The sequence below is a fragment of the Pseudomonas sp. zfem004 genome, assembly GCF_032621715.1.
In the GTDB taxonomy this organism is placed as follows: domain Bacteria; phylum Pseudomonadota; class Gammaproteobacteria; order Pseudomonadales; family Pseudomonadaceae; genus Aquipseudomonas; species Aquipseudomonas sichuanensis.
Map to the genome: position 1 here is coordinate 1 of NZ_JAVYJF010000033.1, position 46,480 is coordinate 46,480.

The 46,480-nt window shown below is 65.4% G+C and carries 37 protein-coding genes; 17 read left to right on the forward strand and 20 right to left on the reverse strand.

Annotated features, from left to right (window positions below; translation table 11 throughout):
- Positions 1 to 406 precede the first annotated feature (406 nt).
- Together rhtA and RTH46_RS24595 are read left to right on the forward strand one after the other, a co-directional pair.
- The gene (gene rhtA / locus RTH46_RS24590) at positions 407 to 1,294 is read left to right on the forward strand and encodes a threonine/homoserine exporter RhtA (protein WP_153788119.1); all 888 of its coding nucleotides are present in this window, start codon (positions 407 to 409) and stop codon (positions 1,292 to 1,294) included.
- A 187-nt stretch (positions 1,295 to 1,481) separates the two neighbouring features.
- Complete coding sequence (locus tag RTH46_RS24595) at positions 1,482 to 1,763, forward strand: hypothetical protein (protein WP_153788120.1); 282 nt, start codon at positions 1,482 to 1,484, stop codon at positions 1,761 to 1,763.
- A gap of 41 nt (positions 1,764 to 1,804) precedes the next feature.
- On the opposite strand, the gene RTH46_RS24600 is transcribed toward RTH46_RS24595, so the two are convergent.
- A complete protein-coding gene (locus RTH46_RS24600) occupies positions 1,805 to 3,607 on the reverse strand; it encodes an aminopeptidase P family protein (protein WP_316906849.1) in 1,803 nt (600 codons plus the stop codon).
- A gap of 195 nt (positions 3,608 to 3,802) precedes the next feature.
- Here RTH46_RS24600 and RTH46_RS24605 point away from each other — a divergent pair, with 195 nt between their 5' ends.
- Together RTH46_RS24605 and RTH46_RS24610 are read left to right on the forward strand one after the other, a co-directional pair.
- Complete coding sequence (locus RTH46_RS24605; protein WP_316906850.1) at positions 3,803 to 4,915, forward strand: DUF3182 family protein; 1,113 nt, start codon at positions 3,803 to 3,805, stop codon at positions 4,913 to 4,915.
- The gene (locus tag RTH46_RS24610; protein ID WP_153788123.1) at positions 4,899 to 5,669 is read left to right on the forward strand and encodes an alpha/beta hydrolase family protein; all 771 of its coding nucleotides are present in this window, start codon (positions 4,899 to 4,901) and stop codon (positions 5,667 to 5,669) included. Before RTH46_RS24605 ends, RTH46_RS24610 begins: the two co-directional genes overlap by 17 nt.
- On the opposite strand, the gene RTH46_RS24615 is transcribed toward RTH46_RS24610, so the two are convergent.
- A complete protein-coding gene (locus tag RTH46_RS24615; protein WP_153788124.1) occupies positions 5,648 to 6,028 on the reverse strand; it encodes an antibiotic biosynthesis monooxygenase in 381 nt (126 codons plus the stop codon). The two genes, RTH46_RS24610 and RTH46_RS24615, sit on opposite strands and share 22 nt — an antisense overlap.
- A 133-nt stretch (positions 6,029 to 6,161) precedes the next feature.
- Positions 6,162 to 7,139 carry a GlxA family transcriptional regulator gene (locus RTH46_RS24620; RefSeq protein ID WP_153788125.1) on the reverse strand — a complete coding sequence of 326 codons (978 nt, stop codon included), beginning with the start codon at positions 7,137 to 7,139 and terminating at the stop codon, positions 6,162 to 6,164.
- 82 nt (positions 7,140 to 7,221) lie between these two features.
- On the opposite strand from RTH46_RS24620, the gene RTH46_RS24625 reads away from it, so the two are divergent.
- Positions 7,222 to 7,770 carry a cysteine hydrolase family protein gene (locus tag RTH46_RS24625; protein ID WP_316906851.1) on the forward strand — a complete coding sequence of 183 codons (549 nt, stop codon included), beginning with the start codon at positions 7,222 to 7,224 and terminating at the stop codon, positions 7,768 to 7,770.
- A gap of 4 nt (positions 7,771 to 7,774) precedes the next feature.
- Here the strand turns inward: RTH46_RS24625 and RTH46_RS24630 are convergent, their stop codons facing one another.
- Positions 7,775 to 8,338 carry a helix-turn-helix domain-containing protein gene (locus tag RTH46_RS24630; RefSeq protein WP_279847085.1) on the reverse strand — a complete coding sequence of 188 codons (564 nt, stop codon included), beginning with the start codon at positions 8,336 to 8,338 and terminating at the stop codon, positions 7,775 to 7,777.
- A gap of 84 nt (positions 8,339 to 8,422) precedes the next feature.
- Here RTH46_RS24630 and RTH46_RS24635 point away from each other — a divergent pair, with 84 nt between their 5' ends.
- The 7 genes from RTH46_RS24635 to RTH46_RS24665 all read left to right on the forward strand — a co-directional run bounded on the left by RTH46_RS24635 (position 8,423) and on the right by RTH46_RS24665 (position 15,574).
- Positions 8,423 to 9,367, forward strand: coding sequence for a DMT family transporter (locus RTH46_RS24635; RefSeq protein ID WP_316906852.1), 945 nt, complete (start codon positions 8,423 to 8,425; stop codon positions 9,365 to 9,367).
- A gap of 149 nt (positions 9,368 to 9,516) precedes the next feature.
- The gene (locus RTH46_RS24640; RefSeq protein WP_316906853.1) at positions 9,517 to 12,432 is read left to right on the forward strand and encodes a monovalent cation/H+ antiporter subunit A; all 2,916 of its coding nucleotides are present in this window, start codon (positions 9,517 to 9,519) and stop codon (positions 12,430 to 12,432) included.
- The gene (locus RTH46_RS24645) at positions 12,432 to 12,776 is read left to right on the forward strand and encodes a Na+/H+ antiporter subunit C (protein WP_003250128.1); all 345 of its coding nucleotides are present in this window, start codon (positions 12,432 to 12,434) and stop codon (positions 12,774 to 12,776) included. Before RTH46_RS24640 ends, RTH46_RS24645 begins: the two co-directional genes overlap by 1 nt.
- Positions 12,773 to 14,452, forward strand: a complete 1,680-nt coding sequence (locus tag RTH46_RS24650) for a monovalent cation/H+ antiporter subunit D (protein ID WP_316906854.1) — start codon at positions 12,773 to 12,775, stop codon at positions 14,450 to 14,452. The genes RTH46_RS24645 and RTH46_RS24650 overlap by 4 nt, the downstream gene beginning before the upstream one ends.
- The gene (locus tag RTH46_RS24655) at positions 14,449 to 14,937 is read left to right on the forward strand and encodes a Na+/H+ antiporter subunit E (protein WP_110994580.1); all 489 of its coding nucleotides are present in this window, start codon (positions 14,449 to 14,451) and stop codon (positions 14,935 to 14,937) included. Before RTH46_RS24650 ends, RTH46_RS24655 begins: the two co-directional genes overlap by 4 nt.
- Entirely contained in the window at positions 14,934 to 15,212 is a 279-nt protein-coding gene (locus tag RTH46_RS24660; RefSeq protein WP_110994579.1) for a K+/H+ antiporter subunit F, read from the forward strand. Before RTH46_RS24655 ends, RTH46_RS24660 begins: the two co-directional genes overlap by 4 nt.
- On the forward strand, positions 15,209 to 15,574 hold the full coding sequence (locus RTH46_RS24665; RefSeq protein ID WP_153788131.1) for a Na+/H+ antiporter subunit G: 366 nt from the start codon (positions 15,209 to 15,211) through the stop codon (positions 15,572 to 15,574). Before RTH46_RS24660 ends, RTH46_RS24665 begins: the two co-directional genes overlap by 4 nt.
- 13 nt (positions 15,575 to 15,587) lie before the next feature.
- Here the strand turns inward: RTH46_RS24665 and RTH46_RS24670 are convergent, their stop codons facing one another.
- Together RTH46_RS24670 and RTH46_RS24675 are read right to left on the reverse strand one after the other, a co-directional pair.
- Complete coding sequence (locus RTH46_RS24670; RefSeq protein WP_110994577.1) at positions 15,588 to 15,797, reverse strand: hypothetical protein; 210 nt, start codon at positions 15,795 to 15,797, stop codon at positions 15,588 to 15,590.
- Positions 15,794 to 16,264, reverse strand: a complete 471-nt coding sequence (locus RTH46_RS24675) for a hypothetical protein (RefSeq protein ID WP_153788132.1) — start codon at positions 16,262 to 16,264, stop codon at positions 15,794 to 15,796. The genes RTH46_RS24670 and RTH46_RS24675 overlap by 4 nt, the downstream gene beginning before the upstream one ends.
- Before the next feature lie 314 nt (positions 16,265 to 16,578).
- Between RTH46_RS24675 and RTH46_RS24680 the strand changes: the two genes are divergently transcribed.
- Positions 16,579 to 16,776 (forward strand): hypothetical protein, encoded by a 198-nt coding sequence (locus tag RTH46_RS24680; RefSeq protein WP_153788133.1) that lies wholly within the window; start codon positions 16,579 to 16,581, stop codon positions 16,774 to 16,776.
- Positions 16,777 to 16,781: 5 nt separating this feature from the next.
- On the opposite strand, the gene RTH46_RS24685 is transcribed toward RTH46_RS24680, so the two are convergent.
- The 3 genes from RTH46_RS24685 to RTH46_RS24695 all read right to left on the reverse strand — a co-directional run bounded on the left by RTH46_RS24685 (position 16,782) and on the right by RTH46_RS24695 (position 19,222).
- Positions 16,782 to 16,976, reverse strand: coding sequence for a hypothetical protein (locus RTH46_RS24685; RefSeq protein WP_153788134.1), 195 nt, complete (start codon positions 16,974 to 16,976; stop codon positions 16,782 to 16,784).
- Between the two features lie 115 nt (positions 16,977 to 17,091).
- Positions 17,092 to 18,720 (reverse strand): methyl-accepting chemotaxis protein, encoded by a 1,629-nt coding sequence (locus tag RTH46_RS24690; protein WP_410478599.1) that lies wholly within the window; start codon positions 18,718 to 18,720, stop codon positions 17,092 to 17,094.
- Between the two features lie 97 nt (positions 18,721 to 18,817).
- Entirely contained in the window at positions 18,818 to 19,222 is a 405-nt protein-coding gene (locus RTH46_RS24695; protein ID WP_110994572.1) for a TraR/DksA family transcriptional regulator, read from the reverse strand.
- Between the two features lie 367 nt (positions 19,223 to 19,589).
- On the opposite strand from RTH46_RS24695, the gene RTH46_RS24700 reads away from it, so the two are divergent.
- Positions 19,590 to 24,113, forward strand: a complete 4,524-nt coding sequence (locus tag RTH46_RS24700) for a DUF6543 domain-containing protein (protein WP_316906856.1) — start codon at positions 19,590 to 19,592, stop codon at positions 24,111 to 24,113.
- Positions 24,114 to 24,147: 34 nt separating this feature from the next.
- On the opposite strand, the gene RTH46_RS24705 is transcribed toward RTH46_RS24700, so the two are convergent.
- From RTH46_RS24705 to RTH46_RS24745, 9 genes are all read right to left on the reverse strand, one after another.
- Positions 24,148 to 24,921, reverse strand: coding sequence for an enoyl-CoA hydratase (locus tag RTH46_RS24705; protein ID WP_153788137.1), 774 nt, complete (start codon positions 24,919 to 24,921; stop codon positions 24,148 to 24,150).
- A gap of 13 nt (positions 24,922 to 24,934) precedes the next feature.
- Positions 24,935 to 26,062 (reverse strand): acyl-CoA dehydrogenase, encoded by a 1,128-nt coding sequence (locus RTH46_RS24710; protein ID WP_316906857.1) that lies wholly within the window; start codon positions 26,060 to 26,062, stop codon positions 24,935 to 24,937.
- A gap of 8 nt (positions 26,063 to 26,070) precedes the next feature.
- Positions 26,071 to 27,264 (reverse strand): acetyl-CoA C-acyltransferase, encoded by a 1,194-nt coding sequence (locus RTH46_RS24715; protein ID WP_153788139.1) that lies wholly within the window; start codon positions 27,262 to 27,264, stop codon positions 26,071 to 26,073.
- A gap of 12 nt (positions 27,265 to 27,276) precedes the next feature.
- Positions 27,277 to 28,044 (reverse strand): SDR family NAD(P)-dependent oxidoreductase, encoded by a 768-nt coding sequence (locus tag RTH46_RS24720; RefSeq protein WP_153788140.1) that lies wholly within the window; start codon positions 28,042 to 28,044, stop codon positions 27,277 to 27,279.
- A 12-nt stretch (positions 28,045 to 28,056) separates the two neighbouring features.
- Complete coding sequence (locus RTH46_RS24725) at positions 28,057 to 29,703, reverse strand: AMP-binding protein (RefSeq protein ID WP_153788141.1); 1,647 nt, start codon at positions 29,701 to 29,703, stop codon at positions 28,057 to 28,059.
- 124 nt (positions 29,704 to 29,827) lie between these two features.
- On the reverse strand, positions 29,828 to 34,324 hold the full coding sequence (locus RTH46_RS24730; RefSeq protein ID WP_316906858.1) for an NEL-type E3 ubiquitin ligase domain-containing protein: 4,497 nt from the start codon (positions 34,322 to 34,324) through the stop codon (positions 29,828 to 29,830).
- A 122-nt stretch (positions 34,325 to 34,446) separates the two neighbouring features.
- The gene (locus tag RTH46_RS24735) at positions 34,447 to 39,018 is read right to left on the reverse strand and encodes an NEL-type E3 ubiquitin ligase domain-containing protein (RefSeq protein WP_316906859.1); all 4,572 of its coding nucleotides are present in this window, start codon (positions 39,016 to 39,018) and stop codon (positions 34,447 to 34,449) included.
- A gap of 77 nt (positions 39,019 to 39,095) precedes the next feature.
- On the reverse strand, positions 39,096 to 40,118 hold the full coding sequence (locus RTH46_RS24740) for an AraC family transcriptional regulator (RefSeq protein WP_279847069.1): 1,023 nt from the start codon (positions 40,116 to 40,118) through the stop codon (positions 39,096 to 39,098).
- Between the two features lie 41 nt (positions 40,119 to 40,159).
- Complete coding sequence (locus tag RTH46_RS24745; protein ID WP_316906860.1) at positions 40,160 to 41,023, reverse strand: LysR substrate-binding domain-containing protein; 864 nt, start codon at positions 41,021 to 41,023, stop codon at positions 40,160 to 40,162.
- A gap of 114 nt (positions 41,024 to 41,137) precedes the next feature.
- Between RTH46_RS24745 and RTH46_RS24750 the strand changes: the two genes are divergently transcribed.
- The gene (locus RTH46_RS24750) at positions 41,138 to 42,244 is read left to right on the forward strand and encodes a 2-aminoethylphosphonate--pyruvate transaminase (RefSeq protein ID WP_279847068.1); all 1,107 of its coding nucleotides are present in this window, start codon (positions 41,138 to 41,140) and stop codon (positions 42,242 to 42,244) included.
- Between the two features lie 34 nt (positions 42,245 to 42,278).
- Complete coding sequence (gene phnX / locus RTH46_RS24755; RefSeq protein WP_316906861.1) at positions 42,279 to 43,106, forward strand: phosphonoacetaldehyde hydrolase; 828 nt, start codon at positions 42,279 to 42,281, stop codon at positions 43,104 to 43,106.
- A gap of 104 nt (positions 43,107 to 43,210) precedes the next feature.
- Here phnX and RTH46_RS24760 read toward each other — a convergent pair whose 3' ends face one another.
- A complete protein-coding gene (locus RTH46_RS24760) occupies positions 43,211 to 43,771 on the reverse strand; it encodes an NADPH-dependent FMN reductase (protein WP_153788151.1) in 561 nt (186 codons plus the stop codon).
- A 158-nt stretch (positions 43,772 to 43,929) separates the two neighbouring features.
- Between RTH46_RS24760 and RTH46_RS24765 the strand changes: the two genes are divergently transcribed.
- Positions 43,930 to 44,109 (forward strand): hypothetical protein, encoded by a 180-nt coding sequence (locus RTH46_RS24765; RefSeq protein WP_316906862.1) that lies wholly within the window; start codon positions 43,930 to 43,932, stop codon positions 44,107 to 44,109.
- A 22-nt stretch (positions 44,110 to 44,131) separates the two neighbouring features.
- Here RTH46_RS24765 and RTH46_RS24770 read toward each other — a convergent pair whose 3' ends face one another.
- Complete coding sequence (locus tag RTH46_RS24770; RefSeq protein ID WP_316906863.1) at positions 44,132 to 46,381, reverse strand: Orn/Lys/Arg decarboxylase N-terminal domain-containing protein; 2,250 nt, start codon at positions 46,379 to 46,381, stop codon at positions 44,132 to 44,134.
- Between the last annotated feature and the right edge of the window lie 99 nt (positions 46,382 to 46,480).

Sequence of the window (46,480 nt, forward strand, 5' to 3'; positions counted from 1 at the left end):
CAAGCGTTTATTTTGAAGTTTTTCCGAGAAACTCGTTTAGCTTCAACCGCTTAACTCGCTGCGATCTCTCGTAGCGGGAGGCGAATCATACAGTGTTACAACTTGCTGTCAACCACCTTTTTCACCGCTGCCGATCGTGAGACCGAAACGCTTCCGGAGCCTTCTAATCGCTTAACTCATTGAATTTCAAGGAGTTTTGCGTTCCGTTGTCGCTGGAAGTGGGGCGCATTATAAGGGGATCTGAAACCCCGTCAACCTTTAATTTCAGGAAATTGAAATATAGAGGAAACACCAAACCAGCAACGCCCGCTGTTCGCACGAACCATAACCATCCCTTGCACACCGCACCGCAAATTGCGCACTATATTGCTCACCCCGCCGCGCAACCATGGACCCTCCCCCTATAATGAACACCCCCCAACGCAGCCTGGCCGCCACCCTGTTCCCCATCGGCCTGCTGTTGATCGCCATGGCTTCCATCCAGTCCGGCGCCTCACTGGCAAAAAGCATGTTCCCTGTCGTAGGCGCACAAGGCACCACCACCCTGCGTCTGATCTTCGCCAGCATCATCATGCTGTTGCTGCTGCGCCCTTGGCGGGCACGGCTGGACGCCAGCACCCTGCGCAGCGTGATCATCTACGGCATGGCCCTGGGTGGAATGAATTTCCTCTTCTATATGTCGCTACGCAGCGTGCCCTTGGGGATCGCCGTGGCACTCGAATTCACCGGCCCACTGGCCGTAGCACTCTGGGCCTCGCGCCGGGCGCTGGACTTTGTCTGGATCGGCCTGGCGGTAATCGGCCTGCTGCTCCTGATCCCCGTCGGCCAGTCCGGCGCCAGCCTCGACCCGTTGGGTGCCGGCTATGCACTGGGGGCAGGTGTATGTTGGGCGCTCTACATTCTATATGGCCAACGCGCGGGCGCCGAAAACGGCATCCAGACTGCCGCACTGGGGGTGGTGATCGCCGCGCTATTCGTTGCCCCCATCGGCATCGTCCATGCCGGCAGCGCACTGCTCACACCGGCGTTGCTACCTGTGGCACTGGGCGTCGCGATTCTGTCGACAGCGCTCCCCTATAGCCTGGAAATGGTCGCCCTGACCCGCATGCCCGCACGCACATTCGGCACCCTGATGAGCATCGAACCGGCATTCGGGGCCCTTTCAGGCTTGCTGTTCCTGGGCGAGAAACTCACCACCTGGCAATGGCTGGCCATCCTCGCCATCATCACCGCATCGGTCGGCGCAACACTGTCGATGAGACGCGAAACAGCACCCGCCGTGGCCGCCGACTGATTTGAGAAATATTTGCATTTAAAACATGCCTGGCCTTGTACCGCTCCCGCGGGCTGATTAAGCTGTCACAAAATCATAATCAAGACGCTATCTACTTGGCTGCAAAAGGACGCAGGGAAATCTCAGGGAAGACTCGAAGCGCTGACGACAGGCCCAGGCATGTAACCGGGCCCGCATAAGGACAGGAATGAAACGTATTTTTCTCATCCTGGCCATCTTGGCCATTGCTGGATGTGCCGCGACTGCCAAGACCGAGGTGAAGCGGGGGAAGAAGGGCCTGCACATCAACTGCTCGGGCCTCTCTTCGTCGTGGGACAAGTGCTACAGCAAAGCCGCAAGCTCCTGTAGCAGCAAAGGCTATAAAGTCATCGCCCGCTCTGGCGACAGCGATGAAGAGCCCGGTGACTATATCTTCGGCATCAACCCCGCCGGCTATACCAGCCGCAGCATGATCGTGATCTGCAAGTAGATATGAAAAGGGCAGCCTCCGGGCTGCCCTTTTCGTTGCTGTCAGATCGGAGCCGTGCGCTGCTCCAGCCACGCCAGCGCATCGCCCTGGAGCAGCGGCGATAGCCGTTCTCGTACAGTCTGGTGATAGCGATCGAGCCAGTCGATATCCTCGCTGCTCAACCCCTCGCGCAACAGGCAGCGAGTATCAATCGGGCACAAGGTCAGGGTTTCGAACTCGAGGAAATCGCCAAACGCACTGCTGCCCGCCTCGCGATTGACCACCAGGTTCTCGATCCGCACCCCCCACTGCCCTGGCCGGTAGGTGCCAGGCTCGATCGAGCTGATCATCCCCGACTGCATCGCCGTCTGTGGCGTGGCTGCCGCCTGATAGGCAATCACCTGCGGCCCTTCGTGCACATTCATGAAGTAGCCCACACCATGGCCGGTGCCATGCCCGTAATCGACCTGGTCGGCCCAGATCGGCGCCCGCGCGATGGCGTCGAGCAAAGGTGAAAGAATGCCGCGCGGGAACTTCGCCCGTGACAGCGCGATCATGCCCTTGAGCACCCGCGTGCAATCGGCCTTCTGCTCATGGCTGGGCTCACCGATGGGCACCATGCGCGTGATGTCGGTGGTGCCCCCCAGGTATTGGCCGCCCGAATCGATCAACAACAGGCCATTGCCGTCGATCACTGCGTGGGACTGCTCAGTGGCATGGTAATGGGGCATGGCACCGTTGGCGTTGTAGGCCGCGATGGTCGAGAAGCTCAAGGATACGAAGCCAGGCCGCCGGGCACGCGCCGCACTCAGCTGCTCGTCGATGGTCAGTTCGGTGATCACCTGCTGCCCCTGGTGGGCTTCGAACCAGGCAAAGAATTCACACAGCGCCGCGCCGTCCTGCTCCATGGCCTTGCGGATGTGAGCCAAATCCCCCTCCCCCTTGCGTGACTTGCTCAAGGTCGTGGGGTTGATGGCTTCAATCAGCCTTACTTGGCGCGCAAGATGGTCAAGCAAGCCGCGAGTGATCCGCGCCGGGTCCACCATCAAGCTGCTTTGCGCGGGGATTGCCGCCAGCGCGCTGCCCACCTCGGTGTAATCGCGCACTTCGATGCCATCGGCGGCCAGCACCTGGCGCAAATGGTCGTCGACTTTGTCGCGGCCCACGAACAGGCAGGCTTTGCTCTGGCTGATCAGGGCGAAGGAGACGAACACCGGGTTGTAGGACACATCACTGCCCCGCAGGTTGAACAGCCAGGCAATGTCATCGAGCGTGGCAATGAAATGCCAGTCGGCGCCCTTGTCCTGCAGCGTGCTACGCAGTTCGGCAAGCTTTTGCGCGCGATTGACCGTGGCGTGCGGCGCCAGGTGCTGATACACCGGATTACCCGGCAGGGGCGGTCGATCAGTCCAGACCTGTTCAAACAGATCAAGATCGGTACGCAAGCTCACACCCCGGGCCTGCAAGCGCTCGTCCAGTTGACGCGCCGAAGCCAAAGCCATCACCGCACCGTCCACGGCGACCGTGCCCTGGACATGCTCGCCCAACCACTCAAGTGCCCCCGGCTGCCCGGGCCGCAGCTTCATCAGTTCAATACCGCTACCCGCCAGCTCTTTATCCGCCTGTTCCCAATAACGGCTGTCAGCCCACACCCCGGCGAAGTCCGCCGTCACCACCAGCGTGCCCACCGAACCGTGGAAACCGGACAACCATTGCCGCCCCTGCCAATGGCCCGGCAGGTACTCGGACAAATGCGGGTCGGCGGAAGGTACCAACAGGGCATCGACCCCCTCGCGGGCCATGACCTGACGCACACGGGCCAGACGCGCCGGTACGGTTTCCTGAAGGGGGGACTGACTGTTCATGCGCACTCCTGCGGACACATCTCGACTGATCCAGGCCGTCGATAATGGAACAGGCGGCCACCGCCCGCAATCTTCACGACGGGAACAGCGCCAGGTTTGCCCCATGCACCCTGCAAACCGCCGATCAATCCCACTGAACTTTGCCCCGCTGATGCCTTCACAGCCCATACATACTTCAGCGCACGCGAGGCCCCTATGCCCCACTCCCGCGAGCCGAAAACCGCTGTAGCACTGCTCGACACCCGCGAGCACACTTCGGAGCACGAACACGTCGTCCAGCTCAAGCTGGCCGACTGCCTTGCACAGTTGCTGAACCTGCCGCGAGCCCAACCTGGCCAACCACCAACCGGCGATGCCCACTACTATTACCTGGCCACCGATACCCTGATCGACCCGGCACGCTACGCACCGCTGGGCATCCACAGCGAACGCGACCTGTTCGGCGGATTGGTCAGCCACCCCTATATGGCCACCAAGGCCATCTCCCATCCGCTGCCCGCCGGGGCAAGCTTCCCGCCGGGCTGGACGGATGCGTTCGCCCAGGATGCCAGCAACGCCCTGCTGCGGGGCTACACCGTCTTCAGCAAGGATGACGCGCGCCGTGCCGCCGCGTTGCTACTGGACGAAGGCCGAATTCGCATCAAGCCCGTGCTGGCCTGCGCCGGTCGCGGCCAACAGGTCATCACCCGGCTCGAAGCATTGGAAACACTGCTGCAGCCAATGGACGACCAACAGCTCGCCGTATGGGGCCTGGTGCTGGAAGAAGACCTGAGCGACGTCGAAACCTTCAGCGTCGGTCAGGTTCGTGTCGCCGGGCTCACCCTTAGCTACCACGGCACCCAGCAGCTCACCCACGACCACGCCGGCACCGAGGTGTACGGCGGATCCGACCTGCACGTGGTGCGCGGCGACTACCAACAACTGCTGCAGCTGCCGCTGGAAGACCCTCTGCGGCTGGCCATCACCCAGGCCATGGCCTACGAGCAGGCTGCCGAACGCCACTTCCCTGGCTTCATCGCCTCCCGACGCAACTACGACATCGCCCGCGGCACCGACCCGCGCGGCCACATGCGCAGCGGCGTGCTGGAGCAGTCGTGGCGACCGGGCGGAGCCAGCAGCGCCGAGATCCTCGCGTTGCTGGCCTTTGCCGACGACCCGGCCCTGCAGCAAGTGCGCGCATCCACCCACGAAGTGTTCGGCGAAGCCCAACTCCCGGCCGACGCCACCCTTTTCTATCAGGGGCATGACAGTGAACTGGGACAACTCAGCAAATATGCACGGATCCGCGACCATGACCATCGAAAGTGAAACCATCGAGCTGGCCGTCGAAGGCGAAAGCATCGCCGGCACCCTGGTCAGCCCCGGCAGCAAGATGCCGGGCATCCTCTTCGTCCACGGCTGGGGCGGCAGCCAGCAGCGCGACCTGGCGCGGGCCCGACAGATCACCGGGCTGGGTTGCGTGTGCATGACCTTCGACCTGCGCGGCCACGAGAAGACGCAAAGCCAACGCCTGACCGTCACCCGCGAGCAGAACCTCGCCGACCTGCTGGCCGCCTACGACCGCCTCGCCAGCCACCCCGCCGTCGACCCCGCCGCCATGGCCGTCATCGGCAGCAGTTATGGCGGTTACCTGGCCACCCTGCTCACCCGCCGCCGCGCGGTGAAATGGTTGGCGCTGAGGGTGCCGGCCCTGTATTGGGACGATGAATGGAACAGCCCCAAGCAGGCGCTGGACCGTCAACGCCTCAACGCCTATCGCCTGCGCGCCTTGAGCCCGGCCGACAACAGCGCCCTCGCCGCCTGCGCGGAGTTTGCCGGCGACGTGCTGCTGGTGGAGTCCGAACAGGACGACTATGTGCCGCACAGCACCCTGATGAGCTACCGCTCGGCGTTCGTCAGCGCACACTCGCTGACCCACCGCACCGTCGATGGCGCCGATCACGCGCTATCGAGCGAAGAAAGCCAGAAAGCCTACAGCGCGATGCTGAGCGCATGGGTCAGCGAGATGGTCATCGGTGCACGCCTGGACCGCTACCCGCACTACGCGCCTTGGTACGCCTGAGCCTCGCCGACCTGGCAGTGCAGGCCGCCATCGGCACCCCGCACCAGGCTACGCAAGGTCTGGTAGGCCGCGAAGTTGACGCCTCGGGCCTGGTGTTGGCGCAACATTTCGAGGAACGGCTCCTCGACGAAGCGGCTGACGGCGGCCTCCCATACAAGGCGCGACTGCCATTGCAGGTATTGGAGCACCCGACAGCCGTCGTCACTGGCCTGGATGCTGACGCCCTGCAAACCTTCACAGCACTGCGCCAAGTGCTCGCTGCGCGCGACCAGTGCCTGCGCCAGCGCCTGCTGATGCCCAGGCGGGACGTCGTACTCGATCATCTGGGTGAACCACAGGGAATGGGCATTGACCACCATGGACTGTCTCCTAGCTTGGGCCACATGCAGCCCATTGGCGCGCAGGTTAAAACCTCAAGTTAACTCAAGGTCAAGGACTTTCTCCTTGAAGGCGCCCTCCCCCGTAACGGCGTGTCCACCGCACAACCAGCACTCACTCGCTGCCAACCGCGAACCGCCGCCGGTAGTCACTGGGGGTCATGCCGGTGAGGCGCTGGAACACCTTGCGAAAGGCGCCGGGGTCCTGATAGCCGACACCCCAGGCGATCTGGTCGACGCTGCGCCGAGTGAACTCCAGCAACCGGCAGGCGCGGCCAACCCGCACTTGCTGGGCATACTCGGTGGGACGCAGGCCGGTGGCGGCGCGAAAGCGCCGCAGGAACGTGCGCGGTTCAAGCCCGGCACAGCGGGCCATATCGGCCAGGCCGGCGTCACGGGCCTGTTCACCCTGCAACCAATGCTGCACCCGCAGCACCGCCTCGTCGCCATGCTCCAGGCGCGGGGTGAACAACGCCCCCGGCACGGGTGCCGGTGCCGGCTCCACCGCCAGGTAGCGTGCGGTCTCACGGGCCAGGGTATGGCCAAGGAAGCGCTCGATCAGGTGCAGCCCCAGGTCGGTCCAGGCCATCAGGCCGGCGGAGGTGACGATATCGCCATCGTCCAGCAGTGGCTGGCTGGTTGCCACACGCACTTTGGGGAAGCGCTCGCTCAAGGCCTGGGCGTAGTTCCAGTGAGTGCAGGCCGAACGCCCGTCGAGCAGGCCGCTGCCCGCTATCAGGAACACCCCGATGCACACCGAGGCCAGTACAGTCCCTTGGCCATGCAAGTCGCAAAGTGCGGGACGATGAGCGGCCAGCAGCTCGCCGGAAGGCGTGGCGGCCAGGCTGGGGGGAATCAACATGGCCCGTGGCGCATGCCCGGCCTGCGGCAGGCTGTCGTGAATCACCTGCAGTTGCCCGGCGGCATCGAGCTGCCAGTGGCTGACACGCAGCAGCGGCAACTGGTGCTCACCCAGTTCAGCCGCAACCCGGTTGGCCACCGCGAACAGGTCGGTCAAACCATGCACCGCCGCACTCTGTGCACCCGGGTACACCAGCACGCCGATTTCCAGGCTGTCAGTTTTTGCCGTCATTGTGTCGCTCGCGCCAATCCTCGATCCGATCGTTCAAGCCTATAACTATCAGCAGTTCATCACTACTGCCGCAGGAGGCACCATGAGCAAGCAGGCACTGATCATCATCGACATCCAGAACGACTACTTCCCTGGCGGCAAATGGGCCCTCGACGGCGCCGAGGCTGCCGCCGACAACGCCGCCCGGCTGCTCGACGCTGCACGTCAACGAGGCGACCTGGTGGTCCACGTGCGTCACGAGTTCGAGAGCAGCGACGCGCCCTTCTTCACCCCAGGCTCGGCCGGTGCCCGCATTCACCACAAGGTCGAACCTGCCAGCAACGAGGCCGTGGTGCTCAAGCACAAGGTCAACAGCTTCCGCGACACCAACCTGAAGGCGCTGCTCGACCAGCACGCTGTCAAGGCGCTGACCATCGCCGGCAGCATGAGCCATATGTGCGTCGATGCCGCCACCCGGGCGGCCGCAGACTACGGCTATGACGTCACCGTGGCCCATGACGCCTGCGCCACCCTGCCGCTGGCCTTCGACGGCAAGCAGGTGCCAGCCGCCGAAGTGCACGCCTCGGCGATGGCCGCACTGGCCTTCGCCTACGCCAAGGTGGTCAGCACCGAAGAACTGCTCAAGGGTTGACCGCTCAGATCACCACATTGCGCACGAAGCGCACGGCCTGCTGGCCATCATTGCGATAGGCATAGCGGCAGTTGCTGGGGAACACATGAAACTGACCGGTCATCAAGTGGTGCTCGACGCCTTCGATGACCAGCGTCAATTGCCCTTCGGCGACGTAGATCTGCTCGCTCCAACCCGCCGCATCGGCCTCGCTGGCGTAGCACTCGCCGGGCGCCAGGGTCCACTCCCACAGCTCTGCCTCGCGCCGGGCCGGGCTGCTGCCCAGCAGCACCGCCCGGCTGCCTGGATGCTCACCGGCCCAGGCCAGCTCGTCGATGCGGCTCGGGTCGCGTTGGTCGGGCGCCTGGATCAGCGTGCTGAAGGCCACACCCAACGCCTCGGCAATCAAGTCGAGAGTGGTCAGGCTGACATTCTTCTCGCCCGCCTCGATGGCCACCAGCATTCGCCGGCTGACCCCGGAACGCTCGGCCAGGGCTGCCTGGCTGAGGCCGGCGTCGCCACGCAGGCGGCGGACATTCTGGCTGACATGCTGCAACACCGAGGCACGGTGTTCGGTTTCTTTGTGCACTATATTGCTCACTAACAGGGATTGCGCAGTATACTGCCCACTTTGCGGCGGATTGTGCGCCGCCCCTGCCGAGCATGCAAGCCCATGAGCCAAGCCACCCACAGCAAGCCCGCCGTCTCCTTCCGCCTGAGCAAGGCCGAGCTGGTGCTGGTGTTCATCACCATGCTCTGGGGCGGCACCTTCCTGATCGTGCACACGGTCATGAGCGTCAGCGGGCCGATGTTCTTCGTCGGCCTGCGCTTCGCCGCCGCCGCGTTGTTCGTCGGCCTGGTGTCGGCGCGCTCACTGCCTGGGCTGACCTTCACCGAACTCAAGGCCGGCATGCTCATCGGCGTGTCGATCATGCTCGGCTACGGCTTGCAGACCATGGGCCTGCAGACCATCAGCAGCAGCCAGTCGGCGTTCATCACTGCGCTCTACGTGCCGTTCGTGCCACTGCTGCAATGGCTGGTGCTGGGCCGTCGTCCTGGGCTGATGCCAAGCCTGGGTATCTGCCTGGCCTTCGCCGGCCTGATGCTGCTGGCCGGCCCTGAAGGCGGCAGCTTGCACTTCAGCGAAGGTGAACTGGTGACGCTGGTCAGCGCCGTGGCGATTGCCGGCGAGATCATCCTGATCAGCCGTTATGCCGGCAAGGTCGATGTACGCCGGGTCACCGTGGTGCAACTGGCGACAGCCTCGGCGTTGGCGTTCCTGATGATTGTGCCGACCCAGGAGCAGCTCCCCGACTTCTCCTGGTTGCTGCTGGTCAGCGCCGTAGGCCTGGGCGCCATGAGCGCGGTGATCCAGGTGGCGATGAACTGGGCGCAGCAGTCGGTTTCGCCCACCCGCGCCACCTTGATCTATGCCGGCGAGCCAGTGTGGGCCGGGGTTGTCGGGCGCATTGCCGGCGAACGCCTGCCGGGGGTAGCCCTGATCGGCGGGCTGCTGATCGTGCTGGCGGTGGTGGTAAGCGAGCTGAAGATCCGTCGCGGCGACGAGGCCGCCGCCTTGCAGGACGAAGACCAGCGTCAACGTGAAGCCGGGCTGTGATGCGGCCAACACCCGCTATGCTCTGTAAAAAACTGTTATAAAAAAACAGCTTGTCACAGCACATTTGTAGGATCCTGCAACCGCTTGCGTGTTGGTGATACACACCCCGGCACGTATGATCCTTGGCAAACTTCTCAGAACAGAACGCTATGTCATTGATTGTGCTATTGCTTCTGCCCTTCGTCGGCAGTTGCCTGGCGGCTGTCCTGCCGCACAACGCACGCAACGCAGAGTCCATTCTCGCCGGGCTCGTCGCCCTGGTCGGCACCGTCCAGGTGGCGTTGCTGTACCCCCAGGTCGCCGACGGTGGCGTCATTCGCGAGGAGCTGCTGTGGCTACCCAGCCTGGGCATGAACCTGGTGCTGCGCATGGACGGCTTCGCCTGGCTGTTCAGCCTGCTGGTGCTGGGCATTGGCACCCTGGTGTCACTCTATGCGCGCTACTACATGTCGCCCCAGGACCCGGTGCCGCGCTTCTTCGCCTTCTTCCTGGCGTTCATGGGCGCCATGCTCGGCCTGGTGATTTCCGGCAACCTGATCCAGCTGGTGTTCTTCTGGGAACTCACCAGCCTGTTCTCCTTCCTGCTGATCGGCTACTGGCACCACCGCGCCGACGCCCGCCGCGGCGCCTACATGGCGCTGATGGTCACCGGTGCCGGCGGCTTGTGCCTGCTGGTCGGGGCCCTGCTGCTCGGCCATGTGGTCGGCAGCTACGACTTGGACAAGGTCCTGGCTGCCGGCGATACCATCCGCCAGCATGCGCTGTACCCGGTGCTGCTGCCCCTGATCCTGATCGGCGCCCTGAGCAAGAGCGCGCAATTTCCCTTCCAGTTCTGGCTGCCCCACGCCATGGCGGCGCCCACCCCGGTCTCGGCTTACCTGCACTCGGCAACCATGGTCAAGGCCGGGGTGTTCCTGCTGGCCCGGCTCTGGCCGGTGCTGTCGGGCAGCGAGGAATGGTTCTGGATCGTTGGCGGTGCTGGTGCCGCCACTCTGTTGCTCGGCGCCTTCGCCGCGATGTTCCAGAACGACCTCAAGGGCCTGCTGGCCTACTCGACCATCAGCCACCTGGGCCTGATCACCCTGCTGCTGGGCCTGAACAGCCCGCTGGCCGCCGTGGCCGCGGTGTTCCATATTCTCAACCACGCCACCTTCAAAGCCTCGCTGTTCATGGCCGCCGGGATCATCGACCACGAAAGCGGCACCCGTGACATCCGCCGCTTGAGCGGCCTGTTCCGCCTGGTGCCGTTCACCGCCACCCTGGCCATGGTCGCCAGCGCCTCGATGGCCGGCGTGCCGCTGATGAACGGCTTCCTGTCCAAGGAAATGTTCTTCGCCGAGACCGTGTTCATCAGTTCCACCGCCTGGGTCGAGGCCGCCCTGCCCGTGATCGCCACCCTGGCCGGCACCTTCAGCGTGGCCTATGCGCTGCGCTTCACCGTCGACGTGTTCTTCGGCCCGCCGGCCCAGGACTTGCCGCACACGCCCCACGAGCCACCGCGCTGGATGCGCGCACCGGTCGAGCTGCTGGTGCTCACCTGCCTGGTGGTCGGCATTTTCCCGGCGCAATCGGTCGGCCCGCTGCTGGCCGCGGCCGCCCTGCCGGTGGTCGGCGGCACCCTGCCGGAATACAGCCTGGCCGTCTGGCACGGCTGGAATGCACCGCTGATGATGAGCCTGATCGCCATGTGCGGCGGCATCCTCCTCTACCTGCTGCTGCGCAAGCAGTTGCAACGCGGCCGCTTCGCCAACCCACCGCTGATCGGGCGCGTCAACGGCAAGCGCCTGTTCGAGCAGGGCCTGGTGCACCTGATGTTGCTGGCTCGGCACATCGAGCGGTTGCTGACCACCCGCCGCCTGCAGACACAACTGTTCATGCTGGTGCTGGCTGCCTTCATCGCCGGTCTCATGCCGCTGCTGTACAACGGCCTGAGCTGGGGCGACCGGCCGAAAATCCCAGGCTCGGGGGTGTTCGTCGCGCTGTGGCTGATCGCCATCGCCTGCGCCATCGGCGCCGCCTACCAAGCCAAGTACCACCGCCTCGCGGCGCTGATCATGGTCAGCGTCTGCGGCCTGATGACCTGCATCACCTTCGTCTGGTTCTCCGCCCCCGACCTTGCCCTCACGCAGCTCGCGGTCGAAGTGGTGACCACCGTCCTGCTGCTGCTCGGCCTGCGCTGGCTGCCCCGGCGTATCGAAGGCGTATCGCCACTGCCCGGCAGCCAGGACCGCGCACGCCTGCGTCGCCTGCGCGACCTGGTGCTGGCGGTGCTGGTCGGTGGCGGCATGGCGCTGTTGTCGTACGCCATGCTCACCCGCCCCACGCCCAATGACATCTCGTCGTTCTACCTCAGCCGGGCCCTGCCGCAAGGCGGCGGCACCAACGTGGTCAACGTGATGCTGGTGGACTTCCGCGGCTTCGACACCCTCGGCGAAGTCACCGTGCTGGTGGCCGTGGCACTCACCGTATTTGCCCTGCTGCGCCGCTTCCGCCCGCCCAAGGAGAGCATGCAGCTGCCTGCCCAGCAGCGCCAGCTGGCGCCGGACGTGGTCACCGACCTGGTCAACCCGCGCCACGCCACCGACACCGCGCTGGGCTTCATGATGGTGCCGGCCGCCCTGGTGCGTCTGTTGCTGCCGATCGCCCTGCTGGTGTCGATGTACCTGTTCATGCGTGGCCACAACCAGCCGGGGGGCGGTTTTGTCGCCGGCCTGGTCATGTCCGTGGCGTTCATCCTGCAGTACATGGTCGCCGGCACCCAGTGGGTCGAGGCGCAGATGAGCCTGCGTCCGTTGCGCTGGATGGGCACCGGCCTGCTCTGCGCCACCCTCACCGGGGCTGGCGCCATCGGCCTGGGCTACCCGTTCCTGACCACCCATACCGCCCACCTGCACCTGCCGCTGCTGGGTGACGTACACGTGGCCAGCGCGCTGTTCTTCGACATCGGCGTATTCACCGTGGTGGTCGGCTCGACACTGCTCATCCTCACCGCGCTGGCGCACCAGTCGGTGCGTGCCTATCGCCCGGGCAATCCCGGCAAATCCAGCCAAGCAGGAGCCGCCTGATGGAAGAAGTCATTGCAGTCGCCATCGGCGTGCTGGCCGCCTCGGGGGTGTGGTTGATCCTGCGCCCGCGTACCTACCAGGTGATCATGGGCCTGTGCCTGCTGTCCTACGGGGTCAACCTGTTCATCTTCAGCATGGGCAGCCTGTTCATCGGCAAAGAGCCGATCATCAAGGACGGCGTCACCCAGGACCTGCTGCACTACACCGACCCGCTGCCCCAGGCGCTGGTGCTCACCGCCATCGTCATCAGCTTCGCCATGACCGCACTGTTCCTGGTGGTACTGCTGGCCTCCCGTGGCCTGACCGGCACCGACCATGTGGACGGTCGGGAGCGTGACGAATGAGTGGGATGAACCAACTGATCATCGCGCCGATCCTGCTGCCGCTGGTGACCGCGGCGCTGATGCTGCTGATCGGCGAGAAGCACCGCTGGCTGAAGGCGCGGCTGAATCTGCTGTCGACCTTCACCGGCCTGGGCATCGCCGTTACCCTGCTGATGTGGGTGCGTACCCAGGGTCAGGCCGAGTCCATCGGCGTGTATCTGCCGGGCAACTGGCCAGCACCGTTCGGCATTGCCCTGGTGGTGGACCACCTTTCGGCGCTGCTGCTGGTACTGACCGGCATCGTCGGCAGCTGCGCGCTGCTGTTCGCCCGGGCCCGCTGGGACGGCGCCGGGGCCAGCTTCCACGCGCTGTTCCAGATCCAGCTGATGGGCCTGTACGGCGCCTTCCTCACCGCCGACCTGTTCAACCTGTTCGTGTTCTTCGAGGTGCTGCTGGCGGCCTCCTACGGCCTGCTGCTGCATGGGTCGGGCCGCGCGCGGGTCAAGGCCGGGCTGCACTACATCGCCATCAACCTGTTCGCCTCGTCGCTGTTCCTGGTAGGCGCGGCCATGCTCTATGGCGTGACCGGCACCCTGAACATGGCCGATCTGGCGCTGAAGGTGCCGCTGGTACCGGAAGCCGACCGTGGCCTGCTGCATGCGGGCGCTGCAATTCTCGCCATTGCCTTCCTGGCCAAGGCCGGGATCTGGCCGTTGAACTTCTGGCTGGTACCGGCCTACTCCTCGGCCAGCGCACCCGTGGCGGCGCTGTTCGCGATCATGACCAAGGTCGGGCTGTACGCCGTGCTGCGCCTGTGGAGCCTGCTGTTCTCCGGGCAGGCCGGCGCATCGGCGAACTTCGGCGGCGAGTGGCTGGTGTATGGCGGCCTGGCGACGCTGGCAGTGGCCGCAGCCTCCATCCTGGCCGCCCAGCGCCTTGAGCGGCTGGCGGCGCTGAGCATCCTGGTGTCAGCCGGCACACTGATGGCCGCCATCGGCTTCGGTCAACCGGTACTGACCGGCGCCGCGCTGTTCTACCTGGCCAGCTCCACCCTGGCACTGTGCACGCTGTTCCTGCTGGCCGAACTGGTCGAACGTTCGCGTTCGGCCAACGAGGCGCCGCTGGACGATGAGGAGGATGCGATGCCATCGCCGCTGGAGTCGCTGCACCCGCCCAAGGGCATCAACCTGGACGACGAACAGAAGGCAGTGATCGGCCAGATCATCCCCTGGACCATGGCCTTCCTTGGCCTGTGCTTCATCGCCTGCGCCCTGCTGATCATCGGCATGCCGCCACTGTCGGGGTTTATCGGCAAGCTCAACCTGATCAGCGCGCTGTTCAATCCGCAAGGGCTGGGTGTCGCACCGGGGCAGCCGTTGGGCACCGCCGGCTGGACGCTGGTCACCCTGTTGATTCTGTCCGGCATGGCTTCGCTGATTGCTTTTGGCCGGGTCGGCATCCAGCGCTTCTGGAAGCCCGAGGAGCGCCAGTCACCCTTGCTGCGCCGCTATGAATGCCTGCCCATCGTCATCCTGCTGGGCCTGAGCATTTTCCTCAGCTTCAAGGCCGAACCGCTGCTGCGCTACACCCAGGACACCGCAGCCAGCCTGCAAGCACCCGACGCCTACATCCAGGCCGTCATGGCCACCCGGCCAGTGCCTGGCCCGACTACCCTGAATGCGCAGGTGCAACCATGAACCGCCTGTTCCCCGCGCCGCTACTGTCGCTTTCGCTGTTCGTCCTGTGGCTGCTGTTGAACCTGTCGATCAGCCCAGGCAACCTGCTGCTGGGCGCCGCCCTGGGCATCCTCGCGCCGATCCTGATGGCGCCCCTGCGCCCGCAGCATGCCCACATCCGCCGGCCACTGGTGGTCGCCCGGCTGATCGGCCGGGTGGGTATCGATGTAATCGTCTCCAACCTGCTGGTGGCCCGTGGCGTGCTGCGCGCCGGCAGCACCCCACCACGCTCGGCCTTCGTCCACATCCCGCTGGCGCTGCGCGATGCCCATGGCCTGGCGGCACTGTCGATGATCACCACGGTGGTGCCGGGCACGGTCTGGTCGGAACTGGCCCTGGACCGCAGCGTGCTGCTGCTGCACGTGTTCGACCTGGACGACGAAGCGGCGTTCATCGAGCACTTCAAGCACACCTACGAACGCCCGCTGATGGAGATTTTCGAATGAGCGGCCTGCTTGCCAACGCCGTCCTCGCCAGCCTGTTCATCTTTGCCCTGGCCATGGGCCTGGCACTGATCCGGCTGTTCCGCGGCCCCTCCGCCCAGGACCGGGTGCTGGCGCTGGACTACCTGTACATCCTGGCCATGCTGATGATGTTGGTGCTGGGCATCCGCTACGCCAGCGACACCTACTTCGAAGGCGCCCTGCTGATCGCCCTGTTCGGCTTCGTCGGCTCGTTCGCCCTGGCCAAATTCCTGCTGCGAGGCGAGGTGATCGAATGAGTGAAACCCTGGTATTGCCGTTCTGGCTGGAGCTGACGGTTTCGGCGTTGCTGCTTTTCGGCAGCCTGTTCGCCCTGATCGGCGCGATCGGCCTGGTGCGGCTGAAAGATTACTTCCAGCGCATGCACCCGCCCGCGCTGGCCTCGACCATCGGCGCCTGGTGCGTGGCACTGGCGTCGATCCTGTACTTCTCAGCGCTCAAGCAGAGCCCGGTGCTGCATGCCTGGCTGATCCCGATCCTGCTGTCGATCACCGTGCCGGTCACCACCCTGCTGCTGGCCCGGGCGGCGCTGTTTCGCAAGCGCACCTCGGGCGAGGATGTACCGGAGGAAGTCAGCAGCGGGCGCGACCGGGGCAACTGAACGGGTAGCCGGCTCAGCCGCCAGCCAGACGCTGCAGTTCACGCCGCACCATTGCCGCATAGGGCGGTGGGCTGAGCTGGTAGAGCTCGCCGGCTACCCAGGCCAGCCAGGCGCCCTGCAGCGCTTCACGACGCGCCAGCAATTGCTCGGCCTGGGCAATGGCCTGGGCCTGGTGACGGCGGTGAAAGTCGGCACGCGAGCCTGGCGCCGCCAGGTCACTCATTCGCTGGCCTTGAAGGTGGTCAGTTCGCCCTTGCGCCATTTGGCGACCTTGCCGGTCACAGCCTTGAGCAGCTTGCCCAGGCCTTCCTGTACCTGTTGTTCCGCGGCGAACACCAACATCACGCCCTGCCCCTCGCGAAACACGATGCCCTCACCCTCGGGCACGCGGACAAAGGCATAGTCGCCTTGCCCGTAGACATTCAACTTGATCTCACGAAAACGCAGTTCCAGCTTGCCGCCTTCACGGCTGGGCAGCACCGCCGCGCGGAAGTGGTCGCCCACTTTCAGCTCCAGGCGCTGTTTGTCGTCGACCACCATGGCACCGTCGGGGTCGATCTCGGCCATGTACAGGCCTTCAGGGTTTTGCTCGGTAACGTAGATGAACCGCCCGTTGAACAACTTGACCAGCTTGGCGCGCAAATCGCCCAGGGCAAACAACGCATGGGTATCCAGAGTACTGACTGCCAATGAAGAGCTCCTCACATCAATTACTACAGGCCATCACCCGGCCGCGTTATCGCGCCAGGTGCCAGCCTTTTCAAGTCAACGTCCACAGGACTTAGCAACCACGCCACCGATTATCCACGCGAGACGGGCCAAGCGATAAGCAGGAAATTCTTCACTCAGCCATCGTTCGGGCGCGCGGGGTAAGCTTTGGCGTGATTCCATAATGGGAACCGTAATGTCCGACATCAAAACTGCCAGAAAAGATGCGACAGCCAGCGACAGGTCCCTCAAGGAAACAGGCCTGGCCTTCGGTCGCGCATTACAGGAGAACGAATATGCCCGAAAACACTGAAATCCGTCGAGAGGCGCAGCACATTTCCTTCAAGTTCACCCCGCCAAACCAGGCGCGCTTCATCGTCGTGCCTGCCGGTGTCGCATTCTTTCATATCACCGAAAGCACCACAGGCAGGGTCAGGGGCTTTCGCCAACGCCATCAGGACGCCTGCGAGCTGGCCCGCCAACTGGAAGGTTGACGCCCTCAGGCCACCTCGCCCCGCGCCAACTGCGCCAACCAGGCGGCCTGGCACTCCAGCGCTTCGCCACGGCTGGCAAAGGCGGTGCCACGCCGTTCGCCATTGACCAGTACCACCCAGCACACCCGCTTGCCCAACGCCTGCAAAGAGGCTGGAACACCTGTGCCGATCATCACTGCCACATCGACTTGGCTATTCATAATTCCCTCCGGAATTTAATTAGCAACCTAACGATATGACCATGATACGTCCTGCTGGCTCCAGGAAAAAGCCCATGCAGGTAGAGCTGTGTTGCATCAAAGGCAACAAATCGGCTCAATCAAGCCCGGGTTCGGGGCGGTAGCCCAGGCGCAGGCCACCCCAGTGGCGCCCCTTGACGTAGATCGGCACCGACAGGTCATGCATCAGCTCACCGGTGTCGCGGGTATAGGTCTGCAGCAATACCCGCTGCTGATGGCTGCCGCAGCGGATGCCGGTCCGGTCGTCGAAGGTACGCTTGCTGCGGTTATGCGCCGTGTCCTGTACCGGGTCGCCGGTCAGTGGCTGATTGAAGGCGTTGTTGTGGGTCGGTACATAGCCCTGCTGGGTACAGGCGATGGCATAGACCAGCCCCTCATGCAGCAGCAGCGGTTCCTGGATCTGCGGCAATACCGTGTCGGTGTAGTGGTCGAAGCGCGTGCTGAAACGTGGCGGCTGCATGCCGGCAATCGGCCGGTACTGGCGGTCGAACAAATCCTCCAGCGTCACCCGCCCCTGATCGATGTCAGCCTCGAAACGTTCGCCAATATGCCGTGCCCCACCTTGCGCCAGCTCGAACACCCGTTGGTGATAGGCGTCCAGCCCGACCTCGGCCAGGCGCTCGCTGAGGTGCTCGACCTGACCTTCCATCTGCACCGCGGCCTGGGCCAGGCGCCGTGTTTGCTGGTCGCTCACCGCCAGGTCGCTGCGTACCTGCGCCACTGCCTGGAACAGGGTATCAAGCTGGGTACGATTGGTCTGGGTGCCCGCGGCAATGGCGCCGACCTGCCCTTCAACGCTGGCGGCCAGGCCGGCGATCTGCGCCAGCTGCCCGCCGGTCTGCTCCACCTGCGCCACGCCACTGCCCAGGTCATCGGCCAAGGCGCGGATCTGCGTGACCACCTGGGCGGTGCGTTCCTGGATATCGGCCACCATCTGCCCCACTTCCTGGGTGGCGGTGGCGGTACGCCCGGCCAGGCCGCGCACTTCATCGGCGACCACGGCAAAACCGCGGCCGTGCTCACCCGCCCGCGCCGCCTCGATGGCGGCGTTGAGCGCCAACAGGTTGGTCTGGCTGGCGATGGTCTGGATCACCAGGGTCACCCGGGCAATGTCCTCGCTGCGCAGGTGCAGCGCCTCGATCAGCTCACGGCTGGCGGTAGCGCGCTGGCTCAGGTCGTGCATGCACTGGATCGACTCGGCCAGCACCGCACTGCCGGCGACACTGCTGCCATGGGCCGAGCGTGCGGCTTCCAGGGCCTGGTGACTGAGCTGGGCACTGGCCTGTTCAGTGGCGATCATGATCTCGGCGCTGCCGACGATCTCCTCGGCCGCACCCAGCTGCGATTGCACCCGCGCAGCCAGCTGCTGCGCCGAGTAAGCCACCGCAGCGGCCGACAGCGCATTGTGGCTGGTGCCCCGGGCCAGTTGCGCAATCAGGTCATTGTCCTGCGCAGCCACCTGCACCTGCGTCGTTACCGGTGCACGCCGCAGATGAGGCAGCCACAGCACCAGCAGGGCCGACGGCAAGGCCAGGTACAGCGCCAACCCGGCGTAAGCCTGGGCCGTCAACAGCGCGCACAGTACGCCACCCTGCAGCAAGGCGATAGCAACAGCCAGCCGAGTTCCTTCTCGCATCATCTTCGTGGTCCGTCCGCGTGTCGTTATTGTGACGTCATTAAACGCCACCATAACGCCACTATCCATAGTCCCTTGGATGTATGACGATCACGCTTGATGCAAGGCAAGAAAACACAAAGGCCCCAGGGATCGCTCCGTGGGGCCTTGCGCAGTGCGCCGAGTGTCAGATCTGCCGCTGGTGGCGGTCGAGCTGCTCGTGACGCTCCTGGGCTTCGATGCAGTACTTGGTGGTCGGGCTGATCAGCAGGCGCTTGAGGCCGATTGGCTCGCCGCTGTCGTCGCACCAGCCGAAGCTGTCGTCACCGATACGGTCCAGGGCCATCTCCAGCTGCGGCAGCAGGCGCTGATCGCGGTCGATGGCATTGACCAGCCAAGTGCGCTCTTCCTCGACCGAGGCCACGTCAGCCGGATCCGACGGGGTATCCAGGCCTTCGATGGCAGTGCGGTTGAGTTCGATGCGCTCATGCGTCTCGACTTTCATCGCTTGCAGCAGCTTGGTAAAGAACACCAGTTGGTCGGCATTCATGTAGTCATCGGCCGACATGGCCAGCAACTGTTCCTTGGTCATCGATTTCTCTATGAAAAAATGTGCATTTGGGCGATTCGAGTGCCGCCGATGATGGCTCATCGGCAGCGGAATTCTTCAAGCGCCAACCGGCACTCTTTTACAGGGGGCGGAAGTCTAAGGTGCCAAGCGGCAAGGGGCAACAGAAATGACGGCGGATTTGACCGAAACACCGAGGAATCCGCCCATTGGTGCCGTGTTTTTTATGGCTGACGCCGCTGCGGCGCTCGATTACGCAATATGCCGCAACAAATGCCGGCGCGCGCCCCCATGAATGCCGCCTGCGCTCGAACAGGGTGGCAAACCAATACCACCTGGCCCTTGCCAACCCGCGGCCAACTGTGTGTTCCATCATCAAGGAGCACACTTAATGGATCTGCACCAACGGATCGTTGCACTGAGCACGCTGGACTGCGCCGTCGCCCGCCGCTTCCAGGACCGCCCCGTGTTGCACGCGGTTGCTGGCCGTCTGCTGGTCGAGCAATGGCAGCAACGCCAGCTCGGTCATGGCCACGACCCCCTTGCCCTCTACCTGATCAGCCGACCTGTGCGTGGCGCCAATGCCTGGATAAGGCCGCTGTCGATGGTATTGATCGAGCGCTTCTGCCGGCGCGCAACGCTCAATCTGACCGAAGGCGAGGACTTCATCAGCAGCCACCCACTCGACGATCCGGCTCATGCGCTGGATATCGACCTGCATCCGGTCGAGCTATTGATCAACGAATGTGGGCCGTTCGTCGTCGAACGCCACCGCGAGGAGCTGGTGCAGTACTGGAGCACATTCGACAGCAGCGGACAGACGCCCTGGCAGTGGTACGCCCGTTACCTGGAACAGCAGCTCGGCCATGCCATCGACAGTCGCAAGGACGATGGCCGCCTGACCAGCAGCGAGATAGATCTCGCCAACCAACTGCGCAACGTGCCCGGCGAGGCCGGACAGCACAACAGCTCGACCATCACCCACCTGCTGACCGACCTGTCGGACAACGGCAAGATCGACCTCGATCTGGGCAGCGCCCTGTTGCTCGAACACGGCGGCGACACACCGGTCACCCTGCTCTACACCCTGGTCGGCAAGCTCCTGGCCTTTCCCTCGCGGCGGGCGATGCTCGATATCATCGCTCGCCTGTGGCCCGAGAGCCCGATACCGGGCCCGCGCAAGGTTCAGCTCGCGCCCACCGCCGACGTCCCCTTCGAAATCCAGGCGCTGGGCCTGTTGCACCAGCAGTTGCAAGTACTGCACAGCCGCTCGCAACAGTACTTCAGCCAAGGCCATGCCTTGGCGCTCAGCCACAACCTGGATCGCCTGACCTCGATGGTAGAGCTGTGCAACCGCGACGAGCGCAGGCAGCGCAAGACCCTCGCCCAGCGCCTGCCGGACTGGCTGCAGAACGCCTCCGACGGCAACCAGTTGCACTATGCGCGCATGCTGGTCGACGTCGCGCAAGGCTACAAGGATGCCCAGGGCAGGTTCTGGCTCGACGGCATCGATACCGCCCAGGCGTATGCCAATCGGCAGCTGGCCCTGCGCCTGAACACCGACCACCCCGACAACAACATCGACCCGCAGGCCATCCGGGTGGTCAACCTGCAGACCCACGCCGGCGCCTTGGCCGGCCAGGACAACCTGATAATCACCGGCACCCCCCACCGGGTCGAGTTCAGCCTGGCCGACCTGGCCATCGGCAACCTCGGCCTGCTCAAGCCCGGGCGCGTGGAGCTGAGCGCCAGCGATGGCGCCTCCCTGCCGGCTTGGCTGAACCGCGGCTACATTGAGCGGATCGTCAGCGAGCTGGACATCGGCAGCAGCTACCCGGCCATGTTGCGCGACAAGTTGCTCGATGACGCGGCAGGCAAGCGGGAGCGCCAGGCACTGCTCGGCGCCCAGCTGCGCAACCAGCTGCCGGCGCTGGCCATGGAACTGCACCTGCGTGACCAAGGTATCAGCAAGGACTGCGTCGAGCGGGTAGGCGACATCTTCACGCCCGCCGTCGAGGACGACGCCGACCACTGGGTTTTGCGCCCCCTGGGACTGCTCCGGCGCACAGACGCAGCCCCCGACATGCTGCTCAACACCTGGTTGATCGAAGCGGCAAGCCCCGAGAAAGGCCCCTGCCTGCTCTACCGTCCGCTGCATGCCCAACCGCTGCAACAATTCGACGATCGACTGGCACTGCTGGTGGCGATGGGCACGCCTGGCGAGCTGCAGGACGACCTGCTGGCCCGTCTGCCCGCCGAGGCACGCCGAGTCTACGACCATGGAGGGATCACCGAGCCGCACCTGTTCTACCCGCTGGACGATACCTTCGCCGTACCCTTCGGCCGCCCTGCGCCGGCCTCGCTGAACGTCGCCCCCGCCGTCGTCGACATTGGCCAGGCCATCTACCTGGCGAGCGTCGAGGAATCGATCCAGCGTTTCGCGGCCCATTCGGCAACCACCGCCGAAACCCGCTGGAACAGCCGCCTGCAACTAGGCTGGCTACTGTTCAACACTGTGCTGCCACTGGCCGGGAGCACCTTGGGTAAAGTGGCATGGCTGGCCCAGATGGAGATCGCCCTCGCCCAGCTCTTCGAATCCGACAGCACCCGCGACCCCAGCGGGCATCGCCTGGCCATGGTCAACCTGCTGGTGAATATTGCCCTGCTGCTGCTTTCCCACACCGCCTTGCAGTCGCGACTCGAGGAAGGCCAGGAAGCCTCGCTGCCGGCCCAGTCGACACCCATACCGATGGCACCGTTGGTCGAGATCGACACGCCCGAGACCACCCTGAACTTCCACTGGTCGCACGCCAGCCGCAGCCTTAGCGCCACGCAACGCGCCACCTTGACCCAGCTGCGTGGCAAAGAGCCGCTGCATACCCTCGGCACCCCGATTCCGTATGGCCCGCTGGCCGGCCTGTACCTGGCACGGGACAAGTTCTGGGTACAGCTCGAGGGCGCGGTCTATCGCGTGGTGCTGGATGATTCCACCGAACAGCCACGGATTGTCAGCGACACCGCCGAGGAGATACTCGGGCCATGGCTCATGCGTGACGAAGCGGGACGCTGGCAGCTCGACCTGCGCCTGCGCCTGCTCGGCGGCATGCCATCGGGGTCACGTATCGCCAGACTGCGCGAAGAAAAGAAGCAGACCCTCGCCACCCTGGACGAAAGCATCGGCCAGGCGACCCGAGAGGGTCTCGAGCAACTGCGGGCCATCAATGCCAGCGCCCGAACCTTGAGCGACGACAGCGACCCTGAGGTGCTGCAAAGCTACCTGCAAAGCTGTCAGCGTGTATCCGCGCATTGGGCGCTGCAGTTGCAGCGCCTTAACCAGTACAACGCCCTGCAGCCTCGGCCCAACTTCAAGATCGAGCGTGCCAACGCCCTGTCCCAGCGCACATTCAGCGAGCGCCTCGTCAACCTGACGCTGCACCGCCTGTACGCCCCCGCGCGCACGCAACTGGCACGGTTTCTCGAAGAACACCAGGCGCACATGTCGCCGACAGACCTGAACATCTACAGCACGCGCCTGGCCAGCCTGTCGCCCCTGATCGACCAGATGGTGGCCAACGCCGATGCCATGCATGAGCTGCATCAGGAAATGAACAAGTTGACCAACCGCGGCCAGGACAGCATCCAGGCCATGTTCGATCGAATCAACCAGTCATGGCCGAGCCCCGAGTACCGGATCAACAGTCGCTACCGGCGCCTGGAGAATCGGTTCAACCGCCTGTTCGTGCTGCACCCGTTCAAGGATGGCGAGCTCAGGCCCCGAGGTTTCTGGCTCAAGCGCGCCAACGCCAACGTTGCCCTGGTCGTAGCCCAGCTCAAGCGCCTGGCCAGCCTCGATCAGCCCAGCGACGAGCTTGCCTCGCGCTTGCTCAGGGCCATCGGCGAGCTGCTCAACCAGGCCAGGCGACAACTGGGTAACTTCAAGGCACTGGCCCAGGACGAAGACTCGCTCCCGCTGCTGACGCTGATCGATGAAGACCTGGACTACCTCCAGGCAAAAGTGCACCTGGAACTGAGCGAGTACCCGGCTTACCCCGCCACCACCACCTTGTCGCAATTGCGTCAGCGGACACCGGGCCTGATCGAGACCAGCGAACACGGCTTGCTGCTCGGGGTGCCCCACGAGGGCGACGCCTCGATCATCGACATACCCGAGGCTGACGGCCAGGGCAGCACACGGTCCTATCGCCAGGAACAGGACGGTTGGGTCGAGATCCCACCCGCGCCATCCCCGCAAAAACCCAATGGCGACAGCTTGAAGAAACTGCTCAAGGCCAGCGACAAGCTGATGTCCCGCGCCCGCGCCGAACTCACGCAGTTGCAAGGCACCCGCAGCGACAGTTACCTGCCCGTGGAAATCCACGACCTGCTGAGCAGCCAGCAACAGCGCTTGATAGAGCAGGCGGATGCCATCGAGCGGCACTTGACCGCCGACAACCAGAGTGACGAAGCCGCCGGCGATCGGGACGCGGCGCAGGTCACCAAGGCTCTGAACGACCTGAGCCTGAGCCTGGGCGACCAAGCCAGGAGCCTGCGTATCCAGGCCGCCTTGCGCCAGCGGCCAAGGATGGGCGAGGTGCAATTCCTGGTGGACAGCGGCGAGGCGACGATCCATGCCATCGGCAACCGCACGCTGTTGGCGAAAGTGAAGGGACGCCCGGCCGACTACCTGGACGAATACAGCATCCGCCACCAGGGCCAGGACCTCTGGTACGCCCACTTCCACTACCCGGCGCTGGACACCCCGCGCGAGCAGTTTCTCGCCGGCCACCTGAAAACGGCCAGCCAACGCCATGCCCGGGGCCAGAGCGTGCCAGACCCAGCCAGCGGCCGCGCTGTGGAGGTCTACCGCGCTCCCGTGTCCGTGGCCGCTGCGACCAGGTATTTCTTCAACCGCTGAAAAAAGGCGGGGCGCCCAGCAGAGCGCCCTGCCCTCAACGGTCCTTGAACTGCGCCTCGCGCTTGGCGATGAACGCGGCCATGCCTTCCTTCTGGTCCTCGGTGGCGAACGCCGCATGGAACACCCGGCGCTCGAAACGCACGCCCTCGCTCAGGGTCACTTCGAAGGCGCGGTTGACGCTCTCCTTGACCATCATGCTGACCGGGATCGACTTGCTGGCAATGGTCGCGGCCACCTTCAGCGCCTCTTCCAGCAACTCGGCCTGCGGCACGATGCGCGCCACCAGGCCCGCACGTTCGGCTTCCTCGGCCCCCATCAGGCGGCCGGTCAGGCACAGCTCCATGGCCTTGGCCTTGCCCACAGCGCGGGTCAGGCGCTGGGTGCCGCCCATGCCCGGCAGCACGCCGAGGTTGATTTCCGGCTGGCCGAACTTGGCGTTGTCGGCGGCCAGGATGAAATCACACATCATCGCCAGCTCGCAGCCACCGCCCAGGGCGAAGCCGGACACCGCGGCGATGATCGGCTTGCGCCGGTTGGCGACGCGGTCGGCGTCGCTGAACAGGTCTTCGACGTAGATCTGCGGGTACTTCAGGTCGGCCATTTCCTTGATGTCGGCGCCGGCGGCGAAGGCCTTGGCGGAGCCGGTGAGCACCACGCAGCCGATGTTCGGGTCACGCTCGAGCTGGTCCAGGGCCTGGTTGATCTCGCCGACGATCTGCGCGTTCAGGGCGTTGAGCGCCTGCGGGCGGTTGAGGGTGATCAGGCCGACCTTGCCATGGATGTCCAACAGGATGGTTTCGAATGCCATGCAGACTGCTCCTTCAAAGATTGCGCGCAATGACCATGCGCTGAATGTCGCTGGTGCCTTCGTAGATCTGGCAGACCCGCACATCGCGGTAGATGCGCTCCAGCGGGAAGTCGCTCAGATAGCCATAACCACCGAGCGTCTGCAAGGCATCCGAACAGACCTTTTCGGCCATTTCCGAGGCGAAAAGCTTGGCCATCGAAGCCTCCACCAGCGCCGGGCGCCCGGCATCGCGCAGGGCCGCGGCATGCAGCACCATCTGCCGGGCCACGGCAATTTTCGTCGCCATGTCGGCCAGGCGGAAGGCCACGGCCTGGTGCTCGATCAGCGGCTTGCCGAAGCTCTGGCGTTCGTTGGCGTAGTCGCGGGCCACCTCGAAGGCGGCGCGGGCCATGCCCACCGCCTGCGAGGCGATGCCGATGCGCCCGCCTTCGAGGTTGGCGAGGGCGATCTTGTAGCCCTGCCCTTCTTCACCCAGGCGATTGGCCACCGGCACCCGCACATTGTCGAAGACGATCTGACAGGTGTCGGAGGCGTGCTGGCCGAGCTTGTCCTCGACCCGCGCCACCTGGTAGCCGGGGGCATCGGTGGGCACGATGAAGGCGCTGATGCCACGCTTGCCGGCATCAGGGTCGGTGACGGCGAAGACGATCACCACACCGGCGTTCTGCCCGGAGGTGATGAACTGCTTACTGCCGTTGAGCACGTAATGGTCGCCGTCCAGGCGCGCACGGGTCTTCAGGCTGCTGGCGTCGGAGCCGGCCTGGGGTTCGGTCAGGGCAAACGCGCCAAGCATTGCACCCGTGGCCAGCGGCGTGAGGAACTGCTGCTTTTGCGCCTCGCTGCCGAACTTGAGGATCGGCACGCAACCCACCGAGTTGTGCACGCTCATGATGGTCGAGCAGGCACCGTCACCTGCGGCGATTTCTTCCAGGGCCATGGCGTAGGCCACATAGCCCGTATCGCTACCACCGTACTGCTCCGGCACCAGCATGCCGAACAGGCCAAGCTCGGCCATTTCCTCGATCGCCTCCTTGGGGAAGCGATGCTCCTTGTCCCATTGCTCGGCGAACGGTTTCAAGCGCTCCTGGGCGAAAGCACGCACGGCGTCGGCGATCTGTTGTTGCTCGTCAGTTACCAACATGGCTCACCTCAGTACAGGCATTCGACGGCCATGGCCGTGGCCTCGCCACCGCCGATGCAGATGGCCGCCACGCCACGGCGCAGGTTGTTCTGGCGCAGAGCCGACAACAGGGTCACCAGGATGCGTGCGCCCGAAGCGCCGATCGGGTGGCCCAGGGCACAGGCGCCGCCGTGGATGTTGACCTTGTCGTGGGGCAGGTCGAGGTGCTTCATGGCGGCCAGGGTGACCACGGCGAAGGCCTCGTTGATCTCGAACAGGTCAACCTCCGCCAGGTCCCAGCCGGTGCGTTTCATCAGCTTGTCGATGGCGCCGATGGGGGCGGTGGGGAACAGCGCCGGGGTGTCGGCGAAAGCCGCGTGACCGTGGATCACCGCCAGCGGCTTGAGGCCGCGTTTCTCGGCCTCCGAGCGACGCATCAGCACCATGGCCGCGGCGCCGTCGGAGATCGAGCTTGAGTTGGCAGCGGTCACGCTGCCGCCTTCGCGGAAGGCCGGCTTGAGCTGCGGGATCTTGTCCAGGCGCGCCTTGGGCGGCTGTTCGTCATCCTTGATGATGCGTTTTTCCCTGCCCTCGGTGACTTCCACCGGCACGATCTCGGCAGCGAAGCGGCCGTTGTTGATGGCGTCCTGCGCCCGGGTCAGCGAGGCGATGGCGAAGTTGTCCTGTGCCTCGCGGCTGAATGCGCCGTTCTGCGCGCAGTCCTCGGCGAAGGTGCCCATCAGCCGGCCCTTGTCGTAGGCGTCTTCCAGGCCGTCCATGAACATGTGGTCGATGATCTTGCCGTGGCCCATGCGGTAGCCGCCACGGGCCTTGTCCAGCAGGTAGGGCGCATTGGTCATGCTCTCCATGCCACCGGCGACGATCACCTCGGCGCTGCCGGCCAGCAGTTGGTCATGGGCCAGGATCGCCGCCTGCATGCCCGAGCCGCACATCTTGTTCAGGGTGGTGCAGGTGGTGTGCTTGTCCAGGCCGGCGCCCAGGGCGGCCTGGCGTGCCGGGGCCTGGCCTTGCCCGGCGGGCAGCACGCAGCCGAACAACACCTCCTGGACACTGGCGGCATCGATACCGGCGCGCTCCACGGCGGCGCGGATCGCCGCGCTGCCCAGCTGCGCCGCGGTCAGGCTCTTGAGGTCGCCCTGCAGGCCGCCCATGGGCGTGCGCACGGCGCTGACGATTACGATCGGGTCATTGGCGAGGGTCATGTTCATTGCTCCTTATTTGGCAGCCATGCGCAGCGCGCCGTCGAGGCGGATCACCTCGCCGTTGAGCATGCTGTTCTCGATGATGTGGCGGGCCAGCGCGGCGTATTCCTGCGGGCGGCCCAGGCGCGGCGGGAATGGCACCCCGGCAGCCAGGGACGCGCGCACTTCCTCGCTCATGCCGGCCATCATCGGGGTTTCGAAGATGCCCGGGGCGATGGTCATCACGCGGATGCCAAAGCGCGCCAGTTCACGGGCAGCCGGCAGGGTCAGGCTGGCGATCGCGCCTTTGGACGCGGCATAGGCGGCCTGGCCGATCTGGCCGTCGTAGGCGGCAATCGAGGCGGTGTTGATGATCACCCCACGCTCACCGCCTTCGTCGGCCTGGCCCTCGGCCATGGCCGCGGCAGCCAGGCGCAGCAGGTTGAAGCTGCCGATCAGGTTGACGTTGATGACCTTGGCGAAGCTGCCCAGGGTGTGGGGGCCGTTCTTGCCCAGCACTTTCTCGGCGCCGACGATGCCCGCGCAGTTGACCAGCCCGTGCAGGCTGCCGAAAGCGCTGACGGCAGCCTCGACCGCCGCCTGGGCGGCCTGCTCGTCGCTGATGTCGGCCACCGCGAAGCGGGCGTTGTCGCCCAGCTCACGAGCCTTGGTCTCGACGGCGGCGGCGTTCAGGTCGACCAGCATCACTTTGGCGCCGGCTTCGATGAGCATCTGCGCGGTGGCGGCGCCCAGGCCCGAGGCCGCGCCGCTGACGATGAAGTGCTTGTTCTGGATATGCATGTCGGGTTTCCTTCAGGCGCCCGCAGCGATCGGCTGCGCGGCTTGTTGTTTGGCGATTTCCTGGTTGCGCAGGATGAAGCGTTGCAGCTTGCCGCTCGGGGTCTTGGGCAGCTCGCCGACGAATTCGATTTCACGCGGGTAGGCGTGGGCGTACAGACGTTGGCGCACATGCTGGCGTAGGGTGTCTTCCAGCTCCGGGCCGGCATCGAAGCCCTTGGCCAGCACCACGAACGCCTTGATCAGCTCGGTGCGCTCGGGGTCGGGCTTGCCGATCACCGCAGCTTCAATCACCGCCGGGTGTTCGATCAGCGCGCTCTCCACGTCGAACGGGCCGACTCGGTAACCGGAGGTGGTAATCACATCGTCGCTGCGGCCGACGAAACTGATGCTGCCGTCCTGGTTGAGCTCGACGGTGTCGCCGGACAGGTAGTACTTGCCGACGAATGCCTTGGTCGGCAAGCCGTGATAGCCGGCGAACCAGCACAGCGGCGACTGCTCGCGGTCCACCGCGAGGATGCCTGGCTGGCCGGCGGGCAGCTCAACGCCCTGCTCGTCCAGCACCACGATGCGGTGGCCGGGGATGGCGAAGCCAGCCGACCCCAGGTGCACCGGGTGCTCCAGCGCGTGGTGATTGCACAGCACCATGCCCAGTTCGGTCTGGCCGTAATGGTCGTGAATGGTCACGCCCAGCTCGTCGGCGAACCAGCGGATCACTTCCGGATTGAGCGGCTCGCCGGCGCTGCTGACCACCCGCAGGCGGCCCTTGATCGGGTCGGCGAACGCCTTGCCCGCCGCAATCAGCAGGCGGTACGCGGTGGGCGAGCCGGCGAGGTTGGTGATACCAAGCTTGTCGATGAGCCGCGCACAGCTTTCGACGCTGAACGGCCCATCGTAGAAGGTGGTGGCATGGCCGAGCGACAGCGGGCCAGTGACGGCGTAATACAGGCCATAGGCCCAGCCTGGGTCGGCCAGGTTCCAGAAATTGTCGCTGGGGCGCAAGTCGATGGCGTCGCGCATGTAGCCCTGGAACGCGACGATGGCCCGCAGCGGCACCTCCAGCGGTTTCGCCGGGCCGGTGGTGCCCGAGGTGAACATCAGCAGGAAAGGGTCGTCGCCGCTGCGCATCACCGGCTCGCAGAAGCTTTGCGTCGCCGCCAGCGCCTCATGAAAATCCACCTCGCCGGCGCGCGCGCCGACGGTGATGAGCGTCGGGCAGTCCGCCACTTCGTCCAGCTTGGCGCGGTTGAGGCGATCGGTGACCACCACGCGGGCGTGGGACTGCTCAAGGCGATGCTCGATGGCCTTGGGCCCGAACGCGGTGAACAGTGGTTGGTAGACCGCGCCAAGGCGCCAGGTGGCCAGCACGGTCACCAGCAGCTCCGGGGTACGCGGCAGCAGCCCGGCGACCCGATCCCCGGGCACCACGCCCTGGGCCTTGAGCACATTGGCAAAGCGTGCGGCCAGATCACGCAACTGGTCGAAGCTGTAGCGCGCACCGTTGCCGTCGCGGTCTTCCCAGATCAGCGCAGGCCGTTCGCTGCCGGTATGACGGTCGCAGCATTCGACACAGGCATTGAGGGCAGCGAGGTCGCCATGCAGCGCCGCGCTGGCGGCCTGGGCATGGTCGAACGAACGAATGGCCTCGGCGTAATCGCGCATCGTCGGACTCCTGGTTTTTTGTTGTTGGAGTGGCACCATCGGTCCGACGATGTTCGCGCCGCCCCGGCAAGGCGGCAATGGCCAAAGCTGTCAATCTGGATGACCGGTTTGGCCGCAGCCAGACTCAACCGTGGCCGCGCTCCCAGCCCAGCAGGAACTCGCGGCTCAACTGCAGCATCAGCGCCTGCACATCCGATGCCTTTTCGATCCGCAAGGTGTCCAGGTTCAACGCGAATGCCTCGCTGGTCAGCTCCGCGCGGCGCTGCTCGAGCACCGCTTCGCGGGCGGTGTAGACCTGGTCGAGCAACTCGAAGGCCTGGGGGCGGCTGCCTCGCAGGTAGCGTTGCCAGAACGTTCGCTGGCTCAGGTGTTCGGCCAGCCGGGCCGGAGTCTCTTCGTCGAGTATCCGCCGTCCCATCTCGTCCACTTGCGCATCGCTGACTTGCGCCACCTCGGCATAGAGCATGTGCCCGGGCTGGTAGGGCAGGCCCAGGCGCTGACGCAAGCGCACGCGGTAGGCCAGGTCCACCGCCACCTGGTCGACACGCCGACCGATGCTCAAGCGCCGGGTAATGTCGCGGCGAACCAGTAGATCTAGACACTCCAGACGGTACAGGCCACGCCCCAGGCTGAACAGCTGGGCGCCACGCTCGGCGCCGCCGGCGCCCTCGGCACGGGCGATCGCCGCCTGCACCAGCAGCTCGCTGAAACGCCCGGCAACACTGTTTTCGCAGGTCAGTGGCTGAGCGGCCCTGGCGAAGACGTCCTGGCGCAGTTCCGGTAGTTGCGCCAGGCTGTCGAGCAGCGCCGACACCTGCTCGCCCAGATGCACCTTGGCCTGGGCATGGTCGGCGGTGTATTCCAGGCGGCCCAGCAGTTCGAACAGCCCATCGCTGCCCGGCATCACCGCGAGGCGGTCCCATTGCGCGGCCTGCGCGGCGCTGTCGCCAGCACCTGCCAGCCACAGCGCGCGGGTTCGCGCCGGTTCCACCCGGTACGTCGGTTCAGGCGGGTGCAAGTGCTCCTGCATCTGGTCGAGGGCAAACAACGCCTGCACATCCGCCCTGCGCAGCGGATTGCCCTGCACCAGGTAGGCACGGCGATAGGCCAGCGGCATCTGCAACACCACCGCCGGGATGCTTTCGATCCGGTTGTTGCGCAAGTCGGCGCGCTCGAGGAAACCACACAGTTCGATCCTCTCCGGCCACGCAGTGAGCCGGCAGTCTCGCAGGTTCAGGACCTTGAGCTGCGGCAACTGGTGATAATGCATCACCAGCGTTCCGATGGGGTTGTAGCTCAAGTCGAGGTGTTCGAGCGTGGGCCGACCCGCCAGCGCTTCGACGGCGTCGAGATCGAGGCGGATGTTGTTGTGGGCCAGGCGCAACCTGCGCAGTGCCGGCAGGTAGTCGATACCCGGCGGGACACCGAGCAGGTTGTTGTTGCTCATGTTCAACTCGCGCAGCTCGCTGAAGCAGCGCAGGAAATCCACTGGCACCACCGAGACCGGTGTCTCGCACAGCGTCAATGCCACGATTCGAGAAAAATCCACCTGGGGCGGCAACGCGGGCAAGGTGTGCACGCGCAGGTTGCTCAGGTCCAGGCGCTGACCAAGGAGCTGACCGTCCTCGCTCATCACCGGCTCGCCCTGCAGGCGCCAGGCCCGCCTAATACGCTCGGCGAAACGACGGCGCACGACCTTGGCGGCGTCACTGAGCTCGGCGCTGATCCAGCGTTCCAGATAGAGATCGAGCTGGGCATAGTCATCCTCGAGCTGCGTCAGCAACTGAAAGGCAGGTCCCTCTTGCTGTAGCAGGCGCGCAAGCTCTTCATCCAGCTGCCGGTCATTGAGTCCTTGGTAGAGCGCGCGCAACCGACTGCGCAGGATCCCCCCCGGTGCGGCGGCGGGTTCGCCGCGACCACTGAGCGCATAACCCACCCGTCCGTCCGGCAGGCGCCGCCCTGGGTTGAACCACGCAGCTTCCTCACGCCAACCCAACAGCCGCAGGCGCCCGCGTGGCGTCGTGGGCAACTGGCGTTGCAACGCTTCACGCAGCTGGCGCGACGGATCATCGGCAGTCAGGCCCAGCCGGGCCTGCTCGGTGGGTGTCAGCAGCGCCACGATGGCCTGGAAAATGCCGCCGGGCGCTTCGACGGGCCGCTCCAGTTCACGTCCCTGGCTATCGAAGAGACGGAACCGGCCATGGCCGTACACCAGGGTCGTGCGGGTCTGAGGTGCGGCCTGAGGGTCAATGATGGCTATCAGGCGACCACTTTCCGAACCTTGGCGCAGTTCGATGTTCACCGAACCCGGCCATTGCGGCAGGCGCGACAACAGGCTGAACACCAGTTCGCCGCAGCCGTCACTGTAACTGCTGTCCAGAAACAGTCCTTCGACTGCCCGACTGAGGTTGGCCGACTGCAACAGCGAGCGAGCCTTGAGCGCCAAGCTCAGGGGCAGGCGCGATTCGGCTTCTGCCAAGGCCCGCTGTGGTGGCTCGGTCTGCTGTGCCAGGGTGTCGACATAAGCGTCGGGCAAGCCAGGGAAATCGCGTCGGATCACCCTTTGCAAGGCATTGTCCGGCGATTGCACGGCGCTCAGGTGCTTCAGCAAGGGGCCGCGCAACTCGGGCTCGCGAAGCAGTAGTATCTGCCGCAGCGCCTGCTCATCCAACCCGGCCATCGAGGGCTGGCTCAGGCACCAGCCCTCGATGGCCGGGTCTTCAATCGATACCGTTTCACCGCGCAGGCTGGCGTAGAACCGCTCGATCCGCGCCTCGGCAGCGAAGCGTCGAACGGTGTCGCGCAAGTTGACCGGAGGGGTTCGGCCCTCCACCAGCAACCCGCGCAGTTCGTCGCCATCCATCCCGGCCACCTGCAGAACTTGCGCGGCCCGCCGGGCATCCAGCGGCTGCTCTTGCGGCCACAATCTGTCGAGCATGCGTGCGTTGTCGTCCCATTCGAGCGCACGCTCGTGGCTCAACCGCCATCCACGTCCACCATCGTGAAACACCGCCGGAGCAAACGCCTGTTGCCGGCGCGGGTGGCGCAGACGCCAAGGCCCATGCGCCATGGGACGCTGCACTTGGTAGTAGTGACCGTCTATCCGTAGCCAGCGCCGCGATCCGGCGCCGTGCATCCCGTCGTCCAGCAGCTGGGTGTCTTCGGGGTAGTCCCGATACACGCTCAGATCGCTGGACCACAGCCGATCACCGGCTTCTGCCCGGACCGGCTCCAGCCCGTCGACGAAGGCGCTGCGGGTGAAGCCCCGGGCGACGATGCCGGCACCGCCCGCCACCGCCGCGGCCACCGCAGTGGTCTCGGCCACGCCCAGCAGATGCTCCAACGCTTCATGCTGATGGCCGTGATACCAGTCGGCTGCCCCTTCATACACTTCGGACAGGACCTGCACCACCAACTGCCCAAGCAACAATTCGCCAACCCCGGGAATGAACAGGCCAGCCAGGTTGAGCAAGGTCCAGCCCGCCGTTTGCCAGGCGTCCAGTCGCGCCTTGGCCGCCGCGCGGTCGGCCTCGACGCTGGGTACCAGCAGGCGCCGGGCATCGTCCTTGATCCGGCGCACCTGTTGCTCGACCAAGCCGTTGAACACATCGCCCACCGGGTCGCTGCGCGTCGGCTGCAGGTCGGGGGCCGGATCCTGCAGACGGCCGGCGAGCTGCCTCACGAAAGCGGCGCGCTCGTCCAGGCTGACCAGCTGGCAGAAGTACTGAGCGAACCCCGGTTGACGCAACTCCTCGGCCAACCCTCTGTTCAGGTGCGCCCAAGACGCATATTTGCGTAATGCCCGCTGCGGGTCGCTGGGCAGGTAGAGCATCAGCCCACGTTCTTCGCCCTGGCCAGCATTGAACTCGACGATCAAGGCATCGGCGATCGAACGCCCCAGCACTCTCAGCAGCCCGCGCCCATGGCGCAGCCCCAGCGTGTCCAGCGCCTTGTTGCTGTCGGCCACTTCACTCAGGGCGATCTGCTCGAACGCCGTGATATCTCCCTTGAGCGCGGCGATCTCGATGGACAACCTGAGCCCGGCACGCTTGCCATCGCTGAGCAAGGCCAGGGTCGGCGGGTTGAAGACACGCTCGAGCAGTGCCTGGTAATGGCGGCCAGCATCCAGCTCACGGCAGTCGGCGACCAACCGCTGGGTATCACCGGACAACACCTGGAAGGTGCCCTGGGCCACCAGCCCGCTGCCGTCGAAGAACGAAGCGTCCTTAGGGAAGTTCTGCATCAGCCTCAGCAACCCTGCCTGGCGTCGATAGTGCGGGCCGTAGATGGGCCAGCCAGTGCCGGGCATCCGCTCGATGCGGGGTGTCACCTCCAGCCATTGCAGACGCTCGATGCCCTCGCCGGCAGGCAGGCGATCGACCAGCAGCGTGTTCATGCGCTCCTGGGCGAAGCGCTGCAATGGGATCAGCTCCACGGTGGCCGCGCGCAATCGGTCCAGTTGCTGGCGGTGGGCGTTGAATCGGTCACGCAGGCGGTTGATCTGCGCGGGTGAGGCCTGTCTCAGCCAGGCGGGCAACTGCGCACCGATCAAGTCATCGGTCGCATGGGTGATTTTCGCCAGGGCCGATGGCGCTTGGAGAAGGCTTTCAGAGGAAGTCATGGCAGTCCCTTGCTGGTTATGGAAGCCACCAGACTGCCGCCCGGCGGCGTGCGACAGCAGAGGGAAAGACACGCCAGTCAGCCCCGCAAGCCGGCACCGCCGGCCCCGGGGCGGATTGCTTGTCAGTCAGTACCGGGCAGATGCGCCTGCAGTGCTTCGCGGGTCAGACGCAACATCAGTGCCTCTTCCCCTTCGGCGTGGCGCGTCCTCAACGTATTGGCGGCTTGCACGTACTGCGCTTCAGTGACCTCCTCGGCATGGTAACGCTCGTCCAGCCGCGTCATCTGCTCCTGCAATGGCTCCAACGCTGACTCGAAGCTGTCGGCGTGAGTCTGGCGCAGGTAGGCCTCCCAGAAGTCGCGCTGGCTGATGTACAGCGCCAACGCCTCGACGTCAGTCTCGGCCGCGCGCACGACGCGCTCGGCATCATCGAGTTGCGGCTCGCCCACATAGGCCATGGCCCTGAACTGCATGGTCCGGGGCTGGCCCGGCAGCCCCAGTCGATCGGCCAGGCCGATGCGGTAGGCCAGGTTGACTTCCACTTCATCGACCGATTCGGCAGGGTAATCCTGGTGCAGCTGACGCTCGACGCGCGGCAGGTCGGCCCTGGCATAGGCATTGAGCTGATCCAGGCGATACAGCCGGCGGGCCATGCCCAGCCGCCGCTCCTGCGCCTGGGCGGCCGTGGCGCCGGCCAATTCCTGGGTCATGAACACCCGGACCTCAAGATTGCTGAAGCAGGCGATCACGCTGTCCACACAGGTGCGCCCGGACGCCGACAGGTCGAACAGCTCGCGGCGCACCTCACCGTGGACAAGCGCGGCTTCGATCATGTTCCACACCCGGTGCCCGAGGTCTTCGCGGGTCTCACGGTAGTCGCTGGTGCCGACCAGCTCGGCGAACAGCTGGAACAGCGCTTCGCCGCCCGGCTCCGCCGCCAGGTTGTCCCACTGCCCTGCCCGCTCGTCGCGCAACGTCTCGTCCTCGCCGCCCACCCAGATATCCCTGGCCTGTTCGACGCTGATGGTCCGTGAAGGGTGCGCCGTGGCGCCTTGCTCGGGAATGACCGGAAGGACCATGGGCTGGCGCTGCCCATCGAGTTGCAACAGGCGCATCTGCGTTTCGGCGGACAGCGGATTGCCCGCCAGCAGCAAGGTCTGCCTGAACTCGTGGGTCGCCTCGAAGATCTCGGGCTCAAGGCCGGCGATCAGGTTGTCGCGCAGGTCGGCCATCTCCAGGAACGGGCACCACAACAGCCGCCGCGGCAGGCGATGCAGTTGGCAGCGGCGCATGATCAGCTCGCGCAGGCGATGCAGATGGTCGACGTCCAGCGTGACATTGCCCAGCGGGTTGCGGCTCAAGTCCACCACCCGCAACTGCCCCAGCGTGCTGAACAGCGGCCCGGTCAAGCCGCCCATGCGAATGCGGTTGTCATTCAGGCGCAACTCGAAGAGCCGCGTCATGCTGCCAAGTTGCTCGGGAAAGCGGGTCAGGTGATTGTTGCTCAGGTTGCACCAGCGGGCATAAGGGAATCGCTGCAGGAACACCTGGGGCAGCGCTTCGAGCCCCAGATGAGTCAGCACCAGGTCGGTGACATGAGGGAAACTCACGCCCTCAGGTAGTTCGGGCAACGTCTGCACAGGGACGCCGATGATGCTCAGGCGCATGCCATAGTCGACACCGCGCCGATTGACCAGGCGCTCGCCCTGGTGGCGCCAGCAACGGCGCAGCTCATCGCCGACTTGTCGCCGCGCGACCTCCTGCGCCGGCACTTGCGCCTCCCACTCACGCAGTGCCTGGGCCAGGCGCTGGTAAGTCGCCTCCTCGCGCAGCAGGCGGGTGAGCGCCGCCTCGGTCGACTGGCGGAACTGCGCCAGGTAAGTCTCGACTTCGGCCTGGTCGAAACCAGGGTACAGGGCACGCACCCGATCACGGAACAAGGTTTCGGCCGAGGACGCCAGGTCTTGGCCGCACAGCAGGTAGCCCACCCGCCCATCCGGCAGCCTGCGGCCGGGATTGAACCAGGCATCGTGCTGACGCAGGCCCAACTGGCTGGCGATACGGCGCCGCGAATCGGGCAGCCAGGCGCGCAGGTCGGCGCGCAGCGTGAGCCAGCCCTGCGCGCCATCCCAGCCCAGGCGCTCGCGGTCGGCCAGTGGCAACACCGCCAGCAACGCCTGCTCCCAACTGTGCGGCGCAGGCACCTCGACCGTCGAGGCACGCCCATCGTTGTACAGCCGGAACTGGCCATTGCGCCGGACCAGCGTGGTGACACCCAGCTGTCGGTCTTCAGGGTGGATCATCGCCAGTCGCCGCCCGTGTTCGCTGCCTTCGCGCAGCTCCAGGTTGACACGGTTGGGCCAGCCAGCCCTGGACGAGAGCAGGCCGAACACCAGGTCGAGGGTTTCGGCCCGATAACCGTTGTGCAGGTAGAAGCCCTCCAGCGCACGCGTGAGCCGTGCTTCCTGAAGCAACGCGCGAGCTTTCTCGGCCAGGTCCAGTGGGATCCTCTGCTCATCGGCCATACGCACACGCTCGGCCTCGCTCGCCTGCCTAAGCACGGCACTGGCATAGGCATCGGGCAGGCCGGGAAAATCGCGTTTTATCAGGTTGCACAGCGGGTCCGGGGCCAGGTAACGGGTGGAGAAATGCTCCAGCAGTAGTTCGCGCAGCAGCGACTCATCGTCCAGCACCGCCTGGCGCTGCCCGCCCTCGTCCATCCCGTGACTGTCCAACTGCGTCAGGCACCAGTCGAAATAAAGGTTACCCGAGGCAGACACCTGGCCCTGGTGCAGCTGGACGAACAACGCGTCTACACGGGCATCCACCTCGAAGCGCTCCAGCGTGTCACGCAAGGTAACCGGCAACGCGCGGCCCTCCACCAGCAAGCCTCGCAAACCGTCCTCGTCGACACCCGCCACCTTGAGCATGGCGTCGATGCGCTGGGCGTCGTACCCGACCGCCTTGGGCCACAGCACCTCGAGCATTCGAGCAGCCCCTTGCCACTCCAACGGCCTGGCGCTGCGCAGGCGCCAGGCCTGTTCACCGTTGAACTCCAGCTCCGGCCCATGGGCCTGCGCGCGCGAGGGGTGACGCAGCCGCCACGGCCCCTCTGGGCGCAGCTGGTGAACCTGGTAGAAGTGCCCTTCATGCCGCCACCACTGGCCCAGGCCATCGCTGAACAGGCCATTGCTGGCCAGGCGGGCGCCTGCGGGCAGCACCTCGACCCGATACGGCGCCAGGTCATCGGCCCACAAGCGGTGCTTCCCCTCCTCGACCGCGACGGGTTTCAGGCCGTCGACGAAGGCGCTGCCGGTAAAACGTCGCGCGGTCACGGCACCACCGACCACCAACGCATTGACGCTGACGGTCTCGGCAACATTGAGCATGTGCGCCAACGCTTCATGATCCCGCCCCTTGGCCCAGTCCGCGAAGCCTTCGTAGACCTCGCTCAAGGTTTCCTGAACCATCTTCGCCAACAGCAGCTCGCCGATGCCTGGCACGAAGAACGCCGCCAGGTTCAGGGCGGCCATGCCCGCCGCCTCGAACGCTTCGCGTCGCCGCCTGGAAGCCGCGACGTCAACGTCCGCCGTCGGCACCGCCAGCAATCGCGCATCTTGCCTGATGCGCTGGACATGCTGCTGGGCCAAGGCCCTGAACGGATCGATCCCACTGACCAATCCCTTGGGTTCCAGGTCCGGGCGCGTGTCGCCAGCGCGCGTGCGCAGCGTGGTGACGAAGGAAGCGCGTGCCATCAAACCGACGCGTGCGGCCAGATAAGCGCGCAGGACCGGCCGTTTCACCTGCTCACCCAGACGCTGCTTGAACTGCGCCCAGGATGCGTGCCATTCGAAGGCCCTGTCCGGCGCCTGCGGCAGGTAGGCAAGCAGCCCCACCACTTCGCTGCCCGCCTGGTCGTCCTGGAGCACGAACAGCAGTGCTCCATCGATCGGGCACCCCAACAGGCTGAGCCGCTGCACGCTCACATACCGGCTGCGTTCATCGCTGATCGTCTCGCCCTCACAAGCCTGGCGCACCAGGTTCAGGTCGGCTTCGCACAGCAGCTGCCGGAGTGCGGCGATCTCCGCCTCGACACCCAGCCCGAGGCGCAGGTCGTCAGCCAACCGGGCGACGAAATCGGCGTCGAGCCTTGCTTGCAGATGCGCCTGGTAACGCTGGCCGACATCCAGCACCCGGCATCGTGCCACCAGCGCCTCGAGGGATACCGACAATGGGCGCTCCGGCCCTGCGCCACCGTCATTTGCGACCTGCACCAGCTGGGTGCCCTCGAAGAAGCGCTGGGATGCCTCGAAGTTCTGCAGCAAGCGCTGCAAGGCCGGTTCACGCATGCTACTGCGGGTGATACGCCCACCCGCCATGCCCAGGTCGGGAAATGGCGACGGGTCTCGCTCGTAGCGCTGAAAAACCTCTTCCCACTGCAGGTTGCGCAGCGGCTGCGACACGCCAAGCTGGGTCGCCAACTGGTGCTCGAACAGCTGCGTGGCGAAGGCGTCGAGCGACTCGATGCCGCGCCAGGCCGCCTCCAGGTACTCCTGGCTGCGCCGGTGCGCCTGGAAGCGTCGACGTAATACGCGGACTTGCTCCGGGCTGGCGTTCTTCAGCCAATCGGGCAGTTGCGACGCGATGAAGTCATCGATGGCCGAGTCGATACGGGTGAGTTGCCTGTCTGGCATGAGGGTCACTCCCTGTGTGATGGAAGCGACCACGCTGCCCGTTCGGCGCGCGATCGGGCAGCGGGAAAGCTGTCCGCTCAGCCCAGGGCGCCGCCCTGCTGCGCCAGTGCCCGGTAGTGTCCGGGATTGCAGCCGAACCACTTGCGAAAAGCCTTGTAGAACGAGCTGCTATCGGCGAACCCCAGACGCTCGGCAACCTGCGCCAGCCCCAGGTCGGCCTCGGCCAGCCAGGTGATTGCCAGCTCACGGCGCACGCTGTCCTTGAGCCCCTGGTAGGTCTGCCCCTCCTCGGCCAGGCGCCGGCGCAAGGTGGAAGCCGACACGCAGAGGCTGGCCGCCAGCCGCTCGGCATCCGGCCAGGTGGCGGGGTCGAGGCTGCGCAAATGCGCACGCACGCGCCGCCCCAGGCTCTCGGGATCGCGGTACCTGACCAGAATGTTGCCCGGAGCCTCGGCGAGAAAGCGCCGCAGCTCATCGTCGTTGCGCTTGAGCGGCAGGTCCAGGCAGTCGGCGGCGATGATCATGCGCGTGCGCGGGCGGTCGAACTGCAGGTTCTCGGAGAACATCACCCGATAGTCGTCGCAGAACGGCGGCTCGGGGCAGCGCAGGTCGATGGCCAGGATCGGGATGCGCCGCCCGGCCAGCCAGCAGGCCACGCCGTGGACGATCATCCAGAAGGTGAAGTAGGTGAAGGCGCGGCGGGGCTCGTCACGGGGTTCGTTGATGACGATCTCTGCCAGGCTCTGCTGACGCACCAGCCCCGGCTGCAAGTCTTCGAGCATCAGGCCGAGGAAATCCAGGGCGGTGCGCAGGCCTTCGGCCAGGGTCGGCTGAGCCATGGCCGCCCGGCACAGGAACGCCAGGCTGCCGCTGCGCAGGCCGCGCGGGTCCATGGCGAAGAATTCGTCGTTGCAGCGTCGCGCCAGCAGGCGCCACAGCTGCGCATAGGACTCGGCGCTGACCCGCGCCTGCGGCAGGTCCAGCTGCGTCGCGTCGATCCCGGCGCGGGCCAGCAGGGCCGCGTCCGGCTCCCCCGCCGGGCAAGTCTGCAACAGTGCCTCACGCACCAGTTGCATGGAGATGGTGTCTTTCTCGCTCATCGAGTGTCCGTCGTGCTCTGTGCCGGCCATCTTAAAGCCTGTCAGACGCTGGCGGCCAGGCCGAGGAACGCCTGGATCAGGCGCAGTTCGCGGCGCCGGTCCAGGCAGCCGATCATGTGTTGGTTGACCAGGCCCGCACCGCTCAAGGGGCGCGCCACCACCCGTGGATCATGGGCTACCTCGGTGGACGACACCACGCCGATACCCAGCTCGGCGGCCACGGCCTCGGTGACCGCCTCTCGGCTGTCCAGTTCCAGCAGCACCCGTGGCTGCACACGGCCCTCGGCACAGGCCTTGTCGAAGGTGCGCCGGGTGGTCGAGCTTGGCTCGCGCAAGACCATGATCTGCTTGTCCAGTTCGGCCAGCGGCAGGTCGCCGTCGGCCTTGGCCCAGGCATGCCCCACCGGCAACAGTGCACACAGGCGCGACTCGCACAGGCTCTGCAGGTGCAGGCCCTTGCGCGGCTCGATCTCGGTCAGCACCGCGACATCGGCATGTTCGGACAGCAACGCCGCCAGGGTCTCCTGGGCATTGCCCAGGCGCAGGTTGACGGTGATGCCGGGGTAGCGCTCGCGCAGCAACGCCAGCATCGGCATGACCCGGTGCGGCCCGTCGGCGGCCACCTCCAAGCGCCCGGTCAGCAACTGGCGGTTGGCCTCGAGCATCGCCTGGGCTTCCTCGGCCAGGCCGAACATGGCCCGGGTGATGGCCGCCAGCCGAGTGCCCTCCTCGGTCAGCTCGACCCGCCGCGCGGTGCGCCGCAGCAAGGTGATCTGGTAGTGCTCCTCCAGCGCCTTGACGTGCCCGGTGACCGCCGGCTGGCTGATGAACAGGCGCTCGGCGGCGCGGGTAAAGCTGCCCTCACGGGCCACGGCATCGAAGGCGCGGAGCTGGAACAGGTTCATATCTATCGGCCTGACTTATGGCTGGCATAACAACAAACAATTTGAATGATGGACTGGCGAATTGCAACCTAGCCCCCATAAGTTTCCAGCCCACCGCATGTGAGGAACCACGGAATGAGCAACGCCCCGATCCTGCTGACCCCCGGCCCCCTGACCACCTCGATCCGCACCCGCCAAGCCATGCTGGTGGACTGGGGCTCCTGGGACCGCGACTTCAACCAGCTGACCGCCAGCGTGTGCGAACAGCTGCTGGCGATCATCGACGGTGCCGCCAGCCACCACTGCGTGCCCCTGCAAGGCAGCGGCACCTTCGCCGTCGAAGCAGCCATCGGCACCCTGGTACCGCGTGACGGCAAGGTGCTGGTGCTGATCAACGGCGCTTATGGCCAGCGCCTGGCGAAGATCTGCAAGGTGCTGGGCCGCCAGTACAGCACCTTCGAAACCGCCGAGGACCAGCCGACCACCGCCGAGGACGTCGACCGTCTGCTGGCCGCCGACCCGAGCGTTACCCACGTGGCGCTGATCCACTGCGAGACCAGCACCGGCATCCTCAACCCGCTGCCCGAGATCGCCCAGGTGATCAAGCGCCACGGCAAACGCCTGATCATCGACGCCATGAGCTCGTTCGGCGCGCTGCCCATCGATGCCCGTGAAGTGCCGTTCGAGGCGCTGATCGCAGCGTCCGGCAAATGCCTTGAAGGCGTACCGGGGATGGGCTTCGTTTTCGCCGAGAAAAACGCGCTGGCCGCCGCCGAAGGCAACGCCCATTCCCTGGCCATGGACCTGCAGGACCAGCACGCCTACATGGCCAAGACCGGCCAGTGGCGCTTCACTCCGCCGACCCACGTGGTCGCCGCGCTGCATGAAGCACTGCAGCAATACGTTGAGGAAGGTGGCCTGCCCGCCCGCCATCAGCGCTACGCCGACAACTGCAAGACCCTGCTCGACGGCATGGCGAAGATCGGCCTGCAGAGCTTCCTGCCCGCCGAGATCCAGGCGCCGATCATCGTCACCTTCCATGCCCCGAAAGACCCGCGCTACCAGTTCAAGGACTTCTACGAGCGGGTCAAGGCCAAGGGTTTCATCCTCTACCCGGGCAAGCTGACCCAGGTCGAAACCTTCCGCGTCGGCTGCATCGGCGTGGTCGGCCCGGACGGCATGCAGGCCGCCGTCAACGCCGTGGCCGAAGTGCTGCGGGAAATGGAAGTGCTGGACATCTGACCCTCTGCTTACCCAACTTCAGGAAAACGCGCACATGAACTACAGCAACCCCACCCAGCTGCAAGCCGCCATCCTCGACTGGGCCGGCACCGTGGTCGACTTCGGCTCCTTCGCCCCTACCCAGATCTTCGTCGAGGCCTTCGCCGAGTTCGACGTACAAGTCTCCATCGAAGAGGCTCGCGGCCCGATGGGCATGGGCAAGTGGGACCACATCCGCACCCTGTGCGACGTGCCGGAAATCGCCGAGCGCTACCGCAAGGTGTTTGGCCGCACGCCCACCGACGATGACGTCACCGCCATCTATGAACGCTTCATGCCCCTGCAGATCGAGAAGATCGCCGTGCACTCGGCGCTGATCCCCGGTGCGCTGGACACCTTGACCGGCCTGCGCAAGGGCGGGCTGAAGATCGGTTCGTGCTCGGGCTACCCGAAGGTGGTGATGGACAAGGTGGTCGAGCTGGCCGCGCAGAACGGCTATGTCGCCGACCATGTGGTGGCCACCGACGAAACCCCGAACGGCCGCCCATGGCCGGCCCAGGCCCTGGCCAACGTGATTGCCCTGGGCATCGACGATGTGGCGGCGTGCGTGAAGGTGGACGACACCGTGCCGGGCATCCTCGAAGGCCGCCGCGCCGGGATGTGGACCGTGGCACTGGTGTGCTCCGGCAATGCCCTGGGCTTGACCTGGGAAGGCTACCAGGCGCTGAGCGCGGAGAAACTGGAGAGCGAGCGCAAGCGGATTCACCAACTGTTTGCCAGCTCGCGCCCGCACTACCTGGTCGACACGATCAATGAGTTGCCAGAGGTGATTGCCGATATCAACCGGCGGCTGGCCAAGGGTGAGATGCCGCAGGCGTTCTGACAGGTCGGTGTCGTATTCTTCGCGGGGCAAGTCGCAGCGGCGCACCGCCGCTCCCACGCATACCTTGCACGTGGGAGCGGGCTTGCCCCGCGATGGTTTTCGGCTCAAACCGCCCGATTCAACTTCACCCACGAGGCAAACTTGTCGATGAAGCCCTGCAAGAACGGCCGGGTCTTGTCACTCAACTTGCCACTGTCATCGAACAGCGTCGCCGCCCCGCCCAGATACGCCTCGGGCATCTGCAGGCAGGGCATGTCGAGAAACACCAGCGACTGGCGCACAGCGTGGTTGGCACCAAAGCCACCGATGGCCCCTGGCGACACACTCACCACCGCCGTCGGCTTGCCACTCCAGGCGCTCTGCCCATAGGGCCGCGAGCCCACGTCGATGGCGTTCTTCAAGCCACCGGGCACCGAACGGTTGTACTCGGGGGTGACGAACAGCACCGCGTCGCTACGGCGGATCTCGTCACGAAAACGCTTCCACGCCTCAGGCGGCGCCTCGGCCTCGACATCCTCGTTGTACAACGGCAAATCGCCGATCTCGACGATCCGCAGGGCAAGGCTGGACGGCGCCAGCTCAGACAGCGCGCGGGCCACCTTGCGGTTGTAGGAGTCCTTGCGCAAGCTGCCGACGACGACCGCTACCGAATAGACTTGGCTCATGGCGATGTGCTTCCTCTGCTGGAAAATGGGACCAGTTAGTTATAGATGACCGTTCCTCGGCCACCTGGGTTTTTTTCCATCCGCAGAAAAACTCCCAGCCGTTTCGCTGGTCTATGAGCTCAGACATTTCCCACATGATTCAGAGGGTTCCACCCAAAATGGCAGCAGTAATGGTCGGCCAGTTCCACGCCCGCGACGCCGAAGGCCGTATCTATCCCGTGCACGAGTTCCAGGAGTCGACGCTCCAGGCCGACGGCAGCACCCTCGGTGCACCCATCACCACCTACCGCCTGGCCATTGGCGACCGGGTCAACTACCTGGGCGAGGACCGTTTCTAGCTGGCCCAGACCGGCGTCGAGATCATTCGCATTCCTTGATGCAGTCGACCGTGTACGCCCCGTGCTCGTGCTGCAGGCCGTGCACATCGGCGACGAAGCCCGGGAAGCCCTGGTCGAAGGCCCGGGCGAATGCCAGGTAATCGAGGATCGAGCGGGTCGCCTCGGTGAACCGCTCGCCCGGCATGATCAGCGGGATTCCCGGCGGGTACGGCACCAGCATCACCGCCGCTACCCGGCCCAGCAGCTGTTCGATCGGCACCGCCTCCACCTCGTCCTTCACCATCCGGTCATACGCCTGGGCCGGGCTCATGGCCACCTCCGGCAGTTTGGTGAACAATCGCTTCAGCTGCTTGGCAGTGGCATTGGCGCGGTAGCAGTCGTGCAACTGCTGGCACAACTCACGCAGGCCCAGCCCCTGGTAGCGTGCAGGCTGCTCACTGACCACACTGGGCAGGCATTGCAGCAGCGACGTATTGCCATCGTAATGGCGCTTGAACTCCAGCAGCTCGGTGAGCAGGGTGCTCCACTTGCCCTTGGTGATGCCCATCGAGAACAGCACCAGGAAGCTGTACAACCCGGTTTTCTCCACCACCAGGCCGCGCTCCCAGAGAAACTTGCTGACCACTGCCGCCGGAATGCCGTGCTCACCCAGCACACCTCCGGCGTTGAGCCCAGGCATGACCAGGGTGACCTTGAGCGGATCGAGCAGCACGTAGTCGTGGGCCACCTCACCAAAGCCATGCCACTCGGCCCCCGGTTGCAACAGCCAGTCCGCTGCCGCCAGGCGCTGGGTGCCCTCGGTAGCCGGCGGCTGCCAGATGCTGAACCACCAATCCTCGGCGGCGATGTGCTCGCGCAGATTGGCCAGGGCCCGGCGAAAGCTCAGCGCCTCGTCGAACATCTCCTGCAGCAGCGAACGCCCGGCCGGGCCCTCCATCATCGCCGAGGCCACGTCCAGCGAGGCCAGGATGCTGTACTGCGGCGAGGTGGAGATATGCATCATGAACGCTTCGTTGAAGCGATCGCGGTCAAGCGCACGGCTGGCGCCATCCTGCACATGGATCATCGACGCCTGGCTGAAGGCGGCCAGCAGCTTGTGGGTGGAATGGGTGCTGAACAGCAAAGGTCCGTCGTCGGCCTTGGGCGTGCCCATGGCATAGCGGCCGGTGAAGAAATCGTGGAAGGCGGCGTAGGCGAACCAGGCTTCGTCGAAATGCAGCACCTCGACACTCGCGCCGAGGGCCTGCTTGATCAACCCCGCGTGGTAGCACAGCCCGTCATAGGTCGAGTTGGTCACCACCGCCAGCTTGATCTTTGCCGCCCGGCCCTGGGCCAGCGGATGGGCCTGGATCTTCGCCTGGATCGATTCGGCGCTGAACTCGCTGAGCGGGATCGGCCCGATGATGCCCTGTTCGTTGCGCTCCGGGCACAGGTAGATGGGGATGGCGCCGGTCATGATGATCGCGTGCACCACCGACTTGTGGCAGTTGCGGTCCACCAGCACCAGGTCATCGCGCCCGACCATGGCGTGCCAGACGATCTTGTTGGCGGTGGAGGTGCCGTTGATCACGAAAAAGGTATGGTCGGCGCCGAAGTTGTGCGCCGCGCGGGCCTCGGCTTCGGCCAGGGGGCCGGTGTGGTCGAGCAGCGAGCCGAGCTCGGGCACCGAGACCGACAGGTCCGAACGTAGGGTGTTCTCGCCGAAGAACTGGTGGAAGGCCTGCCCCACCGGGCTCTTGCGGTAAGCCACGCCACCGCCGTGGCCCGGTGTGTGCCAGGAATAGTTCGATTGCGCGGTGTGCTGCACCAGCGCCTTGAAGAACGGCGGCAGCAAGCCATCGAGGTAGTTGTGCGCCGCCCGGGCCACCTGGCGGGCAAGAAAGGGCACGGTGTCTTCGAACAGGTAGAGGATGCCGCGCAGCTGGTTGAGCTCGCTCATGGCTTCAGCGGGGGCGTTTTCCAGGGTGACCTGCTCACCCAGGGCGAAGATTGGCAGGTGCGGCGCACGCAGGCGGGCCAGGCGGATCAGCTCGGCCATGTGCTGCAGCAGGTGGTTGTTGTCGCCGGCCCCCTCGGCGCCGATCAGCATGCAGGCCAGCCCGTGGTGGGTGGCGGCGACCAGACGCGCTTCGGTGTAGTCGGCGGCGGCGAGGATGCTGAAGCCGTCCTGGGCCAGCTCGGCGGCGATGCCACGCACCCGCTCGCCGGCAACGCTGTCAGCTTTGATTGCCCGGTGGACGATGAGGATGGGGAACTTGAGGTCCTTGTACATCAGGCGGCTACCTCCGAAGGACAGATTGTCCCTTCAGGGTAGTCGAGGTGCTGACGCTATCGCGGGGSAAGCCCGCTCCCACGTGGGAGCGGGCTTGCC

Coding starts and splice junctions, on each gene's coding strand:
- RTH46_RS24635 (WP_316906852.1), top strand. CDS start 8,423: ATGAGCCAAGCCACCCACAGCAAGCCCGCCGTCTCCTTCCGCCTGAGC.
- RTH46_RS24595 (WP_153788120.1), top strand. CDS start 1,482: ATGAAACGTATTTTTCTCATCCTGGCCATCTTGGCCATTGCTGGATGT.
- RTH46_RS24760 (WP_153788151.1), bottom strand. CDS start 43,771: ATGAGCCAAGTCTATTCGGTAGCGGTCGTCGTCGGCAGCTTGCGCAAG.
- RTH46_RS24610 (WP_153788123.1), top strand. CDS start 4,899: ATGACCATCGAAAGTGAAACCATCGAGCTGGCCGTCGAAGGCGAAAGC.
- RTH46_RS24670 (WP_110994577.1), bottom strand. CDS start 15,797: ATGAGTGACCTGGCGGCGCCAGGCTCGCGTGCCGACTTTCACCGCCGT.
- RTH46_RS24745 (WP_316906860.1), bottom strand. CDS start 41,023: ATGAACCTGTTCCAGCTCCGCGCCTTCGATGCCGTGGCCCGTGAGGGC.
- RTH46_RS24665 (WP_153788131.1), top strand. CDS start 15,209: ATGAGTGAAACCCTGGTATTGCCGTTCTGGCTGGAGCTGACGGTTTCG.
- RTH46_RS24605 (WP_316906850.1), top strand. CDS start 3,803: ATGCCCCACTCCCGCGAGCCGAAAACCGCTGTAGCACTGCTCGACACC.
- RTH46_RS24655 (WP_110994580.1), top strand. CDS start 14,449: ATGAACCGCCTGTTCCCCGCGCCGCTACTGTCGCTTTCGCTGTTCGTC.
- RTH46_RS24685 (WP_153788134.1), bottom strand. CDS start 16,976: ATGAATAGCCAAGTCGATGTGGCAGTGATGATCGGCACAGGTGTTCCA.
- RTH46_RS24620 (WP_153788125.1), bottom strand. CDS start 7,139: ATGACGGCAAAAACTGACAGCCTGGAAATCGGCGTGCTGGTGTACCCG.
- RTH46_RS24645 (WP_003250128.1), top strand. CDS start 12,432: ATGGAAGAAGTCATTGCAGTCGCCATCGGCGTGCTGGCCGCCTCGGGG.
- RTH46_RS24680 (WP_153788133.1), top strand. CDS start 16,579: ATGCCCGAAAACACTGAAATCCGTCGAGAGGCGCAGCACATTTCCTTC.
- RTH46_RS24625 (WP_316906851.1), top strand. CDS start 7,222: ATGAGCAAGCAGGCACTGATCATCATCGACATCCAGAACGACTACTTC.
- RTH46_RS24660 (WP_110994579.1), top strand. CDS start 14,934: ATGAGCGGCCTGCTTGCCAACGCCGTCCTCGCCAGCCTGTTCATCTTT.
- RTH46_RS24730 (WP_316906858.1), bottom strand. CDS start 34,324: ATGACTTCCTCTGAAAGCCTTCTCCAAGCGCCATCGGCCCTGGCGAAA.
- RTH46_RS24640 (WP_316906853.1), top strand. CDS start 9,517: ATGTCATTGATTGTGCTATTGCTTCTGCCCTTCGTCGGCAGTTGCCTG.
- RTH46_RS24765 (WP_316906862.1), top strand. CDS start 43,930: ATGGCAGCAGTAATGGTCGGCCAGTTCCACGCCCGCGACGCCGAAGGC.
- RTH46_RS24740 (WP_279847069.1), bottom strand. CDS start 40,118: ATGAGCGAGAAAGACACCATCTCCATGCAACTGGTGCGTGAGGCACTG.
- RTH46_RS24710 (WP_316906857.1), bottom strand. CDS start 26,062: ATGTTGGTAACTGACGAGCAACAACAGATCGCCGACGCCGTGCGTGCT.
- RTH46_RS24600 (WP_316906849.1), bottom strand. CDS start 3,607: ATGAACAGTCAGTCCCCCCTTCAGGAAACCGTACCGGCGCGTCTGGCC.
- RTH46_RS24690 (WP_410478599.1), bottom strand. CDS start 18,720: ATGGATAGTGGCGTTATGGTGGCGTTTAATGACGTCACAATAACGACA.
- RTH46_RS24720 (WP_153788140.1), bottom strand. CDS start 28,044: ATGCATATCCAGAACAAGCACTTCATCGTCAGCGGCGCGGCCTCGGGC.
- RTH46_RS24615 (WP_153788124.1), bottom strand. CDS start 6,028: ATGGTGGTCAATGCCCATTCCCTGTGGTTCACCCAGATGATCGAGTAC.
- rhtA (WP_153788119.1), top strand. CDS start 407: ATGAACACCCCCCAACGCAGCCTGGCCGCCACCCTGTTCCCCATCGGC.
- RTH46_RS24735 (WP_316906859.1), bottom strand. CDS start 39,018: ATGCCAGACAGGCAACTCACCCGTATCGACTCGGCCATCGATGACTTC.
- phnX (WP_316906861.1), top strand. CDS start 42,279: ATGAACTACAGCAACCCCACCCAGCTGCAAGCCGCCATCCTCGACTGG.
- RTH46_RS24770 (WP_316906863.1), bottom strand. CDS start 46,381: ATGTACAAGGACCTCAAGTTCCCCATCCTCATCGTCCACCGGGCAATC.
- RTH46_RS24695 (WP_110994572.1), bottom strand. CDS start 19,222: ATGACCAAGGAACAGTTGCTGGCCATGTCGGCCGATGACTACATGAAT.
- RTH46_RS24705 (WP_153788137.1), bottom strand. CDS start 24,921: ATGGCATTCGAAACCATCCTGTTGGACATCCATGGCAAGGTCGGCCTG.
- RTH46_RS24650 (WP_316906854.1), top strand. CDS start 12,773: ATGAGTGGGATGAACCAACTGATCATCGCGCCGATCCTGCTGCCGCTG.
- RTH46_RS24715 (WP_153788139.1), bottom strand. CDS start 27,264: ATGACCCTCGCCAATGACCCGATCGTAATCGTCAGCGCCGTGCGCACG.
- RTH46_RS24700 (WP_316906856.1), top strand. CDS start 19,590: ATGGATCTGCACCAACGGATCGTTGCACTGAGCACGCTGGACTGCGCC.
- RTH46_RS24750 (WP_279847068.1), top strand. CDS start 41,138: ATGAGCAACGCCCCGATCCTGCTGACCCCCGGCCCCCTGACCACCTCG.
- RTH46_RS24725 (WP_153788141.1), bottom strand. CDS start 29,703: ATGCGCGATTACGCCGAGGCCATTCGTTCGTTCGACCATGCCCAGGCC.